The sequence below is a fragment of the Algibacter amylolyticus genome, assembly GCF_014202225.1.
Classification (GTDB): domain Bacteria; phylum Bacteroidota; class Bacteroidia; order Flavobacteriales; family Flavobacteriaceae; genus Algibacter_B; species Algibacter_B amylolyticus.
In genome coordinates, this window is record NZ_JACHGE010000008.1 from 57,672 (window position 1) to 115,342 (window position 57,671).

Consider the following 57,671-nt stretch of genomic DNA (forward strand, 5'->3'; position numbering starts at 1 on the left):
GAGTTAGTCTATTTTTTTGCTTCTAGAGATATGTAGTTTTTATAAAAGCTTAACTTTGGGGTTTTAATTGACCTTGTTAATCCTGAAACTTTAGGAAGACATCTAGTTTGAAATTTTTTTTGACAGAAAACGAATTTATAGAAGGATTGCAAAACCATAATGCAAATGCGTATGGGAAGTTGTTGGACGAGTACCAGCAAAAGGTTTTTGCTACCTGTATTTCGTTTGTGCCTAATAAAGAAGATGCCGAGGATATTGCTCAAGATGTTTTTGTGGAGGTGTTTAATTCGATAGGAAAATTTAAAGGGAACTCTAAACTATCGACTTGGATTTATAGGATTACTACTAACAAATGCTTGGAGTTTATAAGGAAGCGTAACACGAAAAAGCGTTTTGCGTTTTTACAAGCTATTACGGGTAATGAGTTGCCATTGGATAAAACTAGTTATTTTACCGAAATGAATCATCCGGGTGTTATTTTGGAAAATAAAGAGAAGAGTGAGACCTTGTTTTATGCTATAAATCAATTACCCGAGGCACAAAAAGTGGTTTTTACATTGCATAAGGTGGATGGTAAAAGTTACCAGGAAATTAGCGAGATTATTGAAAAGAGCGTGTCGTCGGTAGAGAGTTTAATGTTTAGGGCAAGGAAGAATTTACAGAAACTTTTAGAAAATTTTTATAAAAATGATAATTAGCGCAAGTTTTAAAATTTTTTTGCATCTAATAATATATAACACAGAGATATGGAAACAAATAAAAACATACAAGATAAGGTTGATAGTGCGTTTAGCGCGCTTGATGCCATCGAGCCTGTAAACGTGTCTCCCTTTTTTAAAGATAAAACCATGCAGGTGTTATTTGCCGAAAAGGAAGAAAAACAAAGCGTTTGGAGTTGGTTTACACCTAAGCTGCAATTAGCGACATTGGTTTGTATAGTGGTGCTTAATGTGGTTGCTTTTAGTAAAATGGAAACCGCATCGAGTTACGATGAGAATTTAAGTGAGTTTGCCGAGTCTTATGGGTTGGTGGCTAGTGATAATGATACCTTAATATTAAATTAATTATGTCTAAAAAATTACCATTATATATTCTACTTGTTTTTTTAATTGTGGTGAATGGCTTTTTCCTCTATAATTATTTAGGTGCAGGACCGAAGAATAACGGAAAAGAGCCTATGCGTCCTAAAATGTTTTTAACAAAAGAGTTGGGTTTTAATCTGGCACAAAAAGCAAGGTTTGATGTTTTAGATAAAAAGCACCATAAACGTATGCAAAACATTAGTAGCGATATTAGAGTGTTAAAGGATGATATGTTTAATGGATTCTCTGATGCTAGTTTCGATGAATCTAAAATAATAGCATTAACAAAACTAATAGGAGAAAAGGAAGCGGCTAAGGATTTAGAGGTTTATAGATACTTTAGTAAAATTAAAGAGATTTGCACTGCAGAGCAACAGGAAACGTTTAATAGGATTTTAAAAGATGCACTTAGGCGCGGCGATAGAGGTCAGGGACCTCCTCCGGGAGGAAGACCAGGGGAGATGCGAGAGGATGGACCCGATGGCCATAGACCACCGCCACCAATGGATGGAGAGCGTATGGAACAAATGCCACCACCTATCCATTAAAACGAATTAGCTTTAAAAGACCTTCAAAATATTGAGGGTCTTTTTTTTGTGATTTTTTTAACAGAAGGCGTCACAAGTTTAAAAAAGTTATAGCATCTAAAAGTACATAACAATAAAATTTAGAAAATATGAACAAGGTATTTAAAACAGCCATTTTGGTTTTTGGAATAACATTATTTATGTCGAACAGTTCTTTTGGACAATCGGATAATAGACCTGATAGAAAAGAGCCACCAACTTTTAAGGAGTTATTAGAAGAGATGGATGCCAATGAAGATGGGAAACTTTCTGAAAAGGAAGTTAAGGGACCTTTAAAAAAGGATTTTGCAAAAGTTGATGCCAATGAGGATGGGGTTATTACAGAAGAAGAATTGAAAAATGCGCCTAAGCCAGAAAGAAAAGAAAGAAAATAACCTTAAAATTTTATAAAATGAAAACAATACATGCAATTAAACTAATAAACAAAACGGCAGTTTTTGTATTACTAACGTTCTTTTTTATAGGCTGTAATAATGATGATAATACTGTAAATGAAGAAAGTGTTGAGGAAGAGGTAGAAGTTGTAATAGATGATACCGATTTTGAAGCTACAGATTGGACCACGGAAACACACACTAAAGATGTAGATCCAAATTTTGATGAGGTTTTTGAAGATAACGCTGTAAAACGTTTAGATATAGTTATTACAGAAGCGCGTTGGCAAAATATGTTGGATGATATGACCAATTTGTACGGTACTTTTGGAGGTGGTTCTAGAGGTGGTGGTTTAACCGATACCGACGAAGACCCTATTTTTGTGCCTGCCGAAGTGTTTTATAAAGACAAAGAATGGTATAGAGTTGGTGTGCGTTTTAAAGGTAACTCTAGCTTGCAAACCAGCTGGCAAAATGGTATTTTAAAGCTATCATTTAAATTAGATTTTGATGAGTTTGAAGATGATTACCCACAAATAGATAACCAGCGTTTTTACGGATTTAAAAAATTAAGTCTTAAAAACAACTTCGACGATAAATCGATGTTGCGAGAAAAAGTAGCTGCCGATGTGTTTAAAAATGCAGGTTTAGCAGTATCTCATACAGCATTTTACACTGTTTATGTTGATCATGGAGATGGTCCTGTATATTTTGGTTTATACACTTTGGTTGAAGAGGTTGATGATACAGTTATAGATACACAATTTTCCGATGATGATGGTAATTTATACAAACCAGATGGCGACGCAGCAAGTTTTGCTAGCGGTACGTTTGATGAAGATGAATATGTAAAGAAAACAAATGAAGATGAGGCCGATTTTAGCGATGTAGCAAACTTACTTTCTGTAATAAACGATGGAACACGCAGCACCGATGCGGAAACTTGGAGGTCTAACTTAGATGCTGTATTAGATACCGATGTGTTTTTAAAATACTTAGCTGTAAATACGGTTATTCAAAACTGGGATACTTACGGTGTAATGACGCATAATTACTTCTTATATAATAATCCAGATACGAGTAAATTAACATGGATTCCTTGGGATAATAATGAGGCGCTTCAAGAAGGAAAACAAGGTGGTGCTGCCAATTTAGATTTCTCGAATATTTCTGCATCGCAATGGCCACTAATTGGTTACATGTATCAAGATGAGGTTTACAAAGCAAAGTATCAAGCTTATGTGCAAGAGGTTGTTGATGGTGCTTTTAATACCAGTACTATGCAATCCTTATATACATCGTATGCTGCTTTAATTGATGAGTATGCCACTTCAGAGATTCCAGGATATACGTTTTTAAATTCTAGTGCCGATTTTCAGAGTGCGGTAAATACATTAAAAAGTCATGTGTCTTCTAGAGCATCGGCAGTAAGTAGTTATTTAAATAATTAATATAATAATTGAGTTTGGTTTAGCTTTTTTAAAGGCCTCATAAGTGATATTATGAGGCTTTTTTCAAAAAAAAAGAATGTTGGCCACAAGTTATTGGTAAAAACAACATCTAAATACAAAGTAGAATAAATTAATAATAATGAAGATGATAAATAGATATCTAACAATATGTATACTTTTAATAGTATTATTAAGCTGTAAAAGTAATACTGGGACACATAGTCACGATTCTGAAGGCGAACATTCGCATAGCCACAATACCGAAACTCCTATTAATTATTTTGGGAACTATTCTTTAATTAACGAGGATTATGGTACTAAAACCTTTGTAACTGTTAGTGGTAATACCAGGAAAATGGTTACCAACGCATTGCCTAATCATAAAACAGGAGCTTTTCCAAACCAAGGGAATCCTAATCGTATTTCGGCACAAAATAAAACATACACCTTTCCTGTTAAACCAAAATATACAGGAGAAGCGCAGTGGATAAGAGAACCAGGAATTGCTTTAAACGGTGTAAAATTCGAGCCGGGAACTGCTGAGGTTGTGGTGTGCGATACCGGTGAAAATTATAGAGTGGAAGCCTTTCAAGATTTAATTGATTTAGGATTAGATTTTAATCATGCTCACGTGCAACCTACAGGGGCTTATCATTATCATGGGTCGCCTACTTCGGTTATCGAAAATTCAGATACAGGTCAAGATTTAGTACATGTTGGTTTTGCTCATGATGGTTTCCCTATGTATTATTCAAAAAGCGGTGCGTATAAACCGAGTTATAAACTTTTAGATGGTAATAGAGAAGGTGAGGATTGCACGTATACAGCCCGCGAAACCATTGATGTTTCTGTTGGCGGACATCACGATGGTACTTACGGTTCCGATTTTGAATACGTTGAAGGTTATGGCGATTTGGATGCGTGTAACGGGATTAATATAAATGGACAATACATGTATTTGGTAACTAATGAGTTTCCATATGTAAGTCGTTGTTTAATGGGTGAAGTTGAGCAAGAGGAACGACGCGGGCCTCAAAACAGAGAAGGAGTAAACCGACCAGGGCAAAGACCAAGCGCTACCGATATTATTAAGCAAATGGATGCTAATAAAGATGGTAAATTATCTGAAACAGAAGCTAAAGGACCATTAGCCGACGATTTCTCTAAGGTTGATGCTAATAAAGATGGATTTATCTCAAAAGAAGAACTAGCAAAAGGACAAAAACAAAATAAGGAAGGCCGACAAGGAGGGCGACCACAAGGAAATAGAAATTAATTTATAAACGAGCGCAAGTTTATTTTAAAATTAACATCTAAATATTAATAACATTAAAACACTAAGATTATGAAATACTATTTAAAGCCTTTAACTTTTATTACAATTTTTGCCTTTGCACTATTTGCTTGCAGTAGTGATGATTCTTCAAGTACTGATAATGCTAATGATGGCGACGACGATGATGAAGAGGTTGCTGTTACAGAATTGCATGCTGCTTTTGCTGCCTTTAATCAAGATGCGGTTACCGTTATTTTATCTGATGATGGTACAGAGGTTACTATAGAAACCACAGGATATCCAGATCATGCTTCAATTTATTGGGAGCCAGATAACGCGCTTTATAAAGACGAGCCAGATGTAACAAAAACAACTCAAGATACTTATATTGGTGGTGGGCAAGGTGAAGCTGCAAGTATTACCGTTGATGCCACTCCAAACTTAACGGGTGCAACTGTTGCTACGCAATTAAATACTATTGGAATTGCGGTTAGCGGGGCTTCTATATTTAATGACCAAGAAGGTATGGGAGATTTAGATCAGGCTGCTAAAAGTTTAGATTGGGCAGGAGCTCATAAAGGTCCTGGAGTATATCATTACCATTTAGAACCTACTCCAATTACTAGCAATGATGATAGTTTGGTAGGTATTTTACTTGATGGTGTTTTTATTTATGGAAGACAGTGTAGTTCTACAGGAGCTGTCCCAACCGATTTAGATGCTTCAGGTGGTCACACATCTACTACGCAGTTTACAGATGGTGCAGAAGAGTATCATTACCATATTATTAATGAGGTTTATGCTGCAGGAAATTATGCATATGCACCCGCGTATGTACTTTTTGCTGGACCATTTCAAGGATATTAAAACGTAGTAAAAATATGAAACCAATTCTTTTTCTTAGTCTCATTGCTTTTTCAATAATGGGTTGCAAAGAAACGTCGTTAAGTAAACCTGTAAATGATGTTGCTAAGCAAGTGCAGGCTATTGTTATAGATAGTGTTGAAGTGCTAAAAAAAGAATTGGTTCTTAATGGTAATAAAGGCCAATGGTTTTACAATGATAAACCGTATAATGGCTATTCTTTAAAGTATCATTCTAATGGCGTTTTAGAAGAAAAATGGGGCTTTTTTAATGGGAAAAGAGAAGGTATTGCTAAACGCTGGACTAAAAATGGAATCCTTCAATTAGAGTCTTATTATAAAAATAATAGGCTAGAAGGGGTTTATAAAACATGGTGGGAAAACGGTGTTGTTTCGGGTGAAGCCTTTTACGAAAATGGTGTTAAGCAGGGTGTAGAAAGAAAATGGTTTGCAACCGAGCAACTAAATAAATTAAGGCATTTTGTTGATGGCAAAGAACACGGTTTTCAAAAAGCGTGGTTAGCTAACGGTAAATTATATGTTAACTATGAAGCCAAAAATGGTCGAATTTTTGGTTTAAGTAGAGCGAATTCGTGTGTTAGATTAGAGGATGAAGTCGTTATTAGAAAAAAATAATATTATGAAATATCTATATATTGTAGTGTTGCTAATTTTTACAGCTTGTAAAAAGGACATTAAAAAAGAAACGGTTAAAGTTGTTGAACATAGCAGAGTAGATTATTTGCCGTATTATAACGACGAAACTTTTACGCCACATTGGTTAACCCCAAATACCGAAGAAGAGAAAGCGTTTCATAAAATTCCAGGTTTTTCATTAACAAATCAATTAGGAGAAACGGTTACTCAAAAAACGTTCGAGAATAAAATATATATAACCGATTTCTTTTTTACCACCTGTCCTGGTATTTGTCCTAAAATGACCGGTAATATGGCAAAAATTCAAGAAGAATTTAAAAATGATAAGGATGTTCTATTACTGTCACATTCGGTAATGCCAAGTACAGATTCAGTTTCTGTGTTAAAAGCCTATGCTAAAAATAATAATGTTATAGCTAATAAATGGCATTTAGTAACAGGAAGTCGGCATGATATTTATACCCTTGGTAGAGATCATTATTTTGTTGAAAGTGATTTAGGAGAAGAAAAAAGTATTGAAGATTTTTTGCATACCGAGAACTTTTTATTGATTGATAAGAATAAGCATATTCGTGGTATATATAATGGGTTGAATCGCGCTTCTATGGCGCAATTAATTATAGACATCAAGGCATTAAAAAAAGAATCTTGATTGGTTAATAGCAATTGTTTTGATGTTAAGCTTTGTGATTTATTCATGAAGCTTTTTTACTTTTATAGAAATTCGAAATTATGAAGCGTATTGTACTATTACTTTTAGGTGTTGTTGTGTTCTTTTCCTGCGGAAAAAAGGAAACATTTAAACCAAGAGATATTTCTACAGTTGAAATTGAAATACTTTTACAAGATTCTTTATTGAATGTTAGGGCAATTGAGGTTTCAGAGGTGTCTTTTTATGCAACTTCCAATGGCAGAATAGGGCCAATAATTGAAGATTATGAAATATCTTTAGGTGATTTGAATGAGGTGTTTTATAATAATGAAAGTAATAATGTTAAAGATTCAGTTTATTTAAATTATAGGTCAATAGCATTGACTAAAGAGAATGTTTTTGCTTTCAATGTTGGCTCTCCAGCCGTTTTAGTAAAAATAGAAAATGATACAACTCACAATATTGTCTACCAAGAAAACCATCCCAAAGCATTCTATGACTCTATGGAGTTCTGGAACGACCAAGAAGGTATAGCTATAGGAGATTCTACCGATGGCTGTTTAAGTGCAATTATAACTAGAGATGGTGGTAGCACCTGGAAAAAACTATCCTGTAATGATTTACCCAATGGCATCGAAAACGAAGGTGCTTTTGCAGCAAGCGATACTAATATTGCTATTGTAGGCAACAACACCTGGGTAGCTACAACAGCTGGTCGTGTTTATTATTCTCCAGATAAAGGTGAAACATGGCGTGTTTACAATACACCAATAGTTAAGGATAGAGAAACAGAGGGTATTTATTCAATTGATTTTTACGATGCGTTAAACGGATTCGCTATTGGTGGCGACTATACCAAGCCATTTAATAATGCTGCTAATAAAATAAGAACTCAAGATGGTGGTAAAACATGGAAACTTGTATCTCCAAATCAAAATCCAGGATACAGAAGCTGTGTGCAGTATATCCCGAATGGTAACGGAAAAGAATTAGTAGCTGTGGGGTTTAAGGGTATCGATTATACTAATGATTCCGGCGACTCCTGGAAACATTTAAGCGACGAAGGGTTTTATACCATTCGTTTTCTAAATGATTCGGTGGCGTATGCTGCTGGGGCAGGCAGAATTTCTAAACTAGTGTTTAAGTAAAACGTATTATCTTCTCTTTTAGGTTTTTAATCTTTCTTTCAAATGTTTTTGGTTGTAATAACATCATTAACAAGGTGGCTGTTTTTAATTTTTTTTTGGTGTTTTTTTTATTTTAATAATCAGAATCTTACATTAAAAAGACCATTTATTTCCGATATCGATATTTTATTCATGTTTTTTTTGTTAAAATTCAAATAAAATTTTTTAAACGTCAATATTACGTTAACCCCTTTATTTGTAGGCTTTTCTAATTTTTATTCCGTGTTAAATACTTGTAATACGCTCAATTATAAGTGATTGTTGATAAAATTTATTTGGATTATAAGTTTCAATTACTATATATTTGCATAACAAACGTATTAAGTACGTTTAATAAAATATACTAAACTAAACATTGAAATTATGAAATCACCACATCAAAACAAGGAGCTAAATCTGTCTGCTTCTGTTTTTAATTCAAGACAATCAAAATGTAACAAAACGCGCTTTATTCAATTAGTATGTTTGTGTGTTCTGTTTTTAGGATTTAATACAGTTACTGCTCAAGATGAAAATAACAACGACGATTACAAGGCGTTTACTGCAGGAGCACATATAAAAAACATGCATTTATGGCATGGTTTTGTAGTGCACCCAGGGGCTATGTTAGCAACTAACTTAGAGTATAACTCTAGAGATAAAAAATTCACATTTGGTTTATGGGGAGGAGCTAGTTTAACAACTGTAGATGTTGTAAATAAAAATACTGGCGAAAACGTAGGGGCTCACTACCAAGAGTTTTCATTATATACTAAATACCGTTTCTCTGACAGGTTTTTTATAGAGGCGGTTACACATAATAACTATACAGGTGTTGAAGAACGTGGCGATGTATTGCATTACTGGAGTTATGATAAAACACAAGGCTACAACTTTGTAGATCTTAACTTTGGGTATAACATTTCACCTAATACATTATTATATTTTGCTACTATTCTTAGTGGTGGCTCGGGCGATTACGAAGTGCAAGAAGATGGTTCTTTAGAGGATTCATGGACACATTACTTTGAGGTTACAAGTAAAGTTTGGGAAAAACAAGACGCTAACTTATCTTTATTTGTAGGTGGAGCTTGGTCCTTTGTAACCGATAAAACATTTTATACAGAAGGTGCAGGAAACCTTATTAATGTAGGTGCTACTTACGGTGATAAAATTAAAATAGGCAATCATAAATTACCAATAGGTGTTACAGCAATGTGGAACCCAGAAAAAGAAAAAACTGTACTTCAAGTAGATATAACCATTTTTTAGTACTTTAAAGAATATAAAATAAACTATTAACTAAATTAAGATATAAAACCATTTATTATGAAAACAAAAAACATGACATCCGTTTTAAGGCAAATTGTTAAACCATTATTTGTTTTAACCTTATTATTTAATCTTTCAAGCTGTGTAGATCAAGGAGCATCCACTCAAGCAGATGTAAATAGTGCCGAAGATACTAGCGCAAAAGTAGAAAGCGCAATAGATTTAACTGGGAAAAAAATAGGGTATGCTACGCCGTCTTTAAACGCACCGTATTACCAAGCCCTTTTGCAAAGTATTAAAGCAAGTACCGAAAAAAATGGTATGGTGTTTTTATCTGCCGATGGACAAGATGATATTAATAAGCAAGTTGCAGCAGTAGAGGATTTAATTACTAAAGGTGTTGATGCTTTATTATTAAATCCAAAAGATCCTGATGCCTTAGTAGGTGTAACAAAAGTGGCTAAGGCTGCTGGTATTCCAGTTTTTATTATCGATAGTTCTATTAATCCTTCTGCAGATTACGTAACAACTATTCAGTCTAATAATTTAGCAAATGGTGAGTTAGCAGGCGAGTGGTTAGTTAAAAAAATGGGAAACACTAAAATGAACATTGCTTTATTAAGTGGTAATGCTGGAAACCCTGTAGGAAGAACTAGAAAACAAGGACTCTTACAAGGTATAACGGAAGAACAATTAAGAACCCAAGGTAAAATTGATTTAAACGTTAAAACGCAAGCATATACAGAGTGGTCTTACGCAGGTGGTTTAAAAGCTATGGAAGATATACTAGTAGCACATCCAGATATTAATGTTGTTATTACAGAATCTGATGTGTGTGTATTAGGTGCTATAAAAGCAATAAAACAGGCAGGTAAAACGGATGATATTTTAATTGTTGCTGGTGCCGACGGACAAAAAGAAGCTATTAAGTACATTATGGATACCGATTTTTACGGATGTACTGCAATGAACAGTCCGGTGCAAATTGGAAAAAATGCCGTAGAGTATGCTATTCAATACATGAATGGAAAAAGAGATTTCAAGAAAACGTCATTTACAGCGCCATTATTAATTACAAAAGAGAATGCTGCTAAGTATTACGATCCTAAAGCCTTGTTTTAATCTTTAAAATTCAGTTTTATGAAAACTTCAGATAGTGAATACAGATTAGAAATGACCGGAATATCAAAAAGTTTTGGGGTGGTTTCGGTTCTTGAAAATGTAAACCTTAAAGTAAAGCCTGGAGAAATTCATGCTTTACTAGGGGAAAACGGAGCAGGGAAATCTACGTTAATCAAAATTTTAAGTGGTGTACACCAAAAGGATTCTGGGAAAGTGATTTTAGATGGTGAAGAAATTAGCCCTAAAAATACTCACGATGGTCAGGTTTTAGGCATTAGTGTTGTGTTTCAAGAGTTATCCTTAGTAAACGATTTGTCAGTAGCCGAAAATATCTATTTGCACAAATTAGGGTCTAGTAAGTTTTGGATGAACTGGAAAGAGATCACTAAAAATGCTCAAGATTTAATTGATTCATTAGGGTTTGATATTGATGCTTCTGCTCGAGTTAGAGATTTAAGTATTGTTCAAAAACAAGTGGTAGAAATTGCTAAAGCATTATCAGAGGACACCAAGGTTTTAGTATTGGATGAGCCAACTACGGTTTTCGACCCAACAGATACTAAAAAGTTATTTGACAACCTTTTTAAACTTAGAGATAAAGGAATTTCTATTATTTATATATCGCATCACTTAGATGAGATTTTTAAAATTGCAGATTCTGTAACTGTGCTTAGAGATGGTGTAGATACAGGAAGTATGGCTGTAAAAGATACAGATACAGACGGTGTAATTCGCTTAATGATTGGAAGAGAATTAAAAGATTTATATCCAACTCGCGATGTTGAAATTGGTGAGGTTCCTGTTTTTGAAGTTAAAAATTTAACGGCTAAAGATACCTTAGTTCATGATGTGTCATTTTCGGTACGTCCGGGAGAAGTTTTAGGAATTGCAGGTTTAGGAGGAAGTGGAAGAACGGAAACAGCTAAATTAATTTTTGGAGCTCATAAAAAGAAATCTGGAACTTTAATTTTAAACGGAAAGGAAATAAAAACCAATACGCCAGTGTGCGCAGTTGGTCACCAAATAGGATTTGTTTCCGAGGATAGAAAAGAAGATGGTGTGTTTTTACCATTATCGATTAGACGCAATATTAGCGTCACCAATTTTTCTGGTATTTCTGGTAAATTAGGGTTTATAAATGTAGCGAATGAATATAAAAATGTTTTAGAATTAATTGAGAAGTTAAACATTAAAACACCAAGTTCTGAAGTTGACGTTAAAAACCTAAGTGGAGGAAACCAACAAAAAGTAGCTTTAGCTAAATGGTTAAGTATTGATAGTAAAGTTATTTTTATTGACGAGCCAACTCGTGGAGTCGATGTTGGTGCTAAAATTGAAATTTACAACCTAATTAACGAAGTTGCCAAAAAAGGAGTTGGTGTGGTAGTAATTTCATCGGATATGCCTGAAATTATGGGTATTTCAGATCGCATCTTAGTTATGCATGAAGGTACATTCTACGGAGAATTATCAAAAGAAGAATTTTCTGAAGAAAACATTTTACGCTATTCTATTGGCGAAAAACTTAAACAAGTAGTCTAACAAAGCTATAACAAAAAACAAAAATAACAATGGCATTAACAATAAAACAACAACTAAGTAGCCCGGGTGGTTTACTTAAGTTTCTCGTAAAACATAATACAATTTTCATTTTCATATTGCTGTTAATATTTTCAGCATTAATTTCCGATGTGTTTTTTACATCAACAAACCTTTCAAATTTATTAAAACAAGTATCTGGTATAGGTATTATTAGTATTGGTATGTTGCTTGTAATTCTAACAGGTGGTATCGATTTATCTGTGGGTTCCATGGTTGCATTATTAGCAGTAACCTTTGCTATATTGGTTAATGTAGTAGTACTTCCACTGGCCATAATATTAACTATTATTATTGGTTTTGGTTTAGGGAGCGTCTCGGGTTATCTCGTGGCATATCAAAAAATGGCACCGTTTGTAGCAACTTTGGCCTTAATGACAATTGCTAGAGGCTTAGGGTTTATTTCCTCTAAAGGATCTCCAATAACCTTTAAAACTCCAGGTGGCGAATTCATGTCTAATTTTGCAAATAATTCAACTTTAGCTGTTCCAAATATTGCCATTGTATTCTTTTTAATTGTCATTTTAGCTATGGTTTTGCTTCGCTACAATGTATTTGGAAGATTAATTATTGCTATTGGAAGTAACGAAGAAGCATCTCGTTTATCTGGTATAAAAGTTAATAAATATAAATTTCTAGTTTATGCAATTTCTGGAGCTTTAGCAGCAACAGCAGCCGTAATTGTAGCTTCTAGAACCAACTTAGGATCTCCTAATATGGGTATGGCTTGGGAGCTAGATGCTATTGCAGCAGTTGTAATTGGTGGTGCAAGTTTAAATGGCGGAAAAGGTACAGCTATAAACACATTAATGGGGGTGCTTATTTTGGGTTTAATTGGTAATATTTTAAATCTTTTAAATGTGCCATCATATCCACAACAAGTAGTTAAAGGGGCAATTATCATTTTTGCAGTGTTACTTCAACGTTTCGATAGCAAATAAAAAAAAGAAATAATGACAACTTATAAATTAAATAACTTAAACTTAGAAAAGTTTAAGGAGGTAGCAGCTATTCCTAATTATAACAGGGATGCCATAAAAACAGGGATTGTACATGTTGGTATTGGAGGGTTTCATAGAGCCCATGAAGCCTTGTACACAGATGATTTGTTACATGATAAAACAGTAAAGGATTGGGGGATTTGTGGAGTGGCATTGTTAGATTTTGATACTAAAATTTACAACACTTTAAAAGCTCAAGATGGATTGTATACTTTGGTTGTAAAAGAGTTAGATGGGACACTTTCTAGACGTGTTATAGGTTCTATTGTTGAGGTATTATATGCGCCAGAAAACCCAATAAAAGTTATTGAAAAAATGGCAAGTCCAGAGGTTAAAATAGTATCCCTAACTATTACCGAAGGAGGTTATAATTATAACGAGGCTACTGGCGAATTCAATTTTGAAAACCCATTAATTCAATATGATTTAGAGCATTCGAAATCTCCAAAAACTATATTTGGTTATTTAACGCAAGCATTAAAATTGCGTAAAGAAAATGGTTTAAAAGGAATTACTATTCAGTCTTGCGACAACATTCAAGGTAATGGAGACATGACCAAGAAAATGCTAATGAGCTATATTAATGTTGCTGAACCAGAATTGGTAACTTGGGTAGCATCTAACGTATCGTTCCCTAATGCTATGGTAGATAGAATTACACCAGCAACGAGTCCTATTGATATTTCAAACCTAAAAGAAACAACGGGAATTGACGATGCGTGGCCTGTAGTTTGCGAGCCATTTAAGCAATGGGTAATCGAAGATGATTTTATTTCAGGACGACCAGCCTGGGAAAACGTAGGAGCACAATTTGTAAAAGATGTTGAGCCTTTTGAAAAAATGAAACTTCAATTACTTAACGCGGGACATTCTGTTTTAGGGATATTAGGCGCTTTAATGGGGTATGATACCATTGATGAAGTAGCTAATAATCCTATTATTAATAGCTTTTTACGGGCTTATATGAGACATGAGGTTGCACCCGTGCTTAGTGATTTAAATGGTGTCGATTTAGAAGCTTATGAAGCCTCGTTGTTAGAGCGTTTCGGGAACATTTATATTAAAGATCAAATAGATAGAATTTGTAGTGAAAGTTCGGCTAAATTCCCGATTTTCGTATTGCCAACTATAAATTCTCAGTTAAAGGAAAACGGGCATATAGAGCATGCTGCTTTTGTGGTTGCAGCTTGGGCTATTTATAGTTTAGGACAAGATGAAAACGGTAAAGCCTTATTGATTAAGGATGCTATTAAAGCAGAATTAAACGAAAAAGCTATCGCTTCAAAAAATAATCCTGTTGCTTTTTTAGAAATTGAATCTGTTTTTGGAAAACTAAAAGATTCTAAACTTTTTGTTGAAACGTATACTAAAGCCTATCAAGGTATCTGTAGTAAAGGTGTTGAAAATTGCGTTTTAGAAATTAATGCAAACATGTTAAACTATAATTAAAATGGCAAATATAACTTGTTTTGGAGAGGTGTTATGGGATGTTTTTCCAACCCATAAAAAAATAGGAGGAGCGCCATTAAATGTTGCTGCCAGATTACAGGATTTTAATAATACTGTTTCAATGGTTAGTCGTGTGGGGAAGGATAAAAAAGGACGTAAAATTTTAAAGTTTTTAAAGGGTAAAGGTGTTAATACAGATGGTGTTCAAATAGATGAAATCTTTAAAACAGGAAAAGTAAAAGTTACGTTGGATGTTGAAGGGTCAGCATCATACGATATTATGTTCCCTAGAGCGTGGGATAAAATAGAGCTTACAGATCAAGTAATTTCAATTGTTGAGAATGCTGATGCTTTTGTTTTTGGAAGTTTAGTAGCTCGCGATGTAATCTCCAGAGAAACACTGTATGTGCTTTTAAAGTTGGCAAAATATAAAATTTTCGATGTTAATTTAAGAGCTCCTCATTACACTATGGATGTATTGTGGTATTTAATAAATCAGGCCGATTTTGTAAAGTTTAATGATGATGAGATTCTAGAAATAGGAAGCAATTTAGGTTCTAAGGCGCAATCTTTAGAAGAAATTATAGCCTTTATTGCTCAAGAAACAAATGCTAAAACTATTTGTGTAACCAAAGGAGGTAATGGTGCTATTTTGTATTATCAAGATGCCTTTTATTACAATAGTGGTTATAAAGTAAATGTGGTAGATACCGTTGGTGCAGGCGATTCTTTTTTAGCTTCAATAATAACACAATTGTTAAATAAAACAGAGCCGCAAGAAGCTTTGGATTTTGCTTGTGCTGTAGGTGCTATAGTAGCAAGTAGGGAAGGCGCTAATCCAGAAATTAAACAAGAAGATATTGATAAAATGGTTAATTCCTAAGAATTTGTTTTTTGTTAATAGTGTTAAAGGCTTCATGTAAATATTCATGAAGCCTTTTTCTTTTTTAGATTTACAGTAATTTGTCATTAAATTGTTTTACACTTTCCTTGATGGTGTGGTTTCTTAAATGATTTAAATAATGAAGATATTTGTTAGTAAACACAGGATTGCTGCTCAAATCGTTAAATACCGGTTCTATTTCTAAAAATTTAACTGGATTTAGTTGCGATAAAGCCGCCATTCTAATTAAAGTATTACTAATAGAATCGACAATATTATAGGCATAACCCAAATCGTTAATACCATCGTTATATTTACACCAAGCCGCAATAATAAAAGCGATGTGGTTAATTGAATTGTTTTCTGATAGTTGAATTTTTAAGGTGGATAGAATAAAAATCGGGATTTTGGCTGAACTTTCACTACAAATCCTAGACAGGCTATCGTTAATATTAGAGTTTTTAAACCTAGAAATTAATGTGCTTTTATACGCTTTGAAAGTCATGTTTTCGGCATCTACTAAAGTAGGTGCCACTTCTTGATGCATATAGGATTTTAAAAATTGAATAAAAACGTCGTCGTTTGCTGCTTCATGTACCGTTTTGTATCCGTGTAAAGTCCCTAATATCCCTAAAATACTGTGGCCAGCATTTAAAAGCTGAAGCTTCATGTTTTGATAGGGTTCAATGTTTTTAACAAACTGGACGCCTACTTTTTCCCAGTTGGGTTTGGTTTCAAAAAAATTATCTTCAATAACCCAATTTGTAAAGGGTTCGCAAACAACGGGCCATTGGTCTTCCACTAAAAAGTTGTTTTTTAGTGCATCAATATCTTTATGTTGGGTTGTTGGAGTAATCCTATCTACCATTGTATTGGGGAAGGTTGTATTGGTTTTTAGCCAAGGTAAAAGTTCAGGTTCGTTTTTTTCAACGTAGTTTAAAAACGAATGTTTCATGGTGTCGCCGTTGTTTTTAATATTGTCGCACGACAGAATAGTACAACCACTTATACCACGAAGTTTTCTTAATTTGAAGGCTTGTGTTAAATATCCAAATACCGTTTTAGGATTAAAAGGGTTCACAACTTCTTCTGCTACCGAGGGATGTTTTTGGTTAAACTCGCCTGTAATTTCATTTAAATGATACCCGTCTTCAGCAATGGTAAACGATATTATTTTAATATCTGGGTTTGCTAAACGTTCTATAACAGCCATTGGGTTTTCGGGGCCAAAAAAATATTCTACAATAGATCCAATAATTTTGGGTTTCTGAAAGCCTGTTGGGCTTTTGGTTATTAAAGTGTAAAGGCCGTCTTGATCTTTTAAAACATTATATGTTTTTCTATCGGAATCCAAAAGGTCAATACCGCAAATACCAAAGTTAAACGCTTGATGTTTTTCTATTAACTCATTAATATAAAAAGCTTGATGAGCACGATGAAAATTACTAACGCCAATATGAGCTATACTTGTTGTTATTTGATCGCGGTCAAATAATGGAATGGATGCATTTTCCTTTATAGCATCAAGGTTTTCCATTTTTAAATATAAAGAATTTGGCATTTTATAATGGTGTTACTAGCGTTGTTTTAATTTCTTTTTAAATTTACATAAAAAATTAATGAATTGCATTGAAATTTTATGGTTTCATTGTATATTAACAGTGTGTAAGTTGAATTTTAATGCCCTCTTTTTTTAAGCATAAATGGATTTTAGGAAGCGAGATAATGTATCGGTAGATTGTGTGATTTTTGGTTTGGATACCGATGGTTTAAACATCTTATTACACAAACGTACGCTTAATATGTATAATGATAATTACCCTGTAATTGACGATTGGGTTATTTGTGGAGGTCGCGTATACATAAGTAAAACTTTAGAGGCTTCGGCTAATATAATTTTTCAAAGTAGTACAGGATATAATGTTTTTAATAGAACTCAGTTTCGTACGTACGGTAATCCTTCGCGAATAAAATCGGATAAAGATTTGCTATGGGTGCGTAGTCATGGTGTTAAAACGCAGTCTATGACTATTGCATATTACTTTACTCAGCCTAAAGATTGTATTACGGTTAATGAAAAGCATTTTAAATGGTTTCCTATTAAGGGGTTACCTGAGTTAGGTTTTGATCATAGCAAGATTATTAAAGATGCTCATGAAGACCTCATGAAAAAAATTATGGTAGAGCCTATAATTTTTAATTTAATGCCAGATAAATTTACCTTAAATGAATTGCAATTTGCTTTTGAATCTATTTTAGATATTGAGCTAGATAATCGTAATTTTAGGAAGAAGGTATTAAAGAAAATATATATCGTTCCGCTGAATGAAACTAAAAAAGGTAATGCTAAAAAGCCATCTAAATTATATGTGTTTAGCAGAGAGGTTTATAATAAGGTTACCGAAAAGGACTTTATCGTTAATGTGTAAAAAAAAAGAGGAACATTAATGATCCTCTTTTTTACGTTTTTTATATTCTTCTAACATTTTCCTTTTAAAATCGTCTTCAGCTATTTTTAAAAGTATTATTTTTTTTGGCGATAATATTTTGGTTAGCTGTTTCGAAAATTCCATTCTGGCGTTGTGTTTATCTACTTCAGTCTTTTCAAGTCGCGCTAATAGCGCATTAGCCTTTTTATCGTTTAGCGTATCTAAGCTTTCTCTTATTTCTTTACGTATTTCTCTAGATTCAATATATCTAATAGCATAATGTTGCTTTTCATATTCGTTATAAATAGGCCAAAATTGTTGCGCTTCTTGTTCAGTCAAATCGAGTTTTTCGGTAATAAAGGATACCTTTAATGATTTTATTCGTTCTCTGTTTTTATGTTGGGCTGATATGTGCAAGGACATAAACAGCACCACTATAAGTATTATTTTTTTCATTTTCTTTTTTTTTAATCTAAAATTAATGTCTCGATATCGGCATTATTTAATAGGTATTCTTCAATATTATCTTCATTAAAATTAAAGTCAATAATAATATCTTCATCAATTTGCTTGTCGCTAAATAGAGCGGCAATTTCATAGGTGCTAATGCTTTCGTCTTCTAAATAATTTTCAACGGTTTCAATATCTAAATTATCAAAAGTAGGCTTACTATCAAAAATAGATAGGTTGAATAGTAATAAAATAGCGGCAGCAATACTCGATACGTAAATTATGTTTGTTTTGCTAAACAAAGGTATAACTTTAGGTTTCTCTTCGCTTAGAGCCTTATTTAATACGCGCTCGTTAAGTGATTCAAAATAGTTGTCTGGTACTTTAAATCCAGGTGTATTGACACTGTCTAGAACAGATTCAGTATTTAATTTACTGAAAATTTTTTCTTCAACAGAATCAAAATAATCATCAGGTGTTTTAAAACCTGTAGATTTAATATTATGTAATTCTTTATTTTTCATTTTCTTTTTATTACTACTTATAAGACTAAATTAAAACGGAAAGGTTTAATTTTGAGTTAAGTAGGCTTCAATTTTTTTTACTGCTATATGGTATGACGCTTTTAAGGCGCCTTCGCTTGTTTCTAATATTTCAGACATATCCTTATATTTTAAATCTTCAAAATATTTCATATTAAAAACCAATTGTTGCTTTTCTGGTAAAGTTGCAATGGCTTTTTGAAGTTTAAGTTGAATGGCGTCTCCCTCAAAATAAACATCAGAAGTTAGGTTGTTAATTGCAAGTTGCTGAACTTCTTCATTACTTATCTTTAATCGGTTAGCTTTTTTATTTAAGAAGGTAATAGATTCGTTAGTTGCAATACGATACATCCATGAGAATAATTTACTATCACCTTTAAAATTATCGATGTTTTTAAAGATTTTTATGAAGGTATTTTGAAGTACATCATCTGCATCGTCATGCGATTTAACAATACCGCGTATATGCCAATATAAGCGCTCTTTGTAAAGTTCTAATAGAACTTTAAAGGCTTTGTTTTTATGGGTTTTAGATTTTAATTGTTCTAATAGTTGTGCTTCTTCAATCACAAATATGGTTTAAATATTGGACTATGAAATATACAAAAAGTTTAATCTGAATATTAAAATTTTTCACGAACATCTAATGTGTTGATTTTTAGCTGTTTGACTTTATTTTTATCGACGAACTGTTGTTAATAATCGATAAAATACATTTTTTTCTTGTAAAATCTATTTATCTGTTCTATATTTGTATCAGAAACCTACTTATGTTGTTAGTCGTCCCCAAGTCTAACAAAAACTAAAAAAGGATAGAAGCCCCCAAGTCTCTATCCTTTTTATATTTTAAAACAAGCTCTATTTTATTCAAAGCTTTGCATGTCTACTAGTTTTTTATAAATACCTTTTTTATTAATAAGGTCGTCATGTTTACCTTGCTCTACAATTTCACCTTTATTTAAAACCACAATGTTATCTGCGTTTTGTATGGTAGAAAGCCTGTGTGCAATAACAATTGATGTTCTGTTTTTCATCATGTTCTCCAGAGCTACTTGAACAATACGTTCGCTTTCGGTATCTAGGGCTGAGGTAGCCTCATCTAAAATCATAATTGGTGGGCTTTTTAAAACCGCTCTGGCAATACTTAATCGTTGTTTTTGTCCGCCAGAAAGTTTACCTCCAGAATCTCCAATATTTGTTTGAATGCCTTCTGGTAGATCTTTGACAAACTCCCAAGCGTTTGCAATTTTTAACGCATCAATAACCTCTTCCTCGGTTGCATCTTGCTTGCCTAGTTTTAAATTATTTATAATAGAATCGTTAAATAAAATAGCGTCTTGAGTTACAATACCTAATTGTTGTCTTAACGAGCTAGTGGTTAAATTATTAATATTTACACCATCAATTAAGATATCACCTTCGTTAACATGATAAAAACGTGTTATTAGATTGGCAATTGTAGATTTACCACTACCAGATTGCCCTACTAAAGCTACGGTTTGACCTTTAGGAATGGTTAATGAGAAGTTTTTTAGAACATACTCGTCATCATATTTAAAGGATATGTTTTTGAATTCAATCTCGTTTTTAAACCCTTCTAAATTTGTAGCATTAGGTATATCTTTAATGGGATTAGGCGAGTCTATAATTTCTTGAATACGCTCTGCCGCAGCGCCTCCTTTTTTAATATTGTAAATACCTCGTGTAATAGCTTTAGCCGGTGTTAGTATGTTATATGCTAACCCTAAATACACTAAAAATGTACTTCCTTCTAGTGTGTTTCCTGCTTCTCCAGAGAGTATTAAATTTCCGCCATACCAAAGTATCCCGGAAATCATTAAAATACCAAGTATTTCGCTGGTTGGTGATGCTAAATTTTGGCGGTTTAATAATTTATTTGAAAAGTTATAGAACCTTTGGGTAGATTCTTGAAAGCGGTTATAAAAAAGACCTTCGGCATTAAACCCTTTAATGATTCGTAACCCCGTTAATGTTTCTTCTAATGTAGAGAGAAAAGTACCTTGCTCTTTTTGTACGCGACCAGATTTTCGTTTTAAGCTTTTCCCAATTCTGGAAATTACAAAACTCATTATTGGAATAAATATAAAAACAAATAAGGTTAGCTGCGTGCTTATATAAAGCATTGCTATTATTGTAAAAATAATGGTTAGTGGCTCTCTAATTATAAGTTCTAGAACGGGGAGAAATGAGTATTGTAAATCATTAACATCGCCAGTAACTCTAGCAATGATATCTCCTTTTTTTTGTTCAGAAAAAAATGATAAAGGTAGTTCAACCGTTTTTTTGTAAACCTTATTTCTAATGTCTCTAATGACGCCATTTCTTAAAAATACCATGAAGTAATTAGCGAGATAGCCTGCAATGTTTTTAAGTATAAACATGGAGATTATAAGTCCTATAACAAAAAGTAGAGCTTTAGCTTTATCTCCACCCGTATAGGCATTCATGTGATAAATTAAAAAATCTTCACCAAAGTCTTTAATGTTACTAAGTCCTGTAAATTCTGGTTTCTTAATTGCAGCGGTAGCTATTTCCTTTCCGGAAGCATCAACATTTTTTTCGAAAATAACATCCAACATGGGCTTTAATGCAATAAACGAAAGTGTTGCAAATAAAGCATAAAACACGTTAGCAATAACGTGTCCTATGGCGTATTTTTTATAAGGTTTAGCGTACCTTAATATATTTGTAAAGTGGCTCATTAAATGAGATTCATATCTTTTAAAATGGTTTCAGCTTTTGTGTCTAGAGCTGTTTCAGTTGTTTTGAAATTTTCAATAGTATCTAATGCACTGTTCACACTAACATAAAATTTAATTTTTGGTTCTGTACCACTAGGTCTTAAAGCGACTTGACTACCATCTTCAGTGTAATAAATAATTACATTAGATTTTGGAATGTCTAGAGTTGTTATTTTACCCGAAGCCATATCTTTAGAAGTAGCAGATTCGTAATCTTCGATTTTTACAACTGCCGATCCGTTTACCACTTTAAGTGGGTTTTGTCTAGCATCAGTCATCATTTGTTTGATTTCTTCTGCACCTTCAATTCCTTTTTTAGTTAATGACACTAATTTTTCTTTGTAGAAACCATGTTCTGTATAAAGTTTTATTAATTCATTAAAGAAAGAGCTTCCGTTAGCTTTTGTAATTGCAGCAATTTCGCAAGCCAATAGGGTAGAGGTTACGGCATCTTTATCGCGTACAAAATCGCCAACCATATAACCAAAGCTTTCTTCACCACCACCAACAAAATCTAGTTCTGGGAAATCTTTAATAAGTTTAGCTATCCATTTAAATCCTGTTAAAACAATTTTGCTTTCAACACCGTAAGACTCTGCTAATTTTGTTAGCATAGGTGTCGATACAATGGTTGATGCAATAAATTCTTTTCCTTTTATTTTGCCTTCGGCCTTCCATTGTTTTAATAAGAAATCTGTCATCATTAACATGGTTTGATTTCCGTTTAAAAGCTGTAGTTCGCCATCGTTATTTCTAACTGCTACTCCTAATCTATCACAATCTGGGTCTGTACCAATAACAATATCTGCGTTTACTTTATCGGCTAATTCTAAAGCCATTTTTAAAGCAGCTGGCTCTTCAGGGTTAGGTGATTTAACGGTAGGGAAGCCGCCATCTGGTTTTTCTTGTTCTGCAACAATGTGTACATTTTTATAACCCGCACGTTTTAATGTTTCTGGAACAGCAGTAATAGATGTACCGTGAAGCGATGTAAATACAATGGTTAAATCGTCTTTTGCATTTTGTGTAGCACCTACAGATCCATTTTTAACAGAGGCATCAATAAATACATCATCAACATCTTTACCTATATATTTTATAAGATCGTTGTTGGCTTCAAATTTAATATTAGCGTAATCTAAATCGTTAATTAAACTAATTACAGCACCATCATGCGGCGGAACTAACTGACCACCATCTTGCCAATACACTTTATAGCCATTATATTCTGGCGGGTTATGAGAAGCTGTTAAAACAATACCACAGTGGCAATTTAAATGCTTAACTGCAAAAGATAACTCTGGAGTAGCACGTAAATCTTCAAATAAAAACACCTCAATTCCATTGGCCGAAAACACATCTGCAACTACTTTAGCAAGCGTTTTACTATTGTGTCTACAATCATAAGCAATTACAGCCTTTGGAGTTTCATTTGGAAATTGTTTATGTAAATAATCACTTAAACCTTGTGTGCTTTTTCCTAATGTATATTTGTTTATACGATTAGTACCAACCCCCATAATACCGCGCATTCCACCAGTACCAAATTCTAAATCTTTATAAAAACTCTCTTGAATATCTTTTGGGTTGTTTGCTATACTATCTTTTATAGTAGCTTGAGTCTCTTCATCGAAAGATGGTGTTAACCATGCGTTAATTCGGTCTAAAATTTTTGGTTCAATGTGTATCATATAGTTAGTTTTATAAAACAAAAATAGGAAATTCATTACTTTATAATGAATCAATATCAGTTAATTTGTTTCGTGTTAATTATATATTTAATTGGTCTTTAATCGTGTATCTTTTTTTGTCTGTTCTATTTCTTAAAATAAGCTCGCCTAAAAAGCCGGCTACAAAAAATTGCGTTCCTATAATCATCGTAGAAAGTGCAATATAAAACTGTGGTCGTTGTGTTATAAGTCTGCCTGCTCTATTAATAAATAGTTTGTCTATGCCCAGATAAAGTGCAAAAGCAAAACCTATAGCGAACATTATAAATCCTAAGGCGCCAAATAAATGCATGGGGCGTTTGCCAAAGCGCGATAAAAACCAAATGGTAATTAAGTCTAGAAAACCATGCACAAAACGATCCATACCAAATTTTGTGACACCATATTTTCTAGCCTGATGTTGTACTACCTTTTCTCCAATTTTTGAAAAACCAGCATTTTTTGAAAGCACTGGAATATAACGATGCATTTCGCCATTAACATCTATATTTTTTACCACATCATTATGGTAGGCCTTTAAACCGCAGTTAAAATCGTGAAGTTTTACTCCAGATGTTTTTCTAGCCGCCCAATTAAATAGTTTCGATGGAAGGTTTTTTGCAATAATAGAATCATAGCGTTTCTTTTTCCATCCAGAAACTAAATCGTACCCATCTTTAACAATCATATTGTAAAGTTCTGGAATTTCATCTGGACTATCTTGTAAATCGGCATCCATAGTAATTATCACATCGCCTTTAGCTTTATTAAAACCAGCATGAAGGGCTTGCGATTTTCCAAAGTTTCGTAAAAAACGAATACCCTTTACAGATTTGTTTTTATGAGAAAGCTTAGTTATTAAATTCCAAGAATCATCTGTACTACCATCATCAATAAAAATAATTTCGTAGGTATACTCGTAAGATAGCATAACTTTTGCAATCCAGTCGTGTAATTCGGTTAAAGATTCTTCTTCGTTTAGTAGTGGTATAACTACAGATATATGCATCTAGAATAGTTTCAAAATAAGTTTCAAAATTACGGAATTTAAACGTCGTCTGGGTTATTTTTTTTCATTGCGGCTGCAACAATAAGTCCTACAACACAAAAACCAACTATTTGAAAAATTAAGGATTGAATAACGTTGCCAATAGAAAACATATTTCCTTGTTCTTCCATCTTTTTCATGGTTTCATCTATAATATCGACTGGTACATTATAAGCTTCTAAACGCTCTATTTGAGAAACCATTACTTTTTCTTGAATTAAAGTTGCGGCTTCAGGATCGATTATATTAAATATGATAATACTAATTATAGTACTTATAACTAAACCTATTAAAATAGTTATAAAATAGGATACAAAAGAGTTTTTAAAACTTAAAAAACCACCATTGGCAACTTTTGTTTTGTACACCGAAATAATACCGAAAATTATTATTAAAGCCAATATTACTAATCCAAACCAGATCTTGGTGTATAAGTCTAAATTAATAGCATAAGCCGTAACGGTTAATATTGCTAGTGCGATGCCTAAATACAGACCATGGTTTATAGCAATGGACTTTAAAAATTTTTCCATAATATTTCTGTTTACATAATTTATTTTCTAGTTGGTATTCAAATATAGTAAAACGTTACATTTTTAAGCGAAAAGTTTTAGATTTTGAATGGTAATTTTAACTTCTTTTTTTATTTGAAAGACAGGGGATTAAAAAATCAAATAAAAAAGAATAAAAAGTATTGCACATTTATAAAAAATACCTAAATTTGCATTTCCAAAATTGAAAGTAATAAATAAAGCATTTAGCGATGAGAAAAGGTATACATCCAGAAAATTATAGAATTGTAGCGTTTAAAGATATGTCTAATGATGATGTGTTTTTAACAAAATCTACAGCAAATACTAATGAAACTCTTGAAGTTGATGGTGTTGAATATCCATTAGTAAAAATGGAGATTTCTAGAACATCTCATCCATTCTACACTGGTAAATCTAAATTAGTAGATACAGCTGGTCGTATTGACAAGTTCAAAAACAAGTATGCTAAATTTAAAAAATAAGTTTAGTCTAAAATATATTTTTAAAAAGCCTTTCTATTATGAGAGGCTTTTTTATTTTTACAAAGTTTAAAAATGTTGCATAACATAGGTTAAAAAGTAACTATAAACGAATTTAATAAGTTGAAATTAAGTTTGTTTGGTATAAATCGTAAGTTTGAAGGCATAGCTTTTAACTTTTAACTAAAACTTTAAATGAATTATATTCTATTTGATGGTCCGTCGCGTAACAACCTGTTGCCTTTTACATTTACAAGACCAGTAGCCGACATTCGTGTTGGGATTTTAACCATTAGAGAAAAGTGGGAAACGTATTTAGGAGTTACAACTACAACTGTTACCGAAGATTATCTTTCTGATAAATATCCGATGGTAGAAATGGAAGAAAACATTATGATTAATGCATCTTGTCTTCCACATAAAGAATTAGTAGAAGCCATTACTAACTTAAAAGAAAATCAAGCCATTTTTGAAGGTGAAGAGTTGGTGGCATTTTTTGCTAAAGAAGCTCAAGATGATATAAACTTCGATGATTTTGAAATTATAGAATACCAACAAGACATTATAAAAATAGAACATACTTGGGATATTTTCTCTAAAAACGGAGAAGCTATTAAACAAGATTTCAATTTATTAACAAAGGATAGAACTTCACAGGCTATTCCTGCTAGTAATAATATTATAGCTCCAGAAAATATATTTATAGAAGAAGGTGCAGAATTAGAATTTACAACGCTTAACGCCAGTAAAGGGCCAATATATATAGGTAAGAATGCCGAAATAATGGAAGGCGCCATAGTTAGGGGGCCACTGGCACTTTGCGAAAGTGCTGCTATTAAATTAGGTTCAAAAATTTATGGACCAGCAACCATAGGGCCTCATAGTAAAGTTGGTGGCGAAATTAGTAACTCCGTTATTTTTGGATATTCTAGTAAAGGTCATGATGGCTTTTTAGGAGATTCTGTCTTAGGAGAATGGTGTAATTTGGGTGCCGATACTAATAATTCTAATTTAAAAAATAATTACGCCGAAGTGCGTTTATGGGATTACCAAACACAAGGTTTTGCCAAAACAGGTTTGCAGTTTTGCGGACTTATAATGGGCGATCATAGTAAATGTGGTATTAATACCATGTTTAATACAGGTACAGTTGTGGGTGTAAGCGCTAATATATTTGGTAGTGGATTTCCTAGAAACTTTATACCTAGTTTTAGTTGGGGTGGTAACGCCGGTTTTTCAACCTATCTAACAAAAAAAGCGTTCGAAGTGGCGCCTATAGTCATGAAACGACGTAATGTTGAATTTACAGAACAGGATAAAGCTATCTTAGAGCATGTTTTTGAAGAAACGAAGCTCTTTAGGCGTTATTAATTATTAGATTTATAAGAATATCTTTTTTGTTTTAATAAAAAAAAACTTACATTGCACTAGTTGATTTGTTTGTAAATGTCCAAATTTCGTAAAGAAGCAATTGCTTTTTCTTTGTTTTTTTTAGCTGTACTTTTAATAGATATCGTTATTAAAATAAATTGGGATGCTTCTTTATTTCGTTATATTTCAAAGGGATCGCTCTCTATTTTATTAATAGGATATTACACCTTATTTCATAAAGAATCCTCTAGCGTAAAGCAGTTTTTTATGACTTTAGCCTTAGTTTTTTTCTTAATAGGAGACATCTTCTTTATACTTTATGAAATCCAATTATATTACATTTTCGCTATTTTTTCGTTTGGTCTAGCTAAATTGTTTTACGTATTTAGGTTTTCTAATCAGAGCGATTTTAGGGTAAAACAAATTACTCCTGCGCTCACTTTTTGCTTCTTGTTAATGATGTTAGTTATGTATTTAATTAACGACAATCTTAATGATTTTTTCTTCCCTACATTGTTTTACTTCTTTGTAACCACTTTATTTGTAATATTCTCTTTTTTGCGCAGAGACCATGTAAACAGGCAAAGTTATAATCTGGTAATTATAGGTGTGTTTTTTGCTTTAGGGTCCGATACTTTAGCGGCTTTAACATCATTCTATCATAGCGATATACCTTACCAAAATATAGCAGTTATGCTTTTTTATGGGGTGTCTCAGCTATTAATAGTTTTAGGTATAGTTAAGGAGACAAATATGGCCGTTGAAGAAGGTCGTGTGCTCAATGAAAATGAGCAATTCAAGGATTAATAGGCTTTAAAGTTTCACTAAACAGGTAGCCACCTTAATACCTATTTATTTTATTAAGGCTTTCGTTTTCTTTTACAATTCCAAGTACACTTCAATTATATATTCATGGTTTTATAGGCCTAAAATAGATTTTGCAGACTATTATTAAGTATTATCAGTAAAACCTAATTTAAATTATCGAGCTTATCAATGCTATTTTAGTTCATTAAGTTTTATGAAACTTTAACAGGGGCTATACTTGTCTCGAGGACGTTTATTTTGTATATTGAGTACTTGTAGAATAATCAAAAAAATAAACAAAATTTATGGCATTTGACATTGATATGATTAAGGGTGTTTACACCAAAATGACTGAACGAGTTGATAAAGCACGTAATATTGTCGGGAAACCACTAACACTATCAGAAAAGATATTGTATACACACTTATGGGATGGTTCACCTACCGAAGCATTTACTAGAGGTAAGGATTATGTGGATTTTTCACCAGATCGAATTGCATGTCAAGATGCTACAGCTCAAATGGCATTATTGCAGTTTATGCAAGCCGGAAAAACTAAGGTTGCTGTACCAACAACGGTGCATTGCGATCATTTAATTCAAGCTAAAGAAGGTGCTGCAAAAGATTTAAAACACGCCAACAGCGTAAGTAGCGAGGTATTTAATTTTTTAGAGTCGGTGTCTAATAAATATGGTATTGGTTTCTGGAAACCAGGAGCTGGTATTATACATCAAGTAGTTTTAGAAAATTACGCATTCCCAGGAGGAATGATGATTGGTACAGATTCGCACACCGTAAATGCCGGAGGGTTAGGAATGGTGGCCATTGGAGTTGGCGGAGCAGATGCGGTAGATGTTATGGCAGGTATGGCTTGGGAACTTAAATTCCCTAAGCTTATAGGTGTTAGGTTAACAGGAAAGCTTTCGGGTTGGACAGCGCCAAAGGATGTTATATTAAAAGTAGCCGAAATTCTTACCGTAAAAGGAGGTACAGGTGCTATTGTTGAATATTTCGGACCAGGAGCAACAGCTATGTCATGTACAGGAAAAGGAACTATTTGTAATATGGGAGCAGAAATTGGAGCTACAACATCTACATTTGGTTACGATGAATCTATGGAACGTTATTTACGTGCTACAGATAGAGCAGATGTTGCCGATGCTGCAAATGAGGTAAAAGCACATTTAACGGCAGATCCGGAAGTGTATGCAAACCCAGAGCAATATTTCGATCAAGTTATAGAAATTAATTTATCAGAATTAGGGCCATTATTAAACGGACCATTCACTCCAGATTTATCAACCACAGTTGGTAAAGCTATGACCGAAAAAGCAAAAGCTAACGATTGGCCAATAAAAGTAGAATGGGGATTAATAGGGTCGTGTACAAATTCATCTTACGAAGATTTGTCAAGAGCTTCATCAATAGCACAACAAGCCTTAGATAAAGGTTTAAAAATAAAAGCAGAATTAGGTATTAATCCAGGATCAGAGCAAGTACGCTACACCGCAGAACGTGATGGTATTCTTGGGATTTTTGAAAAATTAGACGCTAAAATATTTACTAATGCTTGTGGGCCATGTATTGGGCAATGGGCTAGATATAGCGACCCTAAAAACGCACCAAAAAATAGTATTGTACACTCTTTTAATAGAAACTTTGCTAAACGTGCCGATGGAAACCCAAACACACATGCCTTTGTAGCATCTCCCGAAATAACAGCAGCTATTGCTGTAGCGGGACGCTTAGATTTTAATCCTTTAACCGATAAGTTAATTAACGAAAACGGCGAAGAGGTGATGTTCGATGAGCCAACAGGATGGGAATTACCACCAAAAGGTTTCGAGGTTAAGGACAATGGGTATTTAGCGCCAGAAGCCGATGGTAGTCATGTTCAAATTTCTGTAAAAGACGATTCAGAACGTTTACAATTATTAACACCTTTTACACCACTAGGAAGCTCCATTACGGGTGCTAAACTTTTAATTAAAGCCTTTGGTAAATGTACCACCGATCATATTTCTATGGCAGGACCTTGGTTACGTTTCCGTGGGCATCTAGATAACATTGCAAACAATACTTTAATTGGAGCAGTAAATGCCTTTAACCAAAAAACAAACTTTGTTAAAAACCAATTAACTGGCGATTATGGCGGAGTGCCAGATGTACAGCGCGAATATAAAAAAGCAGGTATAAAAACGGTAGTAGTTGGCGATCATAATTATGGCGAAGGGTCTTCTAGAGAGCATGCCGCAATGCAACCAAGACATCTAGGTGTCGCTGCAGTAATTGTAAAATCGTTTGCACGTATTCACGAAACAAACCTTAAAAAACAAGGTATGTTAGGCTTAACTTTTAATAACGAAGCGGATTACGATTTAATTCAAGAAAACGACACCTTTAATTTTATCGATTTAAATGAATTTGCACCAGGTAAACAATTAACGCTAGAAGCGGTTCATGACGATGGATCTAAAGATCTTATCAAATTAAACCACACCTATAACAAAGCACAAATTGCCTGGTATAACGAAGGTTCTGCACTTAATTTAATTAAAAGGCAAAACGCATAATACATTTTACCTACGAGTGTTTCCAAAACCTTGTAGGTTTCTATACTATTTAAAAATCCAGCTTTTTAGCTGGATTTTTTTATTTAAACAAAGGTGTTATATGGGCGTTACCCGAAAAGGGTCGGGCTTTCCACTATATCTTTTTTTGCCATTTATGGCAGCAAAAAAAGGATGCCGTTTCAATCCCTAACGCAGGTATTTGCTAGCTTTAGGATACTTATCTGTTAGTTTTGTTTTTGGAAAGGTTCGTTTAACGTGTTTGTGTTATGGCTAGTTGCGTTGGCAGGAACTAAGTTAGCAAAAAGAACCGAACCATTAGGAAAATCCGCTAGGATTTTCCGAGTAAGCTATAACAAGCAATTAGTTATACACGTTGTTGGCAAATCGTGCTTTAATCTATGGTAAATCATTCCAATTAATTTTAGAATCGTTAAGCAGTTCATTTAAGTAATTTTTGTTTGAACTAATCAATGTTCCATAATCAACTGCATTGGGTAAATTTATTTCAAATAAATAATCACATTCCTTTTTTAATAAATCATATCGAGTTTTACCTTCTAATCTTTTCAAGTCAAGAAATTCAGGTGGTTTATTCTTAATCTGAATAAGCGTTATTCCATTTGGTATCTCTTCTTTTATTTGCTCAAATTCTGCTGTTTTTAATAAGAAGTCATAGGAAATCTGTCTTGCTAATACATTTTTATTAAGTTTCGTTGAGATAGGTAAGTCATATTTATTCCACGATGATTTATTTTCAGGTTCAAAATCATGAATCCAAATAAATTCAAATTCTGCTCTTAATATAAAATCTATAATTTTTTTAGAAGCAAAATCCAATATAATCTGATATGTACCTGGATAAATTTCTTTAACCGTATTTATATTTTCTTTAAAAGTGTTTTGCGTCATTAGTGAGTCTTTTTTTCTGCATGTTTGCCAATGCTTTTACGGATATGAAATCGTTTCAATGTTTTATATCCGACGTTAAACGAAGTTAGCTATTTTTTCTGACAAAGTCAAGTGTTATGTAAAATCACTAAAACTAATATAGAGCACATTATTTCTATTTTAAAAACATCAAAATTGTATTTTTGAAAAAACATCAAAAATGAATTCTAGAGCAAATCAATTAAAAGCATTCGATAGGTTATTAACCATAATGGACGAGTTACGAGCACAATGTCCGTGGGATAAGAAGCAAACCATGGAAACCTTACGCCATCTTACCATTGAAGAAACCTACGAACTTGGAGATGCCATTCTAGATAAAGATTTAGAAGAAGTTAAAAAAGAACTGGGAGATGTGTTATTACACATTGTATTTTATGCTAAAATAGGAAGCGAAACCAAAGATTTTGATATTGCCGATGTGTGTAATACCATTTGCGATAAACTAATACATAGACATCCACACATTTATAGCGATGTAAAAGTTGAAAATGAAGAAGATGTAAAACGCAACTGGGAAAACTTAAAACTTAAAGAAGGAAAATCTAGTGTTTTAGAAGGCGTTCCAAAAAGTTTACCGGCATTAGTAAAAGCCAACAGAATTCAAGAAAAAGTAGCAGGTGTTGGTTTCGATTGGGAAAAACCTGAGCAAGTCTGGGAAAAAGTAGAGGAGGAGTTAAACGAGTTTCAGGTTGAAGTAAAAGCTAAAGACGCCGATAAAATGGAAAGCGAGTTTGGCGATGTCATGTTTTCCTTAGTAAACTATGCACGCTTTTTAAATATTAATCCAGAAAATGCTTTAGAGCGTACTAATAAAAAATTTTCCAAACGTTTTCAATATTTAGAGGAAAAAGCCAAAAATTTAAATAAACCCCTAAAAGACATGACGCTTGCCGAAATGGATATTTTTTGGGAAGAAGCCAAAACAATGCAGTAACTATAACGTTTTAGTGCGTTTTATTGGTATTATCTTAACACTATCCATTTGATGGTTAGAGGCTATTTTTGTATTTTTGCACCATGGGAAAAGGAATACATGAAAAGCGAAATACACGAATCTTCAACTTTAATTTTCTGGTTTTTAGAAATCAGTCCGATAAATTCATTCCTCCTACTACGTAAGTAATCCTTAAACAGGAGTTTTACAAATTTCTTTAATATAACAAATTACTAGAGCTGTTTTTAACTTAAAACTGGCCCTACGTCTTGTTATACTTTTTTTACTGTAACATCTTTTTTCTAGATGTTAAAATACGGCTTAAATGACTATTAAAACCTACGATGCCTTTACAAGGCTATCCTTTATGGATATTAATCGTATAACAAACTTTATACACGACAATTCTGGTGATTTTAAGGACTCTAAGAGCGCCATACAAAAGGCAATAAAGTATGCTGCCAAAGAAATACCTGGACTTGGCGGTTATGTTTTTATCATGCAAAAAAATGATGATATTCTTGGTGTTGTGGTAGTAAATAGAACCGGCATGAATGAGTATTTATCCGAAAATATTCTAGTGTATCTCGCTGTAAAACAAGGTTTCAGGAAAAGTGGTATTGCTAAAGCACTAATTAAACACACCATTAATTATTGTAGCGGAGAAATTTCAATACATATAAATATAAACGATCCTGTAATAAAATTATTCCAAAAACAAGGGTTTAAAACCCGAAATATAGAATTACGATTGGATAGATTATCCTTTCAAAATAAATAAATCATTAAAAGTTAAACATGAAATTAATTCAAGTTAAAAGAGAAACAAAAGTAGAAAAAAGACACAGTATTAAAATGGGAGAACTCACCACTAAAGTAACATACGTTAAAAAATATTTATTAGGCTTACCTATTAAAACCCTACATAAATATAGAGAAACTTACTACGGTGAAGTTAAAGACTGTAAGGATTGTTTCTTGTTTGTTTAATTTTTTTTCTATCAACTAAATATATAAATAATGAAAGTACTAGTAATTGGAGCGGGTAACATGGGGCTAACTTATGCAGAAGGCATGTCGAAATCTAAACTCTTAAAAAAGAAAAATATTATGGTTTTAGATAAGTCTGAAGAGAAAATGGAAGAGCTAAGCCAGATATCACACTTTGATGCCTTTAGCGAATTGGGAGATTGTGTTCCAAAGGCCGATATCATTTTTATAGCCGTAAAACCCTATCATGCCGAAACTGTATTTAAAGCTATTAAAGGGTTTGTTAAGCCCGAGCAAATTATCATTTCTATAATGGCAGGTGTAACCATATCGACTATTAAAGATATAACGGGATTAAATAAAGTTATTAGAGCTATGCCAAATTTGCCAGCGCAAATTGGAAAAGGTTTAACCTCTTATGTAACATCGCCAGAGGTGTCTCGTATTGAAATGCTTACCGTTGAGAGTTTATTGGATACCACAGGAAAATCTGTTCGTGTCTCTAATGAAAACTTGATTGATGCTTCTACAGGAATTTCAGGAAGTGGTCCTGCTTATGTGTTTTACTTTATGCAAAGTATGATGGAAGCAGCACTACAAATGGGTTTTTCAAAAACCGATTCAACGGTGTTGGTAAGCCAGACGTTTACTGGTGCCATAGAGCTGTTTAATCAATCTAATTTATCTCCAAACTCTTGGATGGAAAAAGTAGCATCAAAAGGCGGTACAACACGAGCTGCTTTAGATTCTATGGAAGATAATAATGTAAATGAATTAATTAAAGAAGCTGCTTTTGCGGCATTTAGTCGCGCAGTAGAATTAGGAAAAGAAAATTAAAATGTATACAGAAAAAATAGTTATTAAAGTTGGTACTAATGTAATGACCAACAGAGATAATAGAATTGTAAGGCCAGTATTAAGGCGTTTAGTAAAACAAATAGCCGAATTACACGAAAGAGGTATTATGACCATTTTAGTGTCATCGGGTTCTGTAATTGCTGGTAAAGAAGTTTTAGGATCATCAAATATAAAAGACAAAACACAACGCCGACAGGTGTATTCCGCTATTGGGCAACCAAGAATGATGCGTCTGTATTATAATATTTTTCATGATTATGGTATGAAGTGTGCCCAAGTGCTGCCTACAAAACGCGATTTTAGCCCAGGTGTACACAGGCAAAATATGATTAATTGTTGCGAAGGCTTACTAGCCGAAGGGGTTATTCCTATTGCAAATGAAGATGATGCGGTGTCTGTAACCATGTCTATGTTTTCTGATAATGATGAGTTAGCGAGTTTAATTGCACAATTATTAAATGCAGATAAGCTTATTATTTTAACAGATATAGATGGGCTTTACGATGGACATCCGGAAGAAGATAACAGCGATTTAATTAAAAATGTAGATCCTAATGAAGATTTGGATAAGTATATAAAAGACTCCAATAAAAAAGATGGCGAAGGTAGAGGCGGCATGGGTTCGAAATTAGATTATGCACAACAAGCGGCGGCAAAAAATATTCCAACTTTTATTGCCAATGGAAAAAAAGACAATGTTATAATTGATATTATGGACGGAAAAGTGGTTGGTACCAAAGTATCATTGTAAAAAAAACAAGAAAATGGAATTATTATCAGAAGATAAAAAAAATAAAGTTTTAACAAGTATGATTGGCCTTTTAGAGGAAAATCAAGATGCCTTATTAAAAGCGAATAAGAAAGATATTGAGGCTTTTAATAATGAAGATCAAGCCATGTACGATCGCCTTATTTTAAATAGTAAAAAGGTTGCAGGCATGATTACTGCAATAAAAGAGGTGAAAGCACAGGACGATCCAGTTAACAAAATTATAAGTAAAAACACGTTACAAAGTGGTTTGGAAGTGATTAATAAAACAGCACCTTTTGGTACTATTATGATTATTTATGAATCGCGACCAGATGTTACTGTTGAAGCTACAGTACTTGCTTTTAAAGCGAATAATAAAATTTTACTTAAAGGCGGTAAAGAGGCTGTACATAGTAATACGGCTATTGTAAAATTATGGCATAAAGCACTTGAGGAAAATAATTTAACTACAGATTATATTCAAATGTTAACCATGAATAGGCAAGAAACACAAGCCTTTTTAAAAGAGCCTACCGAACCTTTAGATTTAATTGTGCCTAGAGGCGGTGAGCAGTTAATAAAATTTGTAAAGGAACATGCCAAATGTGCGGTTTTGGTTAGTGGACGCGGAAATAATTTTTTGTATGTGGATGAGCATGCTAATTGGAAACAGACCATTGAGGTTATTTTAAATGCTAAAACAGATAAAATTTCGGCTTGTAACGCACTAGATAAGATATTAGTTAATAGTAAGCATCCGGATTATAATAACAAAATTAAGGAGCTAAACACCATCTTAAAGGCTAATCAAGTTCATGTTTTAGTAGATGAGGTTACCAAAACGGTGTTAACCGAAGAACAAAGTATTGATAATACTCAAATTTGGTTTCAGGAGTTTTTAGAAATGAAATGCTGTATTGGTACTGTGGATTCTATTACTGAAGCTATAGAGAAAATTAATGCCTTTTCTGGAGGGCATTCGGCTACTATAATGACCACAGAAAAATCCCAGGCCAAAACCTTTATGGAACAAGTAGATTGTGCCGTTGTATATCAAAACGCCTCGACTCGATTTACAGATGGCGGACAAATTGGTGTTGGTGCAGAATTGGCCATTAGTACAGATAAATTACACCATAGAGGTCCCTTAGGACTTAAAGAGTTGGTAACAAACAAGTATTACGTTTTTGGCGATGGTCATGTTCGTGTATAATTAAACAGTAAGAAGTAAAAAGCCTCATAATAGTAATATTATGAGGCTTTTTTATTGAAATTAAAAACGAATTTTTAATACAATTCTTTAATTTTTCTAAGCTTTGAAGTCCAAACTTTTAAATCTTCTTTATGCTTTTTTATATTGGTATGTACTTCTTTTACCAACGGGTTGTCATCATCTACATTAGTGAAAAACTGTAAGTTGTTTTCTAGTTGATTAATTTGCCCTTTTACTTCATCAATTCTTTTTCTAATAAAATTACGTTCGTTGTCTAGATTTCTGGTATCGTTCGGGTCAACTAAACTATCTAGTTTGTTTTCATACTTAATCATTTCAGCTTCCGTTTTGTCAACTTTTAATTTGGTTAACAAGCCATCAATAGATTTTTGAAATTTACCATCAATATAGCGTTTGTCGTTTGGCACTCGACCAATAGTTTGCCACTCTTTAATTTTTTCCTTAACAAGTTCGATACCTTTCTCTTTGTCTTCAGGTAATTCTAAATCGTTTAAACTACTTATAAATTCGGTCTTTTTATTGTAGGCATCAACTTGTTCTTGGCTCGCTGCATTTCTGCTGGCATGAATTCTATCAAAATAATGATTACAAGCTGCTTTAAATTGTTTCCAGATTTTATCGCTATTTTTTCTTGGTACATGACCAATTTTTTTCCAGTCGCTTTGAATCTTTTTCATTAAAGGCGTAGTGGCTTCAAAATCTTCACTTTCCTTATTGTCTTCAGCAATTTTAATTAAATCTAATTTTAACTGTAAATTTTTATATTGATCTTTTTTAAGATTTTTATAAAATGCATTTTTTTGTCTGTTAAACCTGCGTACAGCATCTTTAAATTTTGCCCAAGTAGCCTCGTTTACCTTTATTGGCACTTTTCCTGCGTTAAAAAAAGCTTCTCTTAGCGTTTCAATTGCTTTGATTCTTTTTTGTAATGCATTATGTGAATTATTTTCTTCTTTGGCAATCTCTTCAATTTTAGCAATAATCTCTAGTTTGTGCGCTAGATTTTTCTCGTAAATCTTATCTATTTCTTTATAATAAACCTGACGCTTATCGTTAATAGTTTTTGTTGCAACTTTAAAACGCTCCCAAATACTTTCGCGATGTTCTCTAGAAACAGGTCCAAGCTCTTCCTTCCACATTTTGTGAAGTTCTTGCAACTCTCTAAACGCTCGCATAGCATCATCACTTTGTGCTAATTCTTCAGCACGCTCGATAATTAATAATTTCTTTTCTAGATTGTGTTTAAAATCTAAATCTCGTAAATCTCTATTAATATTTAAAAAATCGTAGAATATTTCCACATGGTGATGATAACTATTCCATGCATTATTGTATTTATCTCTAGGAATAGGTCCTGTATTTCTCCAGCGTTCTTGTAGTTCTTTAAAGTGTTTGTAGGTGGTGTTTATGTTTTCTTCAACATTTATAAGCCCCTTTAACTCTTCAATAATTTCAAGTTTATCTGCTAAATTTTGCTTTAAGTTCTTTTCTAAACTTTTATAGTGATCATTTACTTTTTTACGGTATTGTCTGTATGCTTCCTTGAATCTTTTTTGAACAGGTGAGGAGTAGTAAAAATCTATCTCGTTTCCACCATCATTTATAAAATCTTCTTTTTTCTCTTCAACTAAAGCTTCGAATTTTGTTTTAAATTCCGAATTTATACTATCTACATGAGATTTTATAGCTTGAACCTTTTCATTCTCTATAAGCTTTTCTAATTCAATAGCTAAAGCTTCTAACGACATGGTGTCGTATGCTTTTACCTCAATAGTATGACGGTCTTTATTGCCTTCATCTTCGGCATCTTCGGCATTGGAGTCTTCAATTTCATTTAAGACCTCGTCATGATCTTCTCCATCATTTTTTTCCGGCTCGGAAGTTTGCGGTTCAACTTCGGGAGCATCAGATGTTGCTTCTTCGTTGGTGTTATCGGTTAATGGAGTAGAATCGTTATTAGGTTTTAAAGCTTCGTTTCCGTCTACTTGTTCAGGTTTATTAATATCAGACATTATAAAAAATGTTAGGGTTCGTCAAAATTACTTTCGACATTAAAGATACTAACAAGTATAGTATTTACAAAGTAGTATTACCTGTTTATTTAAGTCCCCAAATAGACCAAGATTTTTCGGCCTGAAGCCTTAGCATATTTAGGCCATTTATAATGGTAGCATTATTTTGTTTCCCTAGGTTTAAGAACCTAGTTTCCTCTGGGTTATAGATTAAATCGAAAAGTATATGGTTTTTTGTAATTGCCTTATATGGAATGTTTGGGCAATCTTGAATGTTAGGGAAAGTACCTAGCGGCGTGCAATTTACAATGATTTGATGCTCTTCGATGTCCTGCTCTGTTAAGGTATCGTAGGAGAAAGTAACGCCATCTTTTAAATTTCGGGATACGTACTGGTATGAAATGCCCATTTCGTTTAATGAATAAGCAATAGCTTTACTAGCGCCTCCTGTACCTAAAATTAAAGCTTTTTTATGATGTAATTTTATAAAAGGTTTAATCGTGTTTTTAAAGCCATAACAATCTGTATTATAGCCAATTAATTTTCCTTTTTTTGTAATCCTGATGGTGTTTACGGCACCAATAGCCTTGGCTTTTTTATTTATTTTATCTAGAAAAGGCATAACCTGCTCTTTATAAGGAATGGTAACGTTCATGCCTTTTAAGCCTTCGGTTTCTTTAATTATTGAAGGAAATAAATCAATGTTCTTAATATCGAAATTTTCATAAGAAGTATCCTTGATATTTTCATTTTCAAATTTCTTTTTAAAATATGTTCTCGAGAAGGAGTAAGATATGTCTTTACCTAATAAACCTAATTTATTCATGTTGCTTTTCTTGTTTTTTGTCCGTACCATTCCAATGCCAAAACTATTACTATTCCGAGGAAAATAAAACCAATAGCATAATAAGTTTCTGTGTTTAAACTAGGAATGAAACGTTGGTAATTTTCAATTACCTTTTGTTGGGCAGAATCTAACAAAAAATGTCCTGATTCGTCTAATTTATAAATTGTTTTTTTCCAAGGCCATACAACACCTAGTGATCCTATAATGAATCCTAATATAGCCGAAAGAGTAATGCTTTTATAATGTTTTAGGATATAGCTTAACATATGCGAAAAGGTGACTAAACCTGTTACAGAACCTAAGGTGAAAACCACTAAAACTTTTAACATTCTAATACGTTCGGGATTATCAACAAAGCTAAAATCGCCGCTTATCATTTCGGTGAATGTATCGGATAATGCATTTACAGAATCTACTAAAAGCAATACATAATTTCCTAGAAGAATAAGAATAAAGGAGCCTGAAAATCCTGGTAAAGTCATTCCAGAAACGCTAATTATTCCACAGAAAAAAACAAACCACAGGTTGTCGTTCTCTTTCGCAGGGTTTAAAAAGCTAATACCCACACCAAGCAATATGCCAATAGCCAAGGAGGTGTAAGTTTTAAAATTCCAATCTTTAAAATCTTTATTTATATAATAAATCGACCCTATTATCATGCCAAAAAAGACACTCCAAATATAGAGTTCGTAGTGTTTTATTAGATAATCTAATATCTTGGAGATACTAAAATAACTAACAATCATACCTAGAAAAAGCAGACTTAAAAAGCGACCATTAATATATTTATAAAAGCTTTTAAAACGCCCGTTAAATAATAACTTAAAGGCTGTTTTGTTTACTTTTTTTAAGGAGTAGATAAACTCTTCGTAAAAACCAGCAACAAATGCCACAACACCACCAGAAACTCCAGGAACTTTATTGGCTGCTCCCATACCTAATCCTTTTAAGATTAGAAAAATTTTATCTGTTAGTGTTCTTGTGCTTTGCATTATTTTTTGGAGCCCACGCGTTCAAGAATAAAAATAGTTAAAAAGCCGAAAATCATTAATACTATGGCGTACAACATTTGATTTGCACCTTCAAAAGCTAACGGAGTTACGCTTTCCTGTAACAACGGAACTTCTATTCCTTTAGAATCTGTGTACCATGATAAGGTTTTTTTCCAAGGCCAAACTTTGTTTAACGATCCAAAAATAAACCCTGTTAATACAGCCAAAGTAATGTTGTGGTAATGTTTAAATAGCCATTTTAAAACATGGCTAAAACTTAGTAAACCTATTACAGCACCCCCAGTAAATATGATTATTTTTTTTACATCTAGGTCGTGTATGGCATTACTTAGTGTTTTGTATGCACCAAGTATTATTAATATAAAAGAACCGGAAATACCTGGTAATATCATAGCACAAATAGCAATAGCTCCAGCAATAAATAAAAACCAAGGATTTTCGTTAGTGCCTAAAGAGGGTAATTTACTTATGTAAAAGGCTATGGCAGCACCAATAATTAGTGCGACTATGGTACCTAAATTCCATTTTGTAATTTGCTTACCAACAAAATAGATACTGGCAACAATTAGTCCGAAAAAGAAAGACCATATTAAAACAGGATGGTATTCAAGTAAATATTTAGCAAGTTTCATAAAGGAAACAAAACTAATTATGATTCCTGTTAATAGTGCTAATAGAAAATTGCCATTTGCTTGTTTCCAAAAAGCCTTTAGTCCTTCGCTAAATAGAGTTTTAAAAAGAGCTCCGTTAACATTACTAATGCTAGATATAAGTTCTTCGTAAATTCCAGAAATAAAAGCGATTGTGCCTCCTGACACTCCAGGAACAGCATCTGCAGCTCCCATGGCTAATCCTTTAAAGGAGATTATAAGGTAATCTTTAAGGTTTCTTTGCATAATATTTTATCAGAAAACCAAAGGTATACAATTGGTTACTAAAAAAAAATTATTAGCACGAGATGAACGGCTTACTTTTCAATTTGTTTAAGGATATTTTTAACCAACAGTTTGTTGGATACCTTAGGGAAAAGTTCGTCAATAATAAAGGCATAATCTTTATTATGCTTTAAAGCATTTTTAAGGTGAAAAATACCTTTATCGTTTTCCATTAAAACAAAAAACAATCCTGCTAAACGGTATTCTAGTTCGGCATTTTCTGGGTAAAATTCTACAGCTTGTTCAAAATTTAAAATGGCAGCTTGTGGTTCCCCTAATTGAATTAATAAGTCGCCACGAGATAACCACGTATTAAGTTCGTAGTTTCCAAGCTCGATCGTTTTTTTATAACCACGTTCTGCTTCTTCATAAAAACTTAAACGGTGGTTTATTTGAGAATATAACTTCCAGTAGGTTACGTTTTCAGAATCAATATTTATAGCCTTATTAATAAAGAAAAGCGCTTTTTGATAGTTCCCTTTTTTATTGTAAAACTTAGTAATGGCAATCCAGCCTTTGTCTAATAACGGGTCTTCATGAACCGTTCTGTCATAATACTGAATGGCTAAATCGTCTTTATTTAATTTTTCATAACAGCTACCAATACGAAGTAAAGCGAAAGAAGTTGGGTCGTCTAACTTAAGTGTAATTGTATAGTTTGCTATGGCTTCATCAAAGCGTTTTAGCTCTTCTAAAACTTTGCCAAGTTCTAGATATGCGCCAACAAAAGTATCATCGGAAATTATAGCGAAATCAAAAGCAGTTAATGCTTTTTCAAATTCTTTTAAAGTAACATATTGCTTACCTAGCTGATGCCAACCTACTTCGCAGTATGGATTTTCATTTAAAAAATCATTTAAATAAGAAATAGCATCTTCGTTTTGGTTTAAAAACTCAAAACAATAAATGACATTGTATAATGCCGAATAATCATTAGGGTCCGTTTTCAAACATTTCATGAAATAGGTTTTAGCCTCTTCATAGTTGTCTAAAAATAAATACTCCATACCAATTAAAGAATATAAATCAACCAAATCTTCTGCTAATTTAGCGGCTTCTTTAAGAATTTTTATGGCCTGTTCATGATCGTCTTTTTTCGAAAAAATATTAGCTTTTTGAATGTATATTTCTTCGTTGCTGGGATCTATACTATATAATTCGTCTAGCAAATCGTCTGCTTCTTGTAGCTTATCTTCAAAAATGTAAATTTCTACTTTAAAAAGTCTTAAATTAATAGATGTTGGGTGCTGATCCAAACCAAGTTTAATTGCCTTTTTAGCTAGAGCAATTTTTCCTTGATTTAGGTAATGGTGAATAATATTTTCAAATTCTTCCGAGTCAAAAAACAAAACATGGTTTGTTTTTAACATCGATTCAAACTTGGTGATAGGCAAATTGTTGTTGTCATTATGACTAAACTCCATAAGCACATTTAAAAATTACTAGTATTATAAATTTAAGCTACTATTTCTTGATATAGGCCAGATTGTATAAATGTTTTTAACAAAGTAATGAACATTTATAGGATTTACGAGTGGTCTACGGATTTAACACTTGATAATCAATGTGTTATTTTGAAGTTGTTGATTGTTGAATTTCATCTAAAACTCCAAGTATTATCTGGCAACCTTCCTTAATTTCATCGTTCGAAATAGTTAGTGGAGGCGTTATTCTTACCGCTTTGGGTTCAAATAAAAGCCAAAATAATATTAAACCAAGCTTTTCAGATTTTAGAATTAATGCGTTTGTAATTTCGGCAGAAGGTGTTAAAAACGCTAGCATTAGTCCTTTTCCTCTAACCTCTTTTATTAATGGGTGGACTAATAGCTCTCTAAACAGCTTTTCTTTTTCAAGGGTGTCTGCTATTAAATTGCTTTCTGTGATTTCTTTAAGCGTGGCTAGGGCAGAAGCAGCAATAACGGGATGCCCGCCAAAAGTGGTAATGTGTCCTAGTTTTGGATTATCTTGAAGTAAGTCCATTAGTTTTCCCGATGCTGTAAAAGCACCAATTGGCATGCCGCCACCTAAACCTTTGCCAGTAACCAGAATATCGGGTACACAGTTGTAGTTTTCAAAACCGAAGAGCTTACCAGTACGACCAATTCCTGGTTGGATTTCGTCTAAAATTAACAAGGCTCCAACTTGTGTGCATCGAGCTCTAACTTTTTCTAAATAGTTAGGGTTAGGTTCAATAAACCCAGCGCCTCCTTGTATGGTTTCTAAAATTACACCAGCTGTTTTTGTAGTTATTTTATTTAAATCGGCTTCGTTATTAAAGTCAATAAATTTTACGTTTGGTAGTAGCGGTCTAAAAGCTTGTTTGCGTTCTTCAAAGCCCATAACACTCATGGCGCCCATAGTATTGCCATGATAGGCTTTGTTTGCGGCTATAATTTCGCTACGCCCAGTAGCGCGTTTAGCTAGCTTTAATGCACCTTCAATAGCCTCGGTTCCTGAGTTTGTTAGGTATGTTTTTTCTAATGATTTTGGTAAATGTTTAGCTAGTAATTTAGTGAGTTCTACGGCTGGTTTTTGAATATACTCACCGTAAACCATAACGTGTAAATAACGGTCTAACTGTTTTTTTATAGCCTCAATTACTTTAGGATGATTATGTCCTAAAGGACAAGCAGAAACACCAGCAACAAAGTCTAAATATGCTTTATTGTTGGTATCATAAATATATGAGCCATTAGCATGCGAAATCTCCATAGCTAATGGGTGCGGGGTGGTTTGTGCTTGGTATTTGATAAAATCAGATTTCATTTATCTACGTTAATTTATTCTGCTTTCTTTTTTTGAGGTAGTACTTTTTTTGGTAAATCGGTTAATTTCTTAATTGGTTTTGAGGATGAAACATTAATTAATCTAGCCCCCCAAGCGTATAATTCAGTATTAGGTTTAATACCAGTAATTAAGCACCTAAAGCTACTTCCATCATTTTCTTTCTCCGACTCTATATCGTATTCAACCCAGTTATTTGTTAGTTCTATATTTGCTTTTTTATAAACTGTAAAATCTTTTCCCGCTTCTTGAAAACCAATGATAACATTACCTTTTCCTTTTAGCCAAATAGAAAACTTAAAGTTTCCAGTTGCCTTATTTATAACTTGTATAAATTGTCCGTTTTTATTATTGATACTCACCAATTGTTCAGCATTGGTTTTACCATTTGGAGCTGTCATGATATTTTTTGTGACAGTTAAGTTGTTTTTTGTCCATGTGGTGTGGTCAAATTCATTTTCATGAAGAATTAAATTTTCTATTTTTTCTGCTTTAAATTTATACACTCGTCTTGATGCATTAATTCTTTCTTTTAAAGATTCGTCGAAAAAATCTTCTTGAGGAACATAATCTTCTAGCCCCTTAATAACGGGTAATTCCAATGCTGGGTCGTCTTTAAATAAATCGTCAACATTCCGTGGTCTTTCATCTTCTCGCCAATCAAAACCTTTTAATAATTTTTCTTTTTCGGAGAATCTTGATTCAGGAAATAAGTTTCCATCAATTTGATTAAACCTTGTATATTCATTTATATCACCTTCGGAAAATAAAATAGAAATACTTCCAGATTTAGATTTATCTATACCTATAAGTTCTTGTTTATCGTTTCTTGCATAAAAAATAGATTGTGCATTTTTTGTAACAACAACTTGATTTAATTCATTTTTATCATTAAATAATCCGACTAACCGTTTGCCATTTATTTGATTGTATCCGTTTTCGCTAATAGTATCTCGACTAATAACAAAGGCATTTTCAAAAACTAATAATGAGTCTATTTTTTCTGATTCTGGATTTGAAATTAAATGTATGGTATCTCCAGTCATTTGATTTCCTAAATTCCAAAGAATAGGTTTTCGTATTACTGAAAACTTATCGCCTTTAGAAAGACGTGGTATATTTAATAATTTGGTGACACCTGTTTTTTCATCCGAATGAATGGAATCTGCTTTTCCACTAAGGTCCGATTTAAAAATTTTGGCGTTATAGTAGGCATTAATAATTCGGTTTTCTGGTTTGCCAGTTATCATTATTTTATCGGCATGAATATATATAGAGTCATTTTCCTGAACGGTTGTAGCCAAAGCACGTTTGGTAATAAATAAAGAATCTTTTTCCCTAAATACCTCGGCGTAATGCCCCTTGGCAATACTTTTGTTTATTGTGTCTGTTATTTTTATATTGTTGGTGGCAGAGGCAAAACTTTTATTATTATCAAAATATAAACTATCGCCTTCAATGATTCTATCATCATAGTCGATTCTTGCTTTTTTAAGCGCATAACCTACTTTATTCTCAGTATCATAAAATCCTTTTTCACAATAAGTTTTGCTTTCTTCTGTAGTAATTGTTGATGGTCCAAAAAGATAGGCATAACCAGTGTCTGAATAAAAATCGAAGTAATCTGAATTTATAGTTGATTCTTCACTAACCAAAACAACATCTTCAACAAATTGATATTTTTTTTGATCCATGTAATACCTTCCAATTTTACTTGTAATGGTACCCGATGAATCTTTTACAACCGTTCCGCCGCTTCTGTAAAATGCCTGTTGTCTTGTGCGATCCATATATAGGGTGTCTGAAGTAATGGTGGAATTTGGGTCTGTCATTACCACATCGCCACTAGCAAACGCTAATTCTGTAATACCGCTGTACTCAATATACTTAGAAGTCATATTTATAGTATCGCCTTGTTTTAGCTTTACATTACCATAAGCTTCAATAAAGTTATCCTTACTGTAATGTATAGCCTTGTCGCACCACATATTTGCACCTCCATGTTCTATATGAACCTGTTGTGCATCATCTCGAGTTAAAATTTTAGCGCCAGGGTAATTTTCATCATCAATGGTTAATTTACCAGCGTATTCTATTTTAATTTTCTTTTTTTCTTGAGCACCTGTTATTGAAACAAAACCAATAAAAAGGGTAAAAAGTAAAAGGTGTAGTTTGTTCAAAGTTTAAATGATTTATAGCAAAAATAACGATAAATATGATGTTTAAGTATATTGAAACAAAAAACGCCTCAATAATTTTTGAAGCGTTTTTTTGTAATTAATATTTCGAAAAAATTATTTTCTAAAGATTGTTTGTTTTCTATCCGGTCCAACAGAAACTATTGTGATAGGAATTTCTAATTCTTTTTCTAAAAACTCAATATATGCGTTAAGTGCTTTTGGCATTTGAGACGCTTCAGACATTTCTGTTAAGTCCTCATTCCAACCACTAAAATCAGTGTATATAGGTTCTACGTTTTCAGGTTCAATATTATATGGTAAATGTTCAATAACTTCACCTTTATATTTATAAGCTGTGCACACTTTTAATGTTTTAAAACCAGAAAGTACATCGCCTTTCATCATCATTAATTGTGTAACACCGTTTACTTGACAAGCATATTTTAAGGCTACTAAATCTAACCATCCGCAACGTCTTGGGCGACCGGTAGTTGCTCCAAATTCGTTACCTACTTTAGCCATCATTGCGCCATCCTCATCAAATAACTCGGTAGGGAATGGGCCAGAACCTACACGTGTTGTGTATGCTTTAAAAATACCAAACACTTCGCCTATTTGATTTGGAGCGACACCCAAACCAGTACAAGCGCCGGCTGCAGTTGTGTTACTTGAAGTAACAAATGGGTAGGTTCCAAAATCGATATCTAGTAAAGATCCTTGAGCACCTTCGGCTAAAATAGTTTGTCCAGATTTTTGTGCTTGATAGATATATTCCTCCGAATCGATAAACTTTAAAGATTTTAAAACTTCAACAGCTTTAAAAAATTCGGTTTCTAATTCTTTTAAATCGTATTCAATTTCAACATTGTAAAAAGCAATCATAGACTCATGCTTATCTGCTAGAGCTCTATATTTGTCTTTCCAATCACTTAATTCTAAATCGCCAACACGAATACCGTTTCTACCAGTTTTATCCATGTATGTTGGACCAATACCTTTTAAAGTAGAACCAATTTTAGCTTTTCCTTTAGAGGTTTCACTCGCAGCATCAAGTAATCTATGAGTTGGTAAAATAATATGTGCCTTTCTAGAAATCATTAATGATTTTCTGTAGTCAACATTTTGTTCTTCTAATTTATCAAGTTCACCTTTAAAAATTACAGGATCTATAACTACGCCATTTCCAACAAGGTTGGTGGCTTCGTCATGAAAAATTCCTGAAGGAATGGTGTGTAATACATGTTTTTTTCCGTTAAAAACTAAGGTGTGTCCTGCGTTTGGTCCACCTTGAAAACGTGCAATAATATTGTAGTTAGAGGTAAGTACGTCAACAATTTTTCCTTTGCCTTCGTCTCCCCATTGTAGTCCAAGTAGTAAATCTACTGCCATCTTAAAAAATTAGTTATTAGTTGTTGATTTTCTATTTCCGTAAAAATAGAGCGAGTGGTTATTAATTTCTATATCGAAAACTTCTTCGATCGTTTTTTTTATGGATTGAATTCGAGGATCACAAAACTCAATAACTTCACCAGTATCGGTAAGAATAACATGATCATGCTGTCTATCAAAATAAGATTTCTCGTAGTGTGCCTGGTTTTTTCCAAATTGGTGTTTTCTTACCAATTTACAATCTAACAGTAACTCGATAGTATTATATAATGTAGCACGAGACACACGATACTTTTTGTTTTTCATGTTAAGATATAGGGATTCTATATCAAAATGCTCTTTGTTATTATAAATTTCTTGAAGTATAGCATAGCGTTCAGGTGTTTTGCGATGCCCGTTTGTTTCTAAAAAGCTAGTAAATACGCTTTTAACAATCTCTTGATTTTTCGAATCTATATTTTCATCCATAATTCATTGCAAATTTACACTTTTTTTATAGACTGTTTAGAATATGTTGATGGAATTTTATTAACTAATTTTATGTGTCTACAAGTTTGAAAACACAGGCGTAGCAAGGCTATGTAATAAAATATTAACAATATATATTCAAAAATGTGTTTAAACAAAAACAGATGATTTTAGCTAAACCCTTCTAACTTTATCTATGCCGTTAATTTTTTTGAGTTTTTCTAATAGTTTTCTAATTATGGTATTATTCTTAACAACAACGTTAATTTTTCCTGAAAAAAGTCCCGCGTTAGTTTCAAAACTGATGCTTTTCATGTTTACATGCATGTTAGAAGATACTATTTTAGTAATATCGTTAACAAGCCCGATATGATCAATTCCTGTTAATTCAATTTTAACTAAAAACTCTTGCTGAGAGGAATCAATCCACTTAGCCTCCATGATTCTGTAAGAGTAATTAGATTGCAAGCTAACAGCGTTAGGGCAATTTTTTTTGTGCACTTTAATGCCTTCCTTTACGGTTAAAAACCCAAAAACACGATCGCCAGGTATTGGGTTACAACAATTTGCTATTTTGTAATCTAGTTTTTCTTCGTCTTTACCAAAAACAATAGAATCATATTTTAAAGTAATTTCTTGTTTTTCCAACTCCTCTTTCGAGATGGTTGTTTTTCTAGAAATTTTATTTTTAATATAACTCATTAAAGCATTGCTTCGTGACGAAGCATAGCTTTTTAACATGGTGTTATCTATAGAGCCAAGACCAATTCTGTAAAATAAATCGAGACTGGTTTTAAGCTTAAAGAAATTAACCATTTCATTAACGGAAGTTTCATCAAGCGTAATTTTTAATTGTTTTAATTTACGTCTTAGTATTTCTTTTCCGTCTTCGGCAATTATCTTTTTATCCTCCTTTAAAGCCGATTTAATTTTACTTCTGGCTCTAGCTGTTGTTGCATAATCTAACCAGTTGGGATTAGGTTTTACACTATCGGAAGTTAAAATATCAACCTGATCGCCACTATTTAAAACATGACTTAAAGGTTCGAGTTTACCATTTACTTTAGCGCCACGCGTTTTCATACCAACCTCGGTATGAATGCTAAAGGCAAAATCTAGAGCTGTTGCACCTTTTGGAAGCGATTTTAAATCTCCACCAGGAGTAAATACAAATATTTCTTTGGAGTAAAGGTTGAGTTTAAACTGCTCTACAAAATCTACAGCATTCATTTCTGGATTTTCCAATGCTTCTTGTAATCTGTTTATCCAGCTTTCTAAATTGTCTTCTTTCTCGCTACCTTGTTTGTATTTGTAGTGGGCCGCATAGCCTTTTTCGGCTATTTCATGCATGCGCTCACTACGTATTTGTACTTCTACCCAGCGTCCTTTAGGGCCCATTACAGTAATATGAAGGGCTTCATAACCAGTTGACTTTGGTGATGAAATCCAATCGCGTAATCGAATAGGGTTGGGCCTAAAGTGATCTGTTACTATGGAGTATATTTTCCAAGCAATAAACTTTTCATTCTGCGGGTCTGCGTCACATTTGTAAATAATTCGGATAGCAAACTTATCGTAGACTTCATCAAAAGTAACACCCTGGTTTATCATTTTCTTTCTAATAGAAAATATAGACTTGGGTCTTCCTTTTATATTATATCTTAAATTCTCTTTATCGAGTGAGTTTTTTATAACATCGCTAAACTGAGTTATATACTCGTCTTGTTCCTCTTTACTTTCTTTTATTTTATGAAGAATGTCGTCGTAAACCTCAGGTTCGGTATATTTTAATCCTAAATCTTCAAGTTCGGTTTTAATATTATATAAGCCAATTCTATGTGCTAATGGCGCATAAATATATAAGGTTTCAGATGCAATTTTAACTTGTTTATCCGGACGCATAGAGTCCATGGTTTGCATATTGTGAAGCCTATCTGCAATTTTTATAATAATAACCCTTACATCATCATTTAGGGTTAGTAGCATTTTACGAAAATTCTCTGCTTGTAAGGATACATCCATATCCTTTTCTTTACTTAAGGAGGATATTTTTGTTAGACCATCCACAATAGTTGCAATGGTTTTTCCGAACTTTTTTTCAATGTCCTTTATTTCATAATCTGGACTGTCTTCCACAACATCATGAAGTAAAGCCGCGGCAATAGAAGTTGCATCTAGCCCAATTTCTTGTGCTACAATTTTGGCCACAGCAATAGGGTGGAAAATATAAGCTTCTCCAGATTTTCTTCGTTGGTCTTTATGGCCGTCTAAAGCTACCTCAAAAGCACTACGAATTAGTTTTTTATCGTCGTCAGAAAGTGTGGTGTAACTAACTTTTAATAATTCCTTGTAGGCTTTGGCAATAGTAGCATTCTCTTTTTCTATAGCTTCCTCTGTCATAAATTAAAAGTAAGATAAAGAAAATTAATAGCCAACACCCAATATACTTTTTTTACTAATTTTTTTCTTTAAGAAGTTTTAAAAATTGGACTAGTTTAGTAACGGCTTTTCCGCGGTGTCCAATGCTGTTTTTTGTAGACAAATCCATTTCGGCAAACGTAATATTAAAGTTGTTTGGTTTAAAAATAGGATCGTATCCAAAACCTTTATCACCATGTTTAGAGGTTGTTATGCTTCCTTGGCATATTCCCGTGAACGTTTGTGTCTTATTATTTAAATTAAGCGCAACAACGGTTTTAAATTGCGCGTTTTTATTAGTTTTGTTTTGTAAAGCTTCTAGTAATTTATCCATATTGTTGTTGGCATCCTTTTGTTCTCCGGCATATCGTGCAGAATAAACTCCCGGAGCACCGTTTAAAGCTTCAACTTCTAGACCTGTATCGTCAGCAAAACAATCATAACCGTAATGGGTTTTTATATATTCTGCTTTTTGAATAGCATTACCTTCTATAGTGTTTTGTGTTTCAGGAATATCCTCGAAACATTCTATATCTTTTAAACTAAGTATTTTTATTTCAGAAGGAATTAAAGTTTGAACTTCTTTAACCTTATTTAAGTTGTTGGTTGCGAAAACGAGTTGCATATATAATTTTTTATACTTTCAAAAGTACTATTTATTGATTTTAAATAACAATGGAGGGTATTTATTTTTCTAAATAAAAATTTAGCACCATTTTATGATTTTTGTTTCTTTTTCTTATGTAAAAAACGTGTATATTGGGGTAATATTTAAACATTAAAAGAGAACGACTATGACAGTAAATTTTCAGTATGTAGGAGTGGATGTAAGTGAAACACTTTCATTATTCACAAAGGAGAAGTTAGAAAAATTGTTTAACAGATATGAGTTTTTAATAAATGCGGCTGTGCATTTTAAGCAAGATGATAAAGATCACGATAAAGGTAAAATTTGTAATATTGAATTAAGTTTACCAGGACCACGGATTTTTGCAACGTCGAACGAGCATAATTTTGAGGTATCGGTAAGAGAAACTATAAGCGATTTAGAGCGACAACTTAAAAAGCGCAAAGAGATATATAAAACACATTAGTGGTTAGTGGGAAGACCTTATAACCAAAAAAAAAGATGGCTGAAAATTAGTTTTAGTCATCTTTTTTTATTTAATTTTTTTAAGTCTGAGTAAGTACTGAAAACTGAGACCGCGACTGTCAATTTACCTATGGTGGTAAGGTTCGTTTTTTAAGATAGTGAAGCCTCTGTACAATTGCTCTATAAAAAATAAGCGAATCATTTGATGAGAAAACGTCATTTTAGATAAAGATAGTTTCCCGTTTGCTTTTTTATAAATGTCTTCAGAAAAACCATAAGGACCTCCAATAACAAATACAAGTCGTTTTATTCCGGAATTCATATATTTCTGTAAGTACGTTGAAAAAGCAACAGAATCGAGCTGTTTACCGTTTTCATCGAGTAATATTAGGGTGTCTGTAGGTTTAGTTTTGTTTAAAATGAGCTCGCCTTCTTTCTCTTTTTGTTGGGTTTCACTTAAGTTTTTAGAATTTTTTATATCCGGAATAACCTCTAAATTAAACTTTATGTAATGGCCCAAGCGTTTGGTGTAATCTTCTATTAAGGCCGTAAGTTGTTTGTTGTCGGTCTTACCAATTGTAATTAGTGTAATAGTCATTTAGTTGTAATCAATTAATAGTTTTTTGCTTAAAACAGTAAAGCAAGACCAAAAAAGTAAAGAATTGCTTAAATTCTAATTCAGTAGATTTTGGATCATTTTATTCAATAGACAAATTAAATATATTTTAAGTTAGAATCATAATGAGCTCATAATTGGTAACTTGAATTGCTAAAAACAATGATTTTTAAACTATTAGTTAATTCGAAATGTAAAAAAAAACATATATTCTTTATGAATAATACATTTAAATAAGAAAAAAATAGAAAATTCGTAATTGTAAAATTTAATTTAGTGAATCTATTTCTTATTTTTGCTCGGATTAACTAAAAAACTATTATGATAACACAAGAGCAGTTTGACACAGAAGTTAAGATGATTATTGAAAATGCCATTCGTGAAGATGTTGGAGATGGCGATCATAGTTCTTTGGCTTGTATTCCGGCAAACGCTAGAGGGAAAGCTAAACTTTTAGTTAAAGATAAAGGAATTATTGGTGGTGTTAATTTTGCCAAAAAGGTGTTTGCTTATGTTGATAAAAATCTAAAACTAGATGTTCGTATTGAAGATGGTACCGAGGTAACTTATGGAGATATCGTAATGTATGTTGAAGGGCCATCGCAATCTATTTTAAAAGCAGAGCGTACGGTATTAAACGCGATGCAACGTATGAGTGCGATTGCTACAAAAACTAGAATGTTTGTTGATTTGGTTGAAGGTACCAAAACTAGAATTTTAGATACAAGAAAAACAACTCCAGGTATTCGTGTGTTAGAAAAATGGGCTGTTAAAATTGGTGGTGGCGAAAATCATAGGTTTGCATTGTATGATATGATTATGCTTAAAGATAATCACATCGATTTTGCAGGAGGTATTACAAAAGCCATTGAAATGACTAAAGATTATTTGAACGAAACTAAAAGGGATCTTCAAATTATGGTCGAAGCCAGAGATTTATCTGAGGTTCAAGAAATTTTAAATAACGAAGGGGTTTATAGAATTTTGCTAGATAACTTTGATTATGAAGATACTAGAAAAGCTGTAAAGTTAATTGGAGATAAATGCCTTACGGAGTCTTCAGGTAATATTAACGAAACTACAATTAGACACTATGCCGAATGCGGTGTAAATTATATTTCATGTGGTGCTTTAACGCATTCTGTACACAATATGGATTTAAGTTTAAAGGCTATTAAGTAATTAACTTTTTTATTAACGTCTTTTACTTTTTAATTTTAATAACTTTGCTATATAGAATTATAACGCAATTTATTAATGTCCAAACCTCTTGATGAAAAACTCGATAAAATACCAGGTATTAATATTTTGGTACGGTTTTTTAAACAGATAAAACTTCCAGGACTTGAAGGGTTGTCATTTTACGATTTACTTGTGTTGTACATTACAGGTATTGTAAAAGGCGCTTTAACAACACGAGCTAGTGCTATAGCATTTAGCTTCTTTACTGCTATATTTCCTTTTTTATTATTTGTTTTAATTATTATCCCTTATGTTCCTATTGATGATTTTAAAATTGAATTTTTACAATTTCTAGAATCGTTTTTACCACCAAGTACCTCAGATTTTTTCTTTGAAAATATTTTCGAAAATATAGACCAGTCGCAACGTGGCGGGTTGTTATCTTCCGTTTTTGTGTTGTCGGTTGCATTAATGGCCAATGGTGTAAACGCCGTTTTTTCTGGATTCGAAAACTCGTATCACGAGCAATTAACTCGCAATGTATTTAAACAATATTTGTATGCCTTAGGTATAGCCTTAATATTAGCTTTTTTACTTATTTTTACCATTATTGTACTTGGATATATTCAAATATATGTAGTGCAAGAGTTGATAACTGCTTTCGAGGATAGAGGTTATCATGTAGATTCCGAAGGCGTATTTTGGACCAATGTGGTGCAGTATCTTTTCTTTGTGGTTATGGTATATATGGCAACAGCTACCTTGTATTATTTTGGAACAAGAGAAGGGCGCGAGTCTAAATTCTTTTCTATAGGAGCCATATTTACAACGTTACTTATTATATTAACGTCTTATTTGTTTGGTATTTATATTGAAAATTTTGGACAATACAACAAACTATATGGTTCTATTGGAGCGTTATTAATATTATTATTTTACCTGTGGCTTAACTCTAATATTTTATTGTTGGGTTACGAATTAAATGCCTCATTAAATAAACTTAGAAAAAGCTTTTAGTTATGAAGAATTGTATGTGTTTTATATTGTTTTATTGTTTGTCGCTAACGGTGCAATCTCAAGATATTTTAGGACAATGGAAAACGGTTGATGATGAAACGGGAGCGCATAAATGTATTGTGGATATTTATGAAGAAAACGGTAAGATTTTTGGTAAGGTTATAGAAATATTAGAGCCGTTTGATAAAAACACCTTGTGTCAAGATTGTGAAGGTGATAAAAAAGATAAACCAATTCTAGGCATGGTTATTATTAATGAGCTCGAAAAACAGGACGAATATTATAAAAACGGAACTATTTTCGATGCTGAAAATGGAAAAGAATATAAGTGCAGAATAAAGCTAATTGAGGAAACAGGAAAGCTTCAAGTTCGTGGTTATATTGCGTTTTTATACCTTACACAATATTGGATTCGTCATCAATAATTCATTTTTTTTTATAACATTAAACTATACGCCGTTTGCACTTTATAGACGTTATAATTCCTATACCGCTTCAAAAGCTATTTACGTATAGCATAACTGCTGCCGAGGCCGATTTTTTAAAAGTTGGCATGCGCGTAGCTGTTCCTTTTGGAAAATCTAAAATTTATACTGGCATTGTGTATGGCATTCATGAAAATGCGCCATCGGCATATGAGGCGAAAGATATTCAGCAAATATTAGATGAATCGCCTGTAGTAAATGAATACCAGTTAAAACTTTGGAATTGGATATCGGAGTATTATATGTGTACTTTGGGAGATGTTATGCGTGCTTCATTACCAAGTGCTTTTATTTTGGAAAGTGAAACTGTAATAGCCAAAAACAATGTTAAAACTATTGATGAGTCCATATTAAAAGATGATGAGTTTTTGGTTTACGAAGCATTGAACCATCAGTCGTCTTTAAAGATTCATGATATATCCAGTATTTTAGATAAAAAGAATGTACTTCCTGTAATTAAAAGGCTTATTGAGAAAGAGGCTATTACTGTAGAGGAAGAGGTTTACGAAAAGTATAAGCCAAAATTGGTACGTTATGTTAAGTTAGATACTCATTTTACTGCCGAGGTTGAGCTTCATAAATTGTTGGATGACTTGAGTAGAGCACCAAAACAACGGGATGTTGTTATGACGTTGTTTTCTATTTCTGCCAAAACTAAAAAGCCTGTAAAAGTAACCGATTTAACTACCGAAAGTGGGACGTCTAGCTCAATCATAAAATCTTTAATTGATAAAGGTGTACTTAAAGAATATTATATTCAAAGAGATAGAGTAGAGTATTCTGGTGAAGAAACCGAAGCTTCAAAACGACTTAATGAGTATCAAAAAACAGCCTTAACAGAAATAAAAGCGTCTTTTGAAAAACATCACGTTACCTTATTACATGGTGTAACATCGTCAGGTAAAACCGAGGTGTATGTAAAACTTATTGAAGATGTACTCCAACAAGGAAAGCAGGTTCTATATTTACTACCCGAAATAGCTTTAACAACACAGTTGGTTACAAGACTCCAAAATTACTTTGGCGAGCAGGTTGCTGTTTTTCATTCTAAATACTCAACGCACGAGCGTGTTGAGGTGTGGAATAATGTACTGCACAATTCCGCGAAAGCGAAAATAATATTAGGCGCACGCTCATCTATATTTTTACCTTTCGATAATTTGGGATTAATTATAGTGGATGAGGAGCATGAACAATCGTTTAAACAATTTGATCCTGCACCACGTTACCATGCGCGCGATACTGCTGTAGTTTTAGCGCACATGCACAAGGCTAAAACGCTGTTAGGTTCTGCTACTCCAAGTTTAGAAAGTTACTTTAATGCGCAGCAAAATAAATATGGGTTTGTTGAAATTACAAAGCGTTATAACGATGTTTTAATGCCCGATATTGAATTGGTAGATATTAAGGATAAGCTGAAAAAAAAGCGCATGAAAGGGCATTTTAGCGATAGGTTGATTGAGGAAATGCAGGAAACGCTAAGTGAAGGGCATCAAATTATATTATTTCAAAACCGGCGTGGATTCTCGCCAATTGTGGAGTGTAATACATGTGGGCACTCGCCGCAATGTCCTAATTGCGATGTAAGTTTAACCTACCATCAATATAGAAATCAATTGCGCTGCCATTATTGTGGTTATAATTCTGTTATGAAGCAAAATTGTGAGGCCTGTGGCGGTCAGGATTTAGACAATAAAGGTTTTGGCACTGAGCAAATAGAAGAAGAAGTGAAATTGCTTTTTCCTGAACATAAAGTAGCCCGAATGGATTTGGATACCACAAGAGGCAAATATGGTTACGAGAAAATAATTACTGCTTTAGAGCAACAAGAAATTGATATTCTGGTGGGCACTCAGATGCTAACCAAAGGTTTAGATTTTAGAAACGTAAAGCTGGTTGGTATTATGAATGCCGATAATATGCTTAATTTTCCAGATTTTAGAGCACACGAGCGTAGTTTTCAGCTTATGCAGCAAGTATCTGGTAGGGCAGGACGTACCGAAGAGCGTGGTAAGGTTTTAATACAGACGTATAATCCGTATCATAATATTTTGCAACAAGTATCTACCAATAATTATATAGAAATGTTTAAGGAGCAAATGAACGATCGCTATAATTTTAAATATCCGCCGGTTTACAAGCAGATAAAAATTACTTTAAAACATAAGGATTATAATAGGGTAGATACGGCATCTATTTGGTTTGCTAAGTCCTTAAGGCAGGTGTTTAAGGATAATGTGTTGGGGCCAGAGTCGCCACCGGTTGCTAGAATTAGAAATCAGTTTCATAAAAACATTTTGGTTAAAATCCCTAAACAACAATCGTTGGCAAAAACAAAAGAATCTATTATTAAAATTAATAACAGCTTTATGAGTGTAAAAGATTTTAGGTCGGTTAGGGTTATTCTAAATGTGGATAATTTTTAGTTATCTCTTAACAAATCTGTTTTTTTGGTTTTAGCCTGAGATTTAAAATAAAAGAAGCTATTATTAAAATTAATAATAGCTTCTTGATTATAAAAGGTTTTCCGTTTGTTAGGGTAGTTCTAAATGACGATAACTTTTAATGATATAGAAATTTGTAAACAAATTTTATAAATAATTCGTTCTAGACTAGTGTCCGGAATTCATTATAATTTTTTTAAAGACCTTAAATATTATTTAAGGCATCAACCAATTGGGTCTTTTTATTTCTACTTAACGGAATTTCGTAAGCGCCAACTTCAACATTTTTACTGTTAAATCTGTCAATCTTATCTAGATTCACGATGTAAGATTTATGAATTCTTAAAAATTTCCCTTCAGGTAATTCAGCTTCAAAAGATTTCATTGTAGAAAGTACTACTAAGCTGTTTTCTTCAGTAACAAGTTTTACATAATCACCAAGTGCTTCAATCCACTTAATGTCCTTAATATATACTTTACGTTTTTTAAGGTTACTTTTTACAAAAATATGTTCGCCTTCCTCTTCATTAAAGTCTAAAGTCAACCTATGTTGCTCTAAAGCTTTATCTACCGAGGTATTAAAACGTTCTCTTGTAATTGGTTTATGTAAATAATCGGTAGCATCATAGTTAAATGCTTTAAAAGCATACTCTGTTTTACCGGTTACAAAAATAATTTGGGGTTTGTTGTTTAATACGTCTAAAAGTTCAAATCCATTTAGCACTGGCATTTCAATGTCTAAAAAAATTAAGTCTACTTGATGCGTATTTAAACCATTTTTAGTTTCTAAAGCACTGCTGTACTCCGCTATTAAGTTAAGAGATGGGTGATTCTCGACTAACTTAACAATAGACAGACGTTGTATCGCTGAATCATCTACTACTACACAGTTTAAAGTCATAACATTTATATTATTTCGGTTAAGATATCGAC

General features: G+C 32.9%; 54 protein-coding genes. 32 read left to right on the plus strand and 22 right to left on the minus strand.

Going from position 1 to position 57,671, the window contains the following annotated elements:
- The first annotated feature begins 119 nt into the window (after positions 1 to 119).
- The 16 genes from HNQ90_RS13960 (at position 120) to HNQ90_RS14035 (ending at position 15,434) form a co-directional block, all read left to right on the plus strand.
- Positions 120 to 698, plus strand: coding sequence for an RNA polymerase sigma factor (locus tag HNQ90_RS13960; protein ID WP_144117880.1), 579 nt, complete (start codon positions 120 to 122; stop codon positions 696 to 698).
- A gap of 48 nt (positions 699 to 746) precedes the next feature.
- Positions 747 to 1,064: a hypothetical protein gene (locus HNQ90_RS13965; protein WP_144117879.1), complete on the plus strand. Its 318-nt coding sequence runs from the start codon at positions 747 to 749 to the stop codon at positions 1,062 to 1,064.
- Positions 1,065 to 1,066: 2 nt separating this feature from the next.
- Positions 1,067 to 1,630 carry a Spy/CpxP family protein refolding chaperone gene (locus tag HNQ90_RS13970; protein WP_144117878.1) on the plus strand — a complete coding sequence of 188 codons (564 nt, stop codon included), beginning with the start codon at positions 1,067 to 1,069 and terminating at the stop codon, positions 1,628 to 1,630.
- Positions 1,631 to 1,758: 128 nt separating this feature from the next.
- Positions 1,759 to 2,043: a CREC-EF hand family protein gene (locus tag HNQ90_RS13975; RefSeq protein WP_206669658.1), complete on the plus strand. Its 285-nt coding sequence runs from the start codon at positions 1,759 to 1,761 to the stop codon at positions 2,041 to 2,043.
- A gap of 17 nt (positions 2,044 to 2,060) precedes the next feature.
- On the plus strand, positions 2,061 to 3,494 hold the full coding sequence (locus HNQ90_RS13980) for a CotH kinase family protein (RefSeq protein WP_144117877.1): 1,434 nt from the start codon (positions 2,061 to 2,063) through the stop codon (positions 3,492 to 3,494).
- 145 nt (positions 3,495 to 3,639) lie between these two features.
- Positions 3,640 to 4,770, plus strand: a complete 1,131-nt coding sequence (locus HNQ90_RS13985) for a YHYH protein (protein WP_144117925.1) — start codon at positions 3,640 to 3,642, stop codon at positions 4,768 to 4,770.
- A gap of 69 nt (positions 4,771 to 4,839) precedes the next feature.
- Complete coding sequence (locus tag HNQ90_RS13990; protein WP_144117876.1) at positions 4,840 to 5,637, plus strand: YHYH protein; 798 nt, start codon at positions 4,840 to 4,842, stop codon at positions 5,635 to 5,637.
- Between the two features lie 14 nt (positions 5,638 to 5,651).
- Positions 5,652 to 6,269: a toxin-antitoxin system YwqK family antitoxin gene (locus HNQ90_RS13995; protein ID WP_144117875.1), complete on the plus strand. Its 618-nt coding sequence runs from the start codon at positions 5,652 to 5,654 to the stop codon at positions 6,267 to 6,269.
- Between the two features lie 4 nt (positions 6,270 to 6,273).
- Complete coding sequence (locus HNQ90_RS14000) at positions 6,274 to 6,942, plus strand: SCO family protein (RefSeq protein ID WP_241678400.1); 669 nt, start codon at positions 6,274 to 6,276, stop codon at positions 6,940 to 6,942.
- A gap of 80 nt (positions 6,943 to 7,022) precedes the next feature.
- The gene (locus HNQ90_RS14005) at positions 7,023 to 8,090 is read left to right on the plus strand and encodes a WD40/YVTN/BNR-like repeat-containing protein (protein ID WP_144117873.1); all 1,068 of its coding nucleotides are present in this window, start codon (positions 7,023 to 7,025) and stop codon (positions 8,088 to 8,090) included.
- Between the two features lie 402 nt (positions 8,091 to 8,492).
- Complete coding sequence (locus HNQ90_RS14010; RefSeq protein ID WP_144117872.1) at positions 8,493 to 9,380, plus strand: hypothetical protein; 888 nt, start codon at positions 8,493 to 8,495, stop codon at positions 9,378 to 9,380.
- A gap of 57 nt (positions 9,381 to 9,437) precedes the next feature.
- Positions 9,438 to 10,502, plus strand: coding sequence for a substrate-binding domain-containing protein (locus HNQ90_RS14015; protein WP_144117871.1), 1,065 nt, complete (start codon positions 9,438 to 9,440; stop codon positions 10,500 to 10,502).
- 18 nt (positions 10,503 to 10,520) lie between these two features.
- Positions 10,521 to 12,044, plus strand: a complete 1,524-nt coding sequence (locus HNQ90_RS14020; RefSeq protein ID WP_144117870.1) for a sugar ABC transporter ATP-binding protein — start codon at positions 10,521 to 10,523, stop codon at positions 12,042 to 12,044.
- A gap of 29 nt (positions 12,045 to 12,073) precedes the next feature.
- Positions 12,074 to 13,042, plus strand: coding sequence for an ABC transporter permease (locus tag HNQ90_RS14025; RefSeq protein ID WP_144117869.1), 969 nt, complete (start codon positions 12,074 to 12,076; stop codon positions 13,040 to 13,042).
- A gap of 12 nt (positions 13,043 to 13,054) precedes the next feature.
- Entirely contained in the window at positions 13,055 to 14,551 is a 1,497-nt protein-coding gene (locus tag HNQ90_RS14030; RefSeq protein WP_144117868.1) for a mannitol dehydrogenase family protein, read from the plus strand.
- A 1-nt stretch (position 14,552) separates the two neighbouring features.
- Positions 14,553 to 15,434 carry a carbohydrate kinase family protein gene (locus tag HNQ90_RS14035; RefSeq protein WP_144117867.1) on the plus strand — a complete coding sequence of 294 codons (882 nt, stop codon included), beginning with the start codon at positions 14,553 to 14,555 and terminating at the stop codon, positions 15,432 to 15,434.
- A gap of 70 nt (positions 15,435 to 15,504) precedes the next feature.
- Here the strand turns inward: HNQ90_RS14035 and HNQ90_RS14040 are convergent, their stop codons facing one another.
- Positions 15,505 to 16,995: a mannitol dehydrogenase family protein gene (locus tag HNQ90_RS14040; RefSeq protein WP_144117866.1), complete on the minus strand. Its 1,491-nt coding sequence runs from the start codon at positions 16,993 to 16,995 to the stop codon at positions 15,505 to 15,507.
- Positions 16,996 to 17,137: 142 nt separating this feature from the next.
- Here HNQ90_RS14040 and HNQ90_RS14045 point away from each other — a divergent pair, with 142 nt between their 5' ends.
- A complete protein-coding gene (locus tag HNQ90_RS14045) occupies positions 17,138 to 17,863 on the plus strand; it encodes an NUDIX hydrolase (protein ID WP_144117865.1) in 726 nt (241 codons plus the stop codon).
- A gap of 15 nt (positions 17,864 to 17,878) precedes the next feature.
- Here HNQ90_RS14045 and HNQ90_RS14050 read toward each other — a convergent pair whose 3' ends face one another.
- The 7 genes from HNQ90_RS14050 to HNQ90_RS14080 form a co-directional block, all read right to left on the minus strand.
- Complete coding sequence (locus tag HNQ90_RS14050) at positions 17,879 to 18,319, minus strand: Spy/CpxP family protein refolding chaperone (protein ID WP_144117864.1); 441 nt, start codon at positions 18,317 to 18,319, stop codon at positions 17,879 to 17,881.
- Between the two features lie 11 nt (positions 18,320 to 18,330).
- Positions 18,331 to 18,837 carry a hypothetical protein gene (locus HNQ90_RS14055; protein ID WP_144117863.1) on the minus strand — a complete coding sequence of 169 codons (507 nt, stop codon included), beginning with the start codon at positions 18,835 to 18,837 and terminating at the stop codon, positions 18,331 to 18,333.
- Between the two features lie 45 nt (positions 18,838 to 18,882).
- Positions 18,883 to 19,425: an RNA polymerase sigma factor gene (locus HNQ90_RS14060; RefSeq protein WP_144117862.1), complete on the minus strand. Its 543-nt coding sequence runs from the start codon at positions 19,423 to 19,425 to the stop codon at positions 18,883 to 18,885.
- A gap of 293 nt (positions 19,426 to 19,718) precedes the next feature.
- A complete protein-coding gene (locus tag HNQ90_RS14065) occupies positions 19,719 to 21,578 on the minus strand; it encodes an ABC transporter ATP-binding protein (RefSeq protein WP_144117861.1) in 1,860 nt (619 codons plus the stop codon).
- Positions 21,578 to 23,308 carry a phospho-sugar mutase gene (locus HNQ90_RS14070; protein WP_172625920.1) on the minus strand — a complete coding sequence of 577 codons (1,731 nt, stop codon included), beginning with the start codon at positions 23,306 to 23,308 and terminating at the stop codon, positions 21,578 to 21,580. The genes HNQ90_RS14065 and HNQ90_RS14070 overlap by 1 nt, the downstream gene beginning before the upstream one ends.
- A 79-nt stretch (positions 23,309 to 23,387) precedes the next feature.
- On the minus strand, positions 23,388 to 24,335 hold the full coding sequence (locus HNQ90_RS14075) for a glycosyltransferase family 2 protein (RefSeq protein WP_144117860.1): 948 nt from the start codon (positions 24,333 to 24,335) through the stop codon (positions 23,388 to 23,390).
- Positions 24,336 to 24,373: 38 nt separating this feature from the next.
- Positions 24,374 to 24,907: a DUF4199 domain-containing protein gene (locus HNQ90_RS14080; RefSeq protein WP_144117859.1), complete on the minus strand. Its 534-nt coding sequence runs from the start codon at positions 24,905 to 24,907 to the stop codon at positions 24,374 to 24,376.
- 230 nt (positions 24,908 to 25,137) lie between these two features.
- On the opposite strand from HNQ90_RS14080, the gene HNQ90_RS14085 reads away from it, so the two are divergent.
- From HNQ90_RS14085 to HNQ90_RS14100, 4 genes are all read left to right on the plus strand, one after another.
- Positions 25,138 to 25,389 (plus strand): type B 50S ribosomal protein L31, encoded by a 252-nt coding sequence (locus HNQ90_RS14085; protein ID WP_092853449.1) that lies wholly within the window; start codon positions 25,138 to 25,140, stop codon positions 25,387 to 25,389.
- Positions 25,390 to 25,581: 192 nt separating this feature from the next.
- Positions 25,582 to 26,757, plus strand: coding sequence for a GlmU family protein (locus HNQ90_RS14090; protein ID WP_144117858.1), 1,176 nt, complete (start codon positions 25,582 to 25,584; stop codon positions 26,755 to 26,757).
- Positions 26,758 to 26,832: 75 nt separating this feature from the next.
- Complete coding sequence (locus HNQ90_RS14095) at positions 26,833 to 27,564, plus strand: lysoplasmalogenase family protein (protein WP_144117857.1); 732 nt, start codon at positions 26,833 to 26,835, stop codon at positions 27,562 to 27,564.
- 305 nt (positions 27,565 to 27,869) lie between these two features.
- Positions 27,870 to 30,137 carry an aconitate hydratase gene (locus HNQ90_RS14100; protein WP_144117856.1) on the plus strand — a complete coding sequence of 756 codons (2,268 nt, stop codon included), beginning with the start codon at positions 27,870 to 27,872 and terminating at the stop codon, positions 30,135 to 30,137.
- Positions 30,138 to 30,533: 396 nt separating this feature from the next.
- Here HNQ90_RS14100 and HNQ90_RS14105 read toward each other — a convergent pair whose 3' ends face one another.
- A complete protein-coding gene (locus tag HNQ90_RS14105) occupies positions 30,534 to 31,046 on the minus strand; it encodes a hypothetical protein (protein WP_144117855.1) in 513 nt (170 codons plus the stop codon).
- A gap of 199 nt (positions 31,047 to 31,245) precedes the next feature.
- Here HNQ90_RS14105 and mazG point away from each other — a divergent pair, with 199 nt between their 5' ends.
- From mazG to HNQ90_RS14135, 6 genes are all read left to right on the plus strand, one after another.
- On the plus strand, positions 31,246 to 32,022 hold the full coding sequence (gene mazG, locus HNQ90_RS14110) for a nucleoside triphosphate pyrophosphohydrolase (protein WP_144117854.1): 777 nt from the start codon (positions 31,246 to 31,248) through the stop codon (positions 32,020 to 32,022).
- A gap of 325 nt (positions 32,023 to 32,347) precedes the next feature.
- Entirely contained in the window at positions 32,348 to 32,803 is a 456-nt protein-coding gene (locus tag HNQ90_RS14115) for a GNAT family N-acetyltransferase (RefSeq protein WP_144117853.1), read from the plus strand.
- Between the two features lie 17 nt (positions 32,804 to 32,820).
- On the plus strand, positions 32,821 to 33,012 hold the full coding sequence (locus HNQ90_RS14120; RefSeq protein ID WP_092853435.1) for a hypothetical protein: 192 nt from the start codon (positions 32,821 to 32,823) through the stop codon (positions 33,010 to 33,012).
- Positions 33,013 to 33,042: 30 nt separating this feature from the next.
- Positions 33,043 to 33,849: a pyrroline-5-carboxylate reductase gene (gene proC, locus HNQ90_RS14125; RefSeq protein ID WP_144117852.1), complete on the plus strand. Its 807-nt coding sequence runs from the start codon at positions 33,043 to 33,045 to the stop codon at positions 33,847 to 33,849.
- A 1-nt stretch (position 33,850) separates the two neighbouring features.
- Positions 33,851 to 34,621, plus strand: coding sequence for a glutamate 5-kinase (gene proB / locus HNQ90_RS14130; protein WP_144117851.1), 771 nt, complete (start codon positions 33,851 to 33,853; stop codon positions 34,619 to 34,621).
- 13 nt (positions 34,622 to 34,634) lie between these two features.
- Positions 34,635 to 35,834, plus strand: a complete 1,200-nt coding sequence (locus tag HNQ90_RS14135) for a glutamate-5-semialdehyde dehydrogenase (protein WP_144117850.1) — start codon at positions 34,635 to 34,637, stop codon at positions 35,832 to 35,834.
- A gap of 74 nt (positions 35,835 to 35,908) precedes the next feature.
- Here HNQ90_RS14135 and HNQ90_RS14140 read toward each other — a convergent pair whose 3' ends face one another.
- From HNQ90_RS14140 to HNQ90_RS14190, 11 genes are all read right to left on the minus strand, one after another.
- On the minus strand, positions 35,909 to 37,867 hold the full coding sequence (locus HNQ90_RS14140) for a DUF349 domain-containing protein (protein ID WP_144117849.1): 1,959 nt from the start codon (positions 37,865 to 37,867) through the stop codon (positions 35,909 to 35,911).
- 85 nt (positions 37,868 to 37,952) lie between these two features.
- Positions 37,953 to 38,693 (minus strand): shikimate dehydrogenase family protein, encoded by a 741-nt coding sequence (locus HNQ90_RS14145; RefSeq protein WP_144117848.1) that lies wholly within the window; start codon positions 38,691 to 38,693, stop codon positions 37,953 to 37,955.
- Positions 38,690 to 39,706, minus strand: a complete 1,017-nt coding sequence (locus tag HNQ90_RS14150) for a DUF368 domain-containing protein (RefSeq protein WP_144117847.1) — start codon at positions 39,704 to 39,706, stop codon at positions 38,690 to 38,692. Before HNQ90_RS14150 ends, HNQ90_RS14145 begins: the two co-directional genes overlap by 4 nt.
- Positions 39,706 to 40,623, minus strand: coding sequence for a polyprenyl-phosphate transporter (locus HNQ90_RS14155; RefSeq protein WP_144117846.1), 918 nt, complete (start codon positions 40,621 to 40,623; stop codon positions 39,706 to 39,708). Before HNQ90_RS14155 ends, HNQ90_RS14150 begins: the two co-directional genes overlap by 1 nt.
- 71 nt (positions 40,624 to 40,694) lie before the next feature.
- Positions 40,695 to 42,086 carry a tetratricopeptide repeat protein gene (locus HNQ90_RS14160; RefSeq protein WP_144117845.1) on the minus strand — a complete coding sequence of 464 codons (1,392 nt, stop codon included), beginning with the start codon at positions 42,084 to 42,086 and terminating at the stop codon, positions 40,695 to 40,697.
- A gap of 145 nt (positions 42,087 to 42,231) precedes the next feature.
- Positions 42,232 to 43,428 (minus strand): aspartate aminotransferase family protein, encoded by a 1,197-nt coding sequence (locus HNQ90_RS14165; RefSeq protein ID WP_144117844.1) that lies wholly within the window; start codon positions 43,426 to 43,428, stop codon positions 42,232 to 42,234.
- A 14-nt stretch (positions 43,429 to 43,442) separates the two neighbouring features.
- Positions 43,443 to 45,626, minus strand: coding sequence for an OstA-like protein (locus HNQ90_RS14170; RefSeq protein ID WP_144117843.1), 2,184 nt, complete (start codon positions 45,624 to 45,626; stop codon positions 43,443 to 43,445).
- A 114-nt stretch (positions 45,627 to 45,740) separates the two neighbouring features.
- Entirely contained in the window at positions 45,741 to 47,015 is a 1,275-nt protein-coding gene (locus HNQ90_RS14175) for an adenylosuccinate synthase (RefSeq protein ID WP_144117842.1), read from the minus strand.
- A gap of 9 nt (positions 47,016 to 47,024) precedes the next feature.
- Positions 47,025 to 47,483, minus strand: coding sequence for a Fur family transcriptional regulator (locus HNQ90_RS14180; protein ID WP_144117841.1), 459 nt, complete (start codon positions 47,481 to 47,483; stop codon positions 47,025 to 47,027).
- A gap of 174 nt (positions 47,484 to 47,657) precedes the next feature.
- Positions 47,658 to 49,883, minus strand: coding sequence for a RelA/SpoT family protein (locus tag HNQ90_RS14185; protein WP_144117840.1), 2,226 nt, complete (start codon positions 49,881 to 49,883; stop codon positions 47,658 to 47,660).
- A gap of 55 nt (positions 49,884 to 49,938) precedes the next feature.
- Complete coding sequence (locus HNQ90_RS14190) at positions 49,939 to 50,526, minus strand: non-canonical purine NTP diphosphatase (protein WP_144117839.1); 588 nt, start codon at positions 50,524 to 50,526, stop codon at positions 49,939 to 49,941.
- 169 nt (positions 50,527 to 50,695) lie between these two features.
- On the opposite strand from HNQ90_RS14190, the gene HNQ90_RS14195 reads away from it, so the two are divergent.
- Positions 50,696 to 50,995, plus strand: a complete 300-nt coding sequence (locus HNQ90_RS14195) for an HPF/RaiA family ribosome-associated protein (RefSeq protein ID WP_144117838.1) — start codon at positions 50,696 to 50,698, stop codon at positions 50,993 to 50,995.
- A gap of 123 nt (positions 50,996 to 51,118) precedes the next feature.
- On the opposite strand, the gene rlmH is transcribed toward HNQ90_RS14195, so the two are convergent.
- Entirely contained in the window at positions 51,119 to 51,592 is a 474-nt protein-coding gene (rlmH, locus tag HNQ90_RS14200) for a 23S rRNA (pseudouridine(1915)-N(3))-methyltransferase RlmH (protein ID WP_144117837.1), read from the minus strand.
- 339 nt (positions 51,593 to 51,931) lie between these two features.
- Here rlmH and nadC point away from each other — a divergent pair, with 339 nt between their 5' ends.
- The 4 genes from nadC (at position 51,932) to priA (ending at position 56,720) form a co-directional block, all read left to right on the plus strand.
- Positions 51,932 to 52,792 carry a carboxylating nicotinate-nucleotide diphosphorylase gene (gene nadC, locus HNQ90_RS14205; RefSeq protein WP_144117836.1) on the plus strand — a complete coding sequence of 287 codons (861 nt, stop codon included), beginning with the start codon at positions 51,932 to 51,934 and terminating at the stop codon, positions 52,790 to 52,792.
- A gap of 75 nt (positions 52,793 to 52,867) precedes the next feature.
- Positions 52,868 to 53,809, plus strand: coding sequence for a YihY/virulence factor BrkB family protein (locus tag HNQ90_RS14210; protein WP_144117835.1), 942 nt, complete (start codon positions 52,868 to 52,870; stop codon positions 53,807 to 53,809).
- A 2-nt stretch (positions 53,810 to 53,811) separates the two neighbouring features.
- On the plus strand, positions 53,812 to 54,234 hold the full coding sequence (locus tag HNQ90_RS14215) for a DUF2147 domain-containing protein (protein ID WP_144117834.1): 423 nt from the start codon (positions 53,812 to 53,814) through the stop codon (positions 54,232 to 54,234).
- Between the two features lie 35 nt (positions 54,235 to 54,269).
- Positions 54,270 to 56,720 carry a replication restart helicase PriA gene (gene priA, locus HNQ90_RS14220; protein WP_144117833.1) on the plus strand — a complete coding sequence of 817 codons (2,451 nt, stop codon included), beginning with the start codon at positions 54,270 to 54,272 and terminating at the stop codon, positions 56,718 to 56,720.
- A gap of 223 nt (positions 56,721 to 56,943) precedes the next feature.
- Here priA and HNQ90_RS14225 read toward each other — a convergent pair whose 3' ends face one another.
- Positions 56,944 to 57,639: a LytR/AlgR family response regulator transcription factor gene (locus HNQ90_RS14225; RefSeq protein ID WP_019388305.1), complete on the minus strand. Its 696-nt coding sequence runs from the start codon at positions 57,637 to 57,639 to the stop codon at positions 56,944 to 56,946.
- Positions 57,640 to 57,671: the final 32 nt, after the last annotated feature.

Coding starts and splice junctions, on each gene's coding strand:
- HNQ90_RS14145 (WP_144117848.1), bottom strand. CDS start 38,693: ATGAATAAATTAGGTTTATTAGGTAAAGACATATCTTACTCCTTCTCG.
- HNQ90_RS14120 (WP_092853435.1), top strand. CDS start 32,821: ATGAAATTAATTCAAGTTAAAAGAGAAACAAAAGTAGAAAAAAGACAC.
- HNQ90_RS14085 (WP_092853449.1), top strand. CDS start 25,138: ATGAGAAAAGGTATACATCCAGAAAATTATAGAATTGTAGCGTTTAAA.
- HNQ90_RS14210 (WP_144117835.1), top strand. CDS start 52,868: ATGTCCAAACCTCTTGATGAAAAACTCGATAAAATACCAGGTATTAAT.
- mazG (WP_144117854.1), top strand. CDS start 31,246: ATGAATTCTAGAGCAAATCAATTAAAAGCATTCGATAGGTTATTAACC.
- HNQ90_RS14080 (WP_144117859.1), bottom strand. CDS start 24,907: ATGGAAAAATTTTTAAAGTCCATTGCTATAAACCATGGTCTGTATTTA.
- HNQ90_RS14000 (WP_241678400.1), top strand. CDS start 6,274: ATGAAATATCTATATATTGTAGTGTTGCTAATTTTTACAGCTTGTAAA.
- HNQ90_RS14095 (WP_144117857.1), top strand. CDS start 26,833: ATGTCCAAATTTCGTAAAGAAGCAATTGCTTTTTCTTTGTTTTTTTTA.
- HNQ90_RS14050 (WP_144117864.1), bottom strand. CDS start 18,319: ATGAAAAAAATAATACTTATAGTGGTGCTGTTTATGTCCTTGCACATA.
- HNQ90_RS13970 (WP_144117878.1), top strand. CDS start 1,067: ATGTCTAAAAAATTACCATTATATATTCTACTTGTTTTTTTAATTGTG.
- HNQ90_RS13990 (WP_144117876.1), top strand. CDS start 4,840: ATGAAATACTATTTAAAGCCTTTAACTTTTATTACAATTTTTGCCTTT.
- HNQ90_RS14035 (WP_144117867.1), top strand. CDS start 14,553: ATGGCAAATATAACTTGTTTTGGAGAGGTGTTATGGGATGTTTTTCCA.
- HNQ90_RS14030 (WP_144117868.1), top strand. CDS start 13,055: ATGACAACTTATAAATTAAATAACTTAAACTTAGAAAAGTTTAAGGAG.
- HNQ90_RS14055 (WP_144117863.1), bottom strand. CDS start 18,837: ATGAAAAATAAAGAATTACATAATATTAAATCTACAGGTTTTAAAACA.
- HNQ90_RS14075 (WP_144117860.1), bottom strand. CDS start 24,335: ATGCATATATCTGTAGTTATACCACTACTAAACGAAGAAGAATCTTTA.
- nadC (WP_144117836.1), top strand. CDS start 51,932: ATGATAACACAAGAGCAGTTTGACACAGAAGTTAAGATGATTATTGAA.
- HNQ90_RS14015 (WP_144117871.1), top strand. CDS start 9,438: ATGAAAACAAAAAACATGACATCCGTTTTAAGGCAAATTGTTAAACCA.
- proB (WP_144117851.1), top strand. CDS start 33,851: ATGTATACAGAAAAAATAGTTATTAAAGTTGGTACTAATGTAATGACC.
- HNQ90_RS14140 (WP_144117849.1), bottom strand. CDS start 37,867: ATGTCTGATATTAATAAACCTGAACAAGTAGACGGAAACGAAGCTTTA.
- HNQ90_RS13975 (WP_206669658.1), top strand. CDS start 1,759: ATGAACAAGGTATTTAAAACAGCCATTTTGGTTTTTGGAATAACATTA.
- HNQ90_RS14195 (WP_144117838.1), top strand. CDS start 50,696: ATGACAGTAAATTTTCAGTATGTAGGAGTGGATGTAAGTGAAACACTT.
- HNQ90_RS14070 (WP_172625920.1), bottom strand. CDS start 23,308: ATGATACACATTGAACCAAAAATTTTAGACCGAATTAACGCATGGTTA.
- HNQ90_RS13980 (WP_144117877.1), top strand. CDS start 2,061: ATGAAAACAATACATGCAATTAAACTAATAAACAAAACGGCAGTTTTT.
- HNQ90_RS14175 (WP_144117842.1), bottom strand. CDS start 47,015: ATGGCAGTAGATTTACTACTTGGACTACAATGGGGAGACGAAGGCAAA.
- HNQ90_RS14100 (WP_144117856.1), top strand. CDS start 27,870: ATGGCATTTGACATTGATATGATTAAGGGTGTTTACACCAAAATGACT.
- HNQ90_RS14135 (WP_144117850.1), top strand. CDS start 34,635: ATGGAATTATTATCAGAAGATAAAAAAAATAAAGTTTTAACAAGTATG.
- HNQ90_RS14190 (WP_144117839.1), bottom strand. CDS start 50,526: ATGCAACTCGTTTTCGCAACCAACAACTTAAATAAGGTTAAAGAAGTT.
- proC (WP_144117852.1), top strand. CDS start 33,043: ATGAAAGTACTAGTAATTGGAGCGGGTAACATGGGGCTAACTTATGCA.
- HNQ90_RS14090 (WP_144117858.1), top strand. CDS start 25,582: ATGAATTATATTCTATTTGATGGTCCGTCGCGTAACAACCTGTTGCCT.
- HNQ90_RS14010 (WP_144117872.1), top strand. CDS start 8,493: ATGAAATCACCACATCAAAACAAGGAGCTAAATCTGTCTGCTTCTGTT.
- HNQ90_RS14040 (WP_144117866.1), bottom strand. CDS start 16,995: ATGCCAAATTCTTTATATTTAAAAATGGAAAACCTTGATGCTATAAAG.
- HNQ90_RS14155 (WP_144117846.1), bottom strand. CDS start 40,623: ATGCAAAGAAACCTTAAAGATTACCTTATAATCTCCTTTAAAGGATTA.
- HNQ90_RS14165 (WP_144117844.1), bottom strand. CDS start 43,428: ATGAAATCTGATTTTATCAAATACCAAGCACAAACCACCCCGCACCCA.
- HNQ90_RS14045 (WP_144117865.1), top strand. CDS start 17,138: ATGGATTTTAGGAAGCGAGATAATGTATCGGTAGATTGTGTGATTTTT.
- HNQ90_RS14065 (WP_144117861.1), bottom strand. CDS start 21,578: ATGAGCCACTTTACAAATATATTAAGGTACGCTAAACCTTATAAAAAA.
- HNQ90_RS14150 (WP_144117847.1), bottom strand. CDS start 39,706: ATGCAAAGCACAAGAACACTAACAGATAAAATTTTTCTAATCTTAAAA.
- HNQ90_RS14025 (WP_144117869.1), top strand. CDS start 12,074: ATGGCATTAACAATAAAACAACAACTAAGTAGCCCGGGTGGTTTACTT.
- HNQ90_RS13995 (WP_144117875.1), top strand. CDS start 5,652: ATGAAACCAATTCTTTTTCTTAGTCTCATTGCTTTTTCAATAATGGGT.
- HNQ90_RS14005 (WP_144117873.1), top strand. CDS start 7,023: ATGAAGCGTATTGTACTATTACTTTTAGGTGTTGTTGTGTTCTTTTCC.
- HNQ90_RS14225 (WP_019388305.1), bottom strand. CDS start 57,639: ATGACTTTAAACTGTGTAGTAGTAGATGATTCAGCGATACAACGTCTG.
- HNQ90_RS14185 (WP_144117840.1), bottom strand. CDS start 49,883: ATGACAGAGGAAGCTATAGAAAAAGAGAATGCTACTATTGCCAAAGCC.
- HNQ90_RS13965 (WP_144117879.1), top strand. CDS start 747: ATGGAAACAAATAAAAACATACAAGATAAGGTTGATAGTGCGTTTAGC.
- rlmH (WP_144117837.1), bottom strand. CDS start 51,592: ATGACTATTACACTAATTACAATTGGTAAGACCGACAACAAACAACTT.
- HNQ90_RS14180 (WP_144117841.1), bottom strand. CDS start 47,483: ATGGATGAAAATATAGATTCGAAAAATCAAGAGATTGTTAAAAGCGTA.
- HNQ90_RS14115 (WP_144117853.1), top strand. CDS start 32,348: ATGACTATTAAAACCTACGATGCCTTTACAAGGCTATCCTTTATGGAT.
- HNQ90_RS14105 (WP_144117855.1), bottom strand. CDS start 31,046: ATGACGCAAAACACTTTTAAAGAAAATATAAATACGGTTAAAGAAATT.
- HNQ90_RS14020 (WP_144117870.1), top strand. CDS start 10,521: ATGAAAACTTCAGATAGTGAATACAGATTAGAAATGACCGGAATATCA.
- HNQ90_RS13985 (WP_144117925.1), top strand. CDS start 3,640: ATGATAAATAGATATCTAACAATATGTATACTTTTAATAGTATTATTA.
- HNQ90_RS14215 (WP_144117834.1), top strand. CDS start 53,812: ATGAAGAATTGTATGTGTTTTATATTGTTTTATTGTTTGTCGCTAACG.
- HNQ90_RS14160 (WP_144117845.1), bottom strand. CDS start 42,086: ATGGAGTTTAGTCATAATGACAACAACAATTTGCCTATCACCAAGTTT.